This is a genomic window from Psychrobacter sp. ANT_H59 (assembly GCF_008369225.1).
In the GTDB taxonomy this organism is placed as follows: Bacteria; Pseudomonadota; Gammaproteobacteria; order Pseudomonadales; family Moraxellaceae; genus Psychrobacter; species Psychrobacter cryohalolentis.
Genome location: NZ_VOBE01000006.1, coordinates 115,343 through 168,713, shown reverse-complemented (window position 1 = coordinate 168,713; position 53,371 = coordinate 115,343). Strand labels below are relative to the sequence as shown.

Annotated in this window: 38 protein-coding genes, 2 tRNA genes and 1 other RNA gene (1 of these 41 only partly in view); 13 read left to right on the top strand and 28 right to left on the bottom strand. The window is 42.3% G+C overall.

Annotated elements, in window-relative coordinates; translation table 11 throughout:
* Positions 1-4: 4 nt before the first annotated feature.
* Entirely contained in the window at positions 5-994 is a 990-nt protein-coding gene (locus tag FQ083_RS10905) for a copper resistance protein B (RefSeq protein WP_410477368.1), read from the top strand.
* A gap of 27 nt (positions 995-1,021) precedes the next feature.
* Complete coding sequence (locus tag FQ083_RS10900; protein WP_149409869.1) at positions 1,022-1,507, top strand: DUF305 domain-containing protein; 486 nt, start codon at positions 1,022-1,024, stop codon at positions 1,505-1,507.
* Between the two features lie 685 nt (positions 1,508-2,192).
* On the opposite strand, the gene FQ083_RS10895 is transcribed toward FQ083_RS10900, so the two are convergent.
* The 11 genes from FQ083_RS10895 to msrB form a co-directional block, all read right to left on the bottom strand.
* Positions 2,193-2,666, bottom strand: a complete 474-nt coding sequence (locus tag FQ083_RS10895) for a hypothetical protein (protein WP_149409868.1) — start codon at positions 2,664-2,666, stop codon at positions 2,193-2,195.
* A 150-nt stretch (positions 2,667-2,816) separates the two neighbouring features.
* Positions 2,817-3,221: a hypothetical protein gene (locus FQ083_RS10890; protein WP_149409867.1), complete on the bottom strand. Its 405-nt coding sequence runs from the start codon at positions 3,219-3,221 to the stop codon at positions 2,817-2,819.
* A 17-nt stretch (positions 3,222-3,238) separates the two neighbouring features.
* On the bottom strand, positions 3,239-3,772 hold the full coding sequence (locus FQ083_RS10885; protein WP_149409866.1) for a hypothetical protein: 534 nt from the start codon (positions 3,770-3,772) through the stop codon (positions 3,239-3,241).
* Positions 3,769-6,456 carry a hemagglutinin repeat-containing protein gene (locus FQ083_RS10880; RefSeq protein WP_188004107.1) on the bottom strand — a complete coding sequence of 896 codons (2,688 nt, stop codon included), beginning with the start codon at positions 6,454-6,456 and terminating at the stop codon, positions 3,769-3,771. Before FQ083_RS10880 ends, FQ083_RS10885 begins: the two co-directional genes overlap by 4 nt.
* A 192-nt stretch (positions 6,457-6,648) precedes the next feature.
* Positions 6,649-7,071 (bottom strand): ribonuclease toxin immunity protein CdiI, encoded by a 423-nt coding sequence (cdiI, locus tag FQ083_RS10875; RefSeq protein WP_149409864.1) that lies wholly within the window; start codon positions 7,069-7,071, stop codon positions 6,649-6,651.
* Complete coding sequence (locus FQ083_RS10870) at positions 7,055-14,932, bottom strand: hemagglutinin repeat-containing protein (protein ID WP_149409863.1); 7,878 nt, start codon at positions 14,930-14,932, stop codon at positions 7,055-7,057. Before FQ083_RS10870 ends, cdiI begins: the two co-directional genes overlap by 17 nt.
* 80 nt (positions 14,933-15,012) lie before the next feature.
* Positions 15,013-16,815, bottom strand: a complete 1,803-nt coding sequence (locus tag FQ083_RS10865) for a ShlB/FhaC/HecB family hemolysin secretion/activation protein (RefSeq protein ID WP_149409862.1) — start codon at positions 16,813-16,815, stop codon at positions 15,013-15,015.
* Positions 16,816-17,430: 615 nt separating this feature from the next.
* A tRNA-Asp gene (locus FQ083_RS10860) sits at positions 17,431-17,507 on the bottom strand.
* 65 nt (positions 17,508-17,572) lie between these two features.
* Positions 17,573-17,648 (bottom strand) — tRNA-Val (locus FQ083_RS10855).
* A 223-nt stretch (positions 17,649-17,871) separates the two neighbouring features.
* Positions 17,872-18,357: a glutathione peroxidase gene (locus tag FQ083_RS10850; protein WP_149409861.1), complete on the bottom strand. Its 486-nt coding sequence runs from the start codon at positions 18,355-18,357 to the stop codon at positions 17,872-17,874.
* Between the two features lie 163 nt (positions 18,358-18,520).
* Entirely contained in the window at positions 18,521-18,946 is a 426-nt protein-coding gene (gene msrB, locus FQ083_RS10845) for a peptide-methionine (R)-S-oxide reductase MsrB (RefSeq protein ID WP_011513043.1), read from the bottom strand.
* Positions 18,947-19,408: 462 nt separating this feature from the next.
* Between msrB and FQ083_RS10840 the strand changes: the two genes are divergently transcribed.
* A complete protein-coding gene (locus FQ083_RS10840; RefSeq protein WP_011513042.1) occupies positions 19,409-21,046 on the top strand; it encodes an aminotransferase class I/II-fold pyridoxal phosphate-dependent enzyme in 1,638 nt (545 codons plus the stop codon).
* Positions 21,047-21,155: 109 nt separating this feature from the next.
* On the opposite strand, the gene FQ083_RS10835 is transcribed toward FQ083_RS10840, so the two are convergent.
* A complete protein-coding gene (locus FQ083_RS10835; RefSeq protein ID WP_149409860.1) occupies positions 21,156-22,763 on the bottom strand; it encodes an inorganic phosphate transporter in 1,608 nt (535 codons plus the stop codon).
* Positions 22,764-23,511: 748 nt separating this feature from the next.
* On the bottom strand, positions 23,512-25,182 hold the full coding sequence (locus tag FQ083_RS10830; RefSeq protein ID WP_149409859.1) for an ATPase: 1,671 nt from the start codon (positions 25,180-25,182) through the stop codon (positions 23,512-23,514).
* A 342-nt stretch (positions 25,183-25,524) separates the two neighbouring features.
* Between FQ083_RS10830 and FQ083_RS10825 the strand changes: the two genes are divergently transcribed.
* From FQ083_RS10825 to FQ083_RS10810, 4 genes are all read left to right on the top strand, one after another.
* Positions 25,525-26,235, top strand: coding sequence for an FFLEELY motif protein (locus FQ083_RS10825; protein ID WP_011513039.1), 711 nt, complete (start codon positions 25,525-25,527; stop codon positions 26,233-26,235).
* Between the two features lie 78 nt (positions 26,236-26,313).
* Positions 26,314-27,402, top strand: a complete 1,089-nt coding sequence (gene ubiE, locus FQ083_RS10820; RefSeq protein ID WP_149409858.1) for a bifunctional demethylmenaquinone methyltransferase/2-methoxy-6-polyprenyl-1,4-benzoquinol methylase UbiE — start codon at positions 26,314-26,316, stop codon at positions 27,400-27,402.
* Between the two features lie 118 nt (positions 27,403-27,520).
* Entirely contained in the window at positions 27,521-28,216 is a 696-nt protein-coding gene (locus FQ083_RS10815; protein ID WP_149409857.1) for an SCP2 domain-containing protein, read from the top strand.
* Positions 28,217-28,273: 57 nt separating this feature from the next.
* Positions 28,274-29,935 (top strand): ABC1 kinase family protein, encoded by a 1,662-nt coding sequence (locus FQ083_RS10810; protein WP_149409856.1) that lies wholly within the window; start codon positions 28,274-28,276, stop codon positions 29,933-29,935.
* Positions 29,936-30,119: 184 nt separating this feature from the next.
* Here FQ083_RS10810 and ruvB read toward each other — a convergent pair whose 3' ends face one another.
* From ruvB to FQ083_RS10785, 5 genes are all read right to left on the bottom strand, one after another.
* Complete coding sequence (gene ruvB, locus FQ083_RS10805; protein ID WP_041772439.1) at positions 30,120-31,100, bottom strand: Holliday junction branch migration DNA helicase RuvB; 981 nt, start codon at positions 31,098-31,100, stop codon at positions 30,120-30,122.
* A 186-nt stretch (positions 31,101-31,286) separates the two neighbouring features.
* Complete coding sequence (gene ruvA, locus FQ083_RS10800) at positions 31,287-31,910, bottom strand: Holliday junction branch migration protein RuvA (protein WP_149409855.1); 624 nt, start codon at positions 31,908-31,910, stop codon at positions 31,287-31,289.
* 83 nt (positions 31,911-31,993) lie between these two features.
* Complete coding sequence (gene fba, locus FQ083_RS10795) at positions 31,994-33,028, bottom strand: class II fructose-bisphosphate aldolase (RefSeq protein WP_133105224.1); 1,035 nt, start codon at positions 33,026-33,028, stop codon at positions 31,994-31,996.
* A 479-nt stretch (positions 33,029-33,507) separates the two neighbouring features.
* Entirely contained in the window at positions 33,508-33,894 is a 387-nt protein-coding gene (locus tag FQ083_RS10790; protein ID WP_020442948.1) for a hypothetical protein, read from the bottom strand.
* A 260-nt stretch (positions 33,895-34,154) separates the two neighbouring features.
* Entirely contained in the window at positions 34,155-35,357 is a 1,203-nt protein-coding gene (locus FQ083_RS10785) for a phosphoglycerate kinase (protein WP_149409854.1), read from the bottom strand.
* A 322-nt stretch (positions 35,358-35,679) separates the two neighbouring features.
* Between FQ083_RS10785 and FQ083_RS10780 the strand changes: the two genes are divergently transcribed.
* Positions 35,680-36,009, top strand: a complete 330-nt coding sequence (locus FQ083_RS10780) for a TraR/DksA family transcriptional regulator (RefSeq protein WP_149409853.1) — start codon at positions 35,680-35,682, stop codon at positions 36,007-36,009.
* A 27-nt stretch (positions 36,010-36,036) separates the two neighbouring features.
* Here FQ083_RS10780 and FQ083_RS10775 read toward each other — a convergent pair whose 3' ends face one another.
* On the bottom strand, positions 36,037-36,717 hold the full coding sequence (locus tag FQ083_RS10775) for a thiamine phosphate synthase (RefSeq protein ID WP_149409852.1): 681 nt from the start codon (positions 36,715-36,717) through the stop codon (positions 36,037-36,039).
* A gap of 112 nt (positions 36,718-36,829) precedes the next feature.
* Positions 36,830-37,924 (bottom strand): serine hydrolase, encoded by a 1,095-nt coding sequence (locus tag FQ083_RS10770; protein ID WP_149409851.1) that lies wholly within the window; start codon positions 37,922-37,924, stop codon positions 36,830-36,832.
* A gap of 406 nt (positions 37,925-38,330) precedes the next feature.
* Between FQ083_RS10770 and FQ083_RS10765 the strand changes: the two genes are divergently transcribed.
* The 3 genes from FQ083_RS10765 to FQ083_RS12905 all read left to right on the top strand — a co-directional run bounded on the left by FQ083_RS10765 (position 38,331) and on the right by FQ083_RS12905 (position 42,640).
* Complete coding sequence (locus FQ083_RS10765) at positions 38,331-38,966, top strand: response regulator (protein ID WP_011513027.1); 636 nt, start codon at positions 38,331-38,333, stop codon at positions 38,964-38,966.
* Positions 38,967-39,006: 40 nt separating this feature from the next.
* Positions 39,007-40,737 (top strand): sensor histidine kinase, encoded by a 1,731-nt coding sequence (locus tag FQ083_RS10760; RefSeq protein ID WP_149409850.1) that lies wholly within the window; start codon positions 39,007-39,009, stop codon positions 40,735-40,737.
* Positions 40,738-40,900: 163 nt separating this feature from the next.
* Entirely contained in the window at positions 40,901-42,640 is a 1,740-nt protein-coding gene (locus FQ083_RS12905; RefSeq protein WP_149409849.1) for a sigma-54-dependent transcriptional regulator, read from the top strand.
* A gap of 28 nt (positions 42,641-42,668) precedes the next feature.
* Here FQ083_RS12905 and FQ083_RS10750 read toward each other — a convergent pair whose 3' ends face one another.
* Together FQ083_RS10750 and gpmI are read right to left on the bottom strand one after the other, a co-directional pair.
* Positions 42,669-44,231 carry a S41 family peptidase gene (locus FQ083_RS10750; protein WP_149409848.1) on the bottom strand — a complete coding sequence of 521 codons (1,563 nt, stop codon included), beginning with the start codon at positions 44,229-44,231 and terminating at the stop codon, positions 42,669-42,671.
* A gap of 266 nt (positions 44,232-44,497) precedes the next feature.
* Positions 44,498-46,156: a 2,3-bisphosphoglycerate-independent phosphoglycerate mutase gene (gpmI, locus tag FQ083_RS10745; RefSeq protein WP_149409847.1), complete on the bottom strand. Its 1,659-nt coding sequence runs from the start codon at positions 46,154-46,156 to the stop codon at positions 44,498-44,500.
* 237 nt (positions 46,157-46,393) lie between these two features.
* Here gpmI and ssrS point away from each other — a divergent pair.
* A non-coding RNA gene (gene ssrS, locus FQ083_RS10740) (6S RNA) lies at positions 46,394-46,589 on the top strand.
* A 121-nt stretch (positions 46,590-46,710) separates the two neighbouring features.
* Here ssrS and FQ083_RS10735 read toward each other — a convergent pair.
* Positions 46,711-47,340, bottom strand: a complete 630-nt coding sequence (locus FQ083_RS10735) for an FxsA family protein (RefSeq protein ID WP_020442939.1) — start codon at positions 47,338-47,340, stop codon at positions 46,711-46,713.
* A gap of 153 nt (positions 47,341-47,493) precedes the next feature.
* On the opposite strand from FQ083_RS10735, the gene ruvC reads away from it, so the two are divergent.
* Positions 47,494-48,078, top strand: coding sequence for a crossover junction endodeoxyribonuclease RuvC (ruvC, locus tag FQ083_RS10730; protein ID WP_011513021.1), 585 nt, complete (start codon positions 47,494-47,496; stop codon positions 48,076-48,078).
* 109 nt (positions 48,079-48,187) lie between these two features.
* On the opposite strand, the gene FQ083_RS10725 is transcribed toward ruvC, so the two are convergent.
* From FQ083_RS10725 to FQ083_RS10705, 5 genes are all read right to left on the bottom strand, one after another.
* A complete protein-coding gene (locus FQ083_RS10725; protein ID WP_149409846.1) occupies positions 48,188-49,075 on the bottom strand; it encodes an META domain-containing protein in 888 nt (295 codons plus the stop codon).
* Between the two features lie 339 nt (positions 49,076-49,414).
* Entirely contained in the window at positions 49,415-50,077 is a 663-nt protein-coding gene (locus FQ083_RS10720) for a glutathione S-transferase family protein (RefSeq protein ID WP_149409845.1), read from the bottom strand.
* 288 nt (positions 50,078-50,365) lie between these two features.
* Complete coding sequence (locus FQ083_RS10715) at positions 50,366-51,004, bottom strand: peroxiredoxin (RefSeq protein ID WP_149409844.1); 639 nt, start codon at positions 51,002-51,004, stop codon at positions 50,366-50,368.
* Positions 51,005-51,266: 262 nt separating this feature from the next.
* Complete coding sequence (locus FQ083_RS10710; protein ID WP_149409843.1) at positions 51,267-52,022, bottom strand: phospholipase D family protein; 756 nt, start codon at positions 52,020-52,022, stop codon at positions 51,267-51,269.
* Positions 52,023-52,164: 142 nt separating this feature from the next.
* Positions 52,165-53,371, bottom strand: partial view of a glutamine--tRNA ligase/YqeY domain fusion protein gene (locus tag FQ083_RS10705; protein WP_149409842.1) — the 3' portion only. It continues 533 nt past the right edge of the window; only the last 1,207 of its 1,740 coding nucleotides appear in the window; its start codon lies off the right edge, out of view — the gene reads right to left on this strand; the stop codon is at positions 52,165-52,167.

Genomic DNA, 53,371 nt, shown 5'->3' with positions numbered 1-53,371 from the left:
AGGTATGAATCATAGCGGCATGGATATGTCAGGCATGGACATGTCTGGTATGGACATGTCTGGTATGGACATGTCTGGTATGGATATGTCGGATATGGATCATAGCAGTATGGATATGTCGGATATGGATCACAGTGGCATGGACATGTCGGGTATGGATCACAGTGGCATGGACATGTCGGGTATGGATCACAGTGGCATGGACATGTCGGGTATGGATCACAGTGGCATGGACATGTCGGGTATGGACCATGGCAGTATGGATATGTCAGGTATGCAAGGTGGTAAAGCTCCAGCTGATGCTCGCAGTCCTGACTATTCAAACGGTGTTCCCTATGGACAGTATGGTAAGCCTATGATGATGGGTGATATGCCATTATGGGGCGTTTCTGTAGACGATTTAGGCTATCAGTTTGATGACGATCAGATTAATTATGAGGTTAGTACTTGGTATGGCCTAGATGAGCGCCGCCTCTCTTTACGCAGCGAAGGTAGTATTAAGACCGAAGGTGATAAAGAAATTGATAGTCTGACCTCACTATCTTACTGGAAGCCCCTAAGTATCTTCTGGAATGGCGAGGCCGGTGTTGCTTATGATACCGAAAATGACAAACCTGCCATTATGGCGGGTATTGTCGGTACTATGCCTTACTTTATTGAAACCGATGCCAGAGCTTATCTGTATTCTGATGGACAAGTTCGATTGGACCTTGGCGCAGAATACGAGTGGCGTTTGAGCCAGCACTGGGTTGTGATACCGGAAATAGGACTAACAGCCTTTAGTAAAGAGGATAGCGACAATCATATTACCAAAGGTTTTAACGAGATGGATGCTGAAATGAGGCTCACTTATGAGACATTCAGTCGCCAACTTGCACCTTATGTGGGTGTGAGTTATGAGACAGCGCTTGGCAGTGCTAGAGATCAGCGTCGTCAACATAATGAATCAGTTGATAGCAGTAGTTTGACTGCGGGGGTTAAATTCTGGTTCTAATATTATTAATGTAATAGGAGATATACTATGAATGCTTCAGATCAAAACAACATGAATCATCAACAGGGCATGAACCCTTATGTCAAGTTCACCCTGATGATAGTGACGTCTACGATTGTGATGTACATCATGATGTATTTCAATACTTATGAATGGAGTCATGTTTACTTTAGTGAAACCCGAGCTTATATGGCGCTCTACATGGGTGCGGGTATGGCCGTCATTATGCTGGCCTTTATGGGTAATATGTACAAAAAAACCAAAGTTAATTTGATGGTTTATGGGCTAAGTGTGTTGCTTTTTGCTATAGGTATCTGGGGCGTGCGCTCTCAATCAACTGTCGATCAAGTCGATTGGATGCAAGCGATGATACCGCATCACTCGATTGCTATTTTGACCAGCTCAAGAGCAGATATCGAAGATCCTAGAGTGCAACAGCTCGCTGACGATATTATTAAAGCGCAAAAGCGTGAAATCGCTGAGATGCAAGCGCTGATCGAAGAGCTGGAATAGACAATGATGTATGTAAATATTATAAAGCTATTAAATAAAAAAATACCTGCATGAATGCAGGTATTTCTTTATTAGAGAGTAAGCTGTTTCAAGAAAACCCCCGGCGTGACAGGCTAGACCCACCATATTTCATTGATGTATATTAAAGTGCTTTAACCTACAAACCTTTATGTACAAAGGGCTAATTATAAATTATCTAAATGACGTTTAGCGTTATTTATCAAGAAAGATATACCATTTTTGGTCACTTATAAGGTATAAAAATTATACTTTTTTAATTTATTTAAGTATATATTTTATACTTTTATTTTAGATCGGTATTGCTAAAAGCGCCTTAATATACCTCCTTAATCTCTCCAAAAATCCTATCCCACTGTTTCATTGTTAGCGAAGGGCTACCGATCGCTGAACTAGATGTGGCTTGATTTACTGTTAAGCGGCGTAATTAAAATGTCCCAAGTTTAACTGTACGGGATTAGCGGCAGGGGTCAGAGCAACGCCTGTGCGGAATGATAAACAATAAGAGCTAACAAATAAAAATCATGGCCTCTACACCTGAGTTCTTCAATGGTCGTGAAATGTGCGAGGCATGGGCAACCTATATTTAATGATTGGGTTCACGCCTCGTCCATCGGCAATAGCAAATACACAGAACTCGGGATGTTCTCAAAAATATTCTTAGTAACTATAGTGGCGAATTATGACTCCAACCCTCTGCTACGATTTCTTTAACCACTTGGTCGTAATGCTCGGGTAATAAATTATTTCTGTAGTAAATACTGTCTATTAGCTCCTCTGTGGTTAGACCACCTTTTAAACTATTAATCATCCTTTGATACGGCTCACGAACTTCAGGCCATGACAACTCATCGCCCAGTACTCGACCAACATAAGTCATCATATAACTTTGAAAGGAAAAAGGCTTCTCCATTTTACCCTGTATAGCTAGGCGGTATATGGGCTCGAATGCTTCTAATACTGGTTTGACTAGTCTGGTGTTAAATTGAATAGATTTTTGAATATCTTCTTCTACCCATTCAGGGCGATGAATAGAAGCTACTCTCGCTATCTTTTCTCTTGACTTCCAATCTATAAGCGCCTTTTTAAACTCAATAGCTGCTTGTTTAATTTCTTGCTCGTTCATATTAAATTCTTTCATATTATTTGACCTTTATGATGTCATTAGTTTTGATAGGGTTACCGTAATTCGCCTGCTTTAGGGTTCACAAAAAAAGCTACAATACATATTGCGTATTGTAGCTTTTGAATATGAACAACATTAATAGCATGGAAAAGTAGTTATACAAACTTATAATATCTGACTCGGTAATATGATCTCATCCAATAATTGATTAAAATCTTTTTCATCAATTTCTATTGCTTGACTTTGTCCTGTCCTTTGTTTTTTCCATAATTCAATAAAATATCGATTATCAATTGTGTATAATATATAAGGTTCAGATGAAGATAAATATAAGTATTCCTTCATTGTTTGGTCAAGGTTTTTGAGCCTAATGTCTCTATTGATAATTTGATTAAAGTTATAGCTATCGGTCTTTAACTCCTCAAAACTCTGTTTGGTGATCTGTACAATTCGATCACCGCCACCATGACCACCATTCAAAAATATTACGAAATAATAGTTCTCAAGATTATACAAGGCATATACTTCTGGCATTTTATAAAAATAAAAGATTTTTAATATTTTTTTCATTATGAGTATACTATTTGTTAGCGTCGTATTTGTTGACCAGTTTCAATTAACTGTGGACTTTTTGGATCCACTGCAAAAAGTGTATGAAAAGGATATATAGGGTTAGTAGTACTGTTTATAGTCACACTGTTCTTGTCAGGATGTTCTATAGATTCTTGTGCGAAACTCTCAATGTACAAGCTACTTTCGAGGTTATCTGTCAATTTAATTTGAAAACGTAAGCTACCATCCGCATTATAAATAGCTGCATTATTGGGATATTTAAAAAACCACGGATAACTAATGGCTTCACTGAACTTTCTGGGCTGTTCTTTATAAATAACTACAAATCCTGTGCGATCAGGTAAAACTTCTATAATATCGGAAACTGGAATATGAATTTCTTTATTATTATCCAATAATATATAGTGTTCTATAGAAACTATTTTACAACTATGTTGCAAATGTGGATACCTATCCCTTCCTACTGAAAAAATAGTACTTGTCGTAAAAATAGATCCATCATCACAAGTAACTTTTCTCAAAATATCCTTTATGAAAAATTCATTCATTTAAGCAACTCTATGTTTTTTAAAGACTCTAAATTTATTTCAAACTTATCAAGATTTGTGCCTGGATAATCTTTGAACTCCACTTGATGACCTCCGCCTGGTAGACGTTCTTTAGTTTGTGTACTGTACATATCTCCCACAGTGCCCTCACGCACTCTAGTACCTGGCTTAGATGTAAATTCCACGACATATAGGTTACCAGATTTCCACTCTTCAGGTACACCAAGCTTATTACGGACGTCTGCAACCGAACTGACAGGTGTATCAGTTGCCCAGCTCCCAAGATGCGATGCTGGGTTTTGTCCATCTTCTATGGCATTCCTCATATTATCCAACTGACGTTGATCTATTACCATCGAGAAATTACGTGGTTCTGTTAATACGTGGTCAGTGACAGTTGTACCATTTTGCCAAGCAGGTCTTTGTGTTGCCCATCTCTCTAGTTGCCAGCCATTCTCCAAGCCTATATTTTCGGCAACTTGATTATCGCTTAGTGTCTTAGTTCTAGTAGTTTTATCTATGTCAATTCGCTGTAGACCATCTCGATCTGTCACCTGACCAGCATTTATATTCTCTGCACGGTGTACCACTGGGTTATTGGTAGTTGCACTGAAATCTCTAACAGCTGAATTACCAACTCCCGAGTTATCCGCGTTAAAATTATTCTCAACTCTAGTATTTCTCGTTTCTGAAACTGTTAAAGTTTTAGGCTTCGGCTTAGTTAAATTTGCTACTACACCGCCTGCGCCCAAGTCAGTCCCCAGCTTAACCCAACCTGCCGTTTCTTTAGAGACACCCGCTGCATCTAACACAGCAGAAGGCACTTGCTCAGTCGATTTTTTATTAAAGTTTGATCCGCCTGTGGCCATGTTATCTAAGCCATTAGCGATTAATACAGCTCCTCCTGTGCAGCCAACTCCTGTCACGCAAGCTGCTGTACCCCCTAGTACTTCACTTGTGCCAACACCTACTTGAACAACTGGCATCACTTTTTCATTTACCGTCTTGTCTGATACTGCTTGAATACTTTTACCATCACGTAGGTCAGCACCATTCTTAACGGCTTGATTACGGGCGTCTAACTCTTTTTGATTGGCCTTCTGTGCTTGATTACCACGCGGCTTAGGTTTGCCTGGAGTAGGTCCTGCTGTCTTTCCTGTATAAGGTTGAACCACACCGCCAGTCCAGCTATAACCATAACTTTTTGTCTGATTTTGAATTAAGTTAACTAGATTGGTATCAGGTTTCTTAATATTTGAAAAATTCTGAGTGAAGGTTGTCGTCTTACTAGTAGAAGCTGTATTTTTCCATAGTCTTGATTCAAAATCAGCACCTACGCCATTGTCATACATGACTTTATCAATAGCAGCACCCTTGGCGTTATTGCCGACTATAATGGTTACATCATCGTTATATTTCTCATTATATTTCGTACTGTTCGCCCATCGTAAGGCATCTTCTATTTCTTGCAGAGTATAAGATTTACCATCTGCTCTTTTCCACCCTTGTTTTTTAGCTTTTTCAAACAGTACTTTAGCTAACTCTTTTTCTTGTGGATGCAGCTGTCTATTGTTCGCATCCACATTAGTAGCGGTCACTGTACTCGACGTATCAAGTCCAGCGGCACTGCCAACACCTAGTAAAGTTAAACTAATCACACCACTTGCGGCACCTTTGGCTACATCTTCACTCATTCCTGTATCAATGAGTGCTTTAGCTAGTTTAGCTTGCACATCATTGAGCGTTGGCGCAGCTGCTGCAACACCGCCTGTGGTTAATGCACCCTCGACACTACCTGTACCTAATGCACCAAGCGCCGTATGAGCAGCGACACGATAGATTCCGCCTTCATCCCATTTGGCAATAGCTGCATTTTTCTCCGCATTACTAAGCGTCGTGTCCGCTATAATCGCTTTAATACGATTATTAGCAAAGTCTCCCACTGCCTTTGGTGCTTCTTTGCCAAAGTCTTTAGTAATCTGCGTCTGCGCCCCCAGCTCCTCATTCACCTTCTCTGCATCAAACACATCATCAAGCTGTCCTGCGAGTGCTTCCCGATTGTCTGTAGTGAAGAGGCCTTCTTTATCATTGTAGCCACTGACCCCGCCTTTGGTGATACTACTATCGCTATCGCCATCAGTACCATAGCCAAGCCCATTCATGGTCGCTTGTGGTTTACCTGTGGTTTTACCGACACTTAGACCGATAGAGATCGCATCGCCGTCATAGCTGGTGGTGTTTTTAAGGTCGGTTGATGTGACGCCTTGTTTAAAGACGATGTTGCTGTTGCCATTGTCTTGGGCAGCGTTTGAGGTGACAAACACGCCACCTTTGAAGGTACCTTTGCCTTGGGTGATAAGGTCGGCTTGGTTGGCGAAAATACCAGATTGTTCATTGACGATCTTAGAGTCCGCATCGACGTTACTCTTACCGCCATTGACGGAGAGGCTAGAACCTGTGCCTTTGGCAAGATCAAGATCTGCACTAAAGCCCATGTTCTTTTGTTTGCTGTCATAGGTGGCGGTGTCTTGTAGCGATTCGATGGTCATGTCACCACCGATGTTACCTTGTATCTTGTCGGTGTTGAGGACGCCGCCTTTGATGTTGACATCTCTGCCAATGTCGAAGGTGGTGGTGCCGCCAACGTTGATTTGGCTGTTGGTGTAGAAATATAAAAAAGCCACGATCTTTTTAGTATCGTGGCTTTTACCTAATCAAGCTTATTTCAAACAGTTATAAGTACCAATATAAATCCATATTAATAAATACTATTATTCTATTCAAAAGCTCAATATAGTCTACCTGTTCTTCATTTTCTATTAATAACTCAAAATTACATACTAAGTATCGTATTTTTTAGTCTAAGTAAGTTGTAGCTAAGGATTCAAAGGCTGCCAATTCTCGATTATATTTGTTAAAAATTCACTATGTTCTGGATGAAGCTCTAAGAAACGCTTACATGCTTTTCTTGCATAATCAAAACTAACTTGCTCTGTTACATAAAATTTTGTATTTGGATCGTCAAATCCTATTTCAAAACAAACTCCATCAAAAACATCTTCAGGATAAGGACTGTTTACATCGGGATAATACCAGTAACAACCTTCTACACCTGTACTATCATACTCTGATAAAACTGTATGAATAGATTCTAGAAAAATTCCATCCGCATAAAATATACTAAAACAACCGTTTATGGTTTGATTTAGCTTTTCACCGCTACATAAACGCCAGTCATAGAAAAAATATAAATCATCTGAATGATTAGGCTTATAATAAAAATCATCTTGGATGGACATTAGTTATTGCTCCTGTTTCTGAATCTATATAGACTCGAAATGACACTCCATTGATAGAGGAGTTATAACTTGTTTTACCTAGTTTAATAAATTCAGCATTGTATTTCTGAACTGCTGCATCTATCCCCATATCCAGCATTTTAGAATCTGAAAACTTAGTAGGATCGTAAATAGTTTTAGGATCCTTTATAGATTTCCAACCATCTCTATTACCAGCTCTATCAAACTTAGGAATCTCATATTTGACTGTTACTATACCATCGACACCTGTAGGAGTCTCCGATGCAACTCTACCACCTTGCTTTTTTAGTTCTGCTTCAAAGTGAATTCGATTATGACCACCACTTATACCTTTTGCTCGAGTAAACCCATCTGCATTAGCCAAATGGTACTTTAAGTTATTATTAACACTAAGACCTTTCAAATTTTCTAAAAGCTGTTCTCTTACCTTCTTTTGAGATATCAACTTAGCAGCTGATATTCCGGCAGCACCCGCTGCTTTAAGCTCACTCAAAGGAATATAATACTGCTCTGGATAAAGTGGTTCTATTCTATCATCGCGAGTCGCTATATCTGACATCTGGTTGTTGATATTTTTGGCAACTTTATTAAAGTCTTTTTGGTTGTTTCTATTACCTTGATAGCTACCACCATAAGTGCCATAAATACTATTTTCATTATAGTAACCACTATCGTCAAACATATAAATTGGCTTATTTTGGCTTACAGAGGTATTGCGGTCTTTCTCTAGCTCTACATTGCCATATTTAGTTTTTAAGGTGCTATAAGATTTTTGAGCTATTGCTATATCATTTTCAATAATTTTTTCAAATGCTTGAGCGTTTTGACTATAAGCTGGTTTAGCAAAATCTTTTTTGAATGTAGCTAATCTATCATTTCCTTTTTTATCAAGTTCAGCATAGGTAACTGCATAAAGAAGACTTTTCCAGTATTCAACACCTCTTCCATATTTGCTAGCAAGATCTTTTGCTGACTCATTCAGTTTCTGCATCTCACTCCAATGTAGCTGCCTATTATTCGCATCGACATTGACCCCATTAATAGTACTGGCTGTATCCAGTCCAGCAGCAACTCCTGCTCCTGCCAATGCCAGACTGGTAATACCTTTAGTTGCATTACTTGCAGTATCCGCATCCATACCCTGAGCAACAAGCGCATCTCTCATTTTAGCTTCAAGGTTGTTGATAGTAGGCGCTGCTGCTGCGACACCACCTGTCGTTAATGCGCCTTCTACACTACCTGTCCCTAAGGCACCAAGCGCCGTATGAGCAGCCACTCTATAAATACCACCTTCATCCCATTTGCTGATGGCTGCCATCTTTTCATCAGCACTCAGATTGGGATTGGCTCTAATAGCATCCATACGATTTTGTGAAAACTCAGCCACGGCCTTCGGTGCTTCCTTGCCAAACTCCTGCGTAATCTGCGTCTGAGCTGCCAGCTCCTCATTCACTTGACCAGCATCAAAGCTATTCTCAAGGATACCTGCATACTCGGCACGGTTATCGGTCGTGATCTTACTGTTCCCAGCGACACCCGTAATACCAGCGCGAGTCACACTGCTATCACTATCGCTATCTGTACCATAACCTAGGCCGTTCATACTTGCTTGCGGTTTATTATCAGTACTACCGATGCTCACACCCACTTGGATGGCATCACCGTCATAGTTGGTGGTGTTCTTGATGTCTTGCGTGGTAATGCCACCAAGACTTTCATAATTATTACGTCCAGCAGCCAATGCTTTTTCAGTAGTGGTAATCGCCCCGCCTATGAGCGTGGTTTTACCGCCAGCGGTCAGATCAAAGCCACCATCGCCTGTAAAGAGGCCTGACTGCTCGCCAACGGCTTTGTAGTCAGAGTTAAAATTGGTTTTTCCGCCATTGACCGAAAGACTAGAGCCGACTCCTTTTATAGCAATATCAGCATTAAAGCCCATGTTCTTTTGTTTGCTGTCATAGGTGGCGGTGTCTCGTAGTGATTCAATGGTCATGTCACCACCAATGCTGCCTTGTATCTTGTCGGTGTTGAGGACGCCGCCTTTGATGTTGACATCTCGGCCAATGTCAAAGGTAGTCGTGCCGCCAACGTTGATATGACTGTTGGCATAAGTGGTACTGTCGCTATTGGCATGGCCTTTGGCTTTGCTGGCACTGGCGGTGATGCCATAGCTGGCATCTTTGCCTGGGTTGGTGGCGGCATAAACACCAAGGGCGGTACTTGAGCTTTTGTTGTTACTGCGGGTTTGGCTGTTTTGCGCGACGCCATTGACGTTGAAGTCGTTGTCGGCTTTGAATAGGGCGTCATTACTGACGGTTAGATCGCTGCCGTTAACATTGATGTCGCTGTCTGTGCCTGCCCCTGTGGCGATAAGCGCTAGGTTGTTGGTGTTGATGCTTGAGCCTTGGTTTTTTTCAGTGACGCTGCTGCTGTTCGATTGGCTTTTTGATGAGCCGATGGTGGCTTGTATGCGGGTGCTGCCCATGTCTTGTAGCTGGCCACCTTGTAACGCAGTTAACGCATCTGATCCTTGCTCGGCTAAGGCTTTTGTCTTAAGGACACCAGCGACGGCTGCCATGCCTTTCATGCGCGTGCTGCCTGTATTACCACCCGCGTCAATGAGGTTATCGATACTCTTTGCATTGTCAACGAGGCTGTTAGTGACGGAAACGGTAAAGCCACTTTGCTTAAATTTCTGCTCGCTTTGGTTGGTGTAGACGTCCATGGTATTGTCAATGTTGATCTGTTTGGCACGAACAACGGTGTTGCCGCGATCGGAGTCTGTTATATCTTTGTTGCTGTCAGCACCCATTCCAGCGACGAGGTTGCTGCCCGTCTGCTGATAGGTGCCACCTGCATCAATGAGGACGTTGCCATCAATGGCACCAATGTTGCTGGCGGTATGAGTGAGGGAGGTTTTGGTATTGCTGTCATCGGTTTGCTGCTTGCCAATGGTAAAGCCAAGTCCGCCACTAGCGCCAAACAGTCCTGATTTTTTGGTTTGACTAAAGGTGCTTTCGCTTGAAGTGTTTTGCGCGGCTAGAATGTCGATGTTGCTGCTTGCAGTGAGACTAATGCCTTTGTCACTGATGGCGTTGGTGCCCGTTAGGCTGATGTCATTACCCGCTTGAATAGCGACTTGATTGCCTTCAATGTTGCTAGCAATGGCGTTATCGCTTTGTGAGTCAAAGCGATCTTGGGTTCTAGTAGTACTAAAGGTACCTTTATCAACCGTTTTGACGGCTGTATTTAGGTTCTGGGTGCTACGACCCTCACTAAAGATAACGTCATTGCCTGCAATGACGCCAACGGTGCCATTATCACTATTTATTTGAGCGGCAGTGCCAGTGACGTCATTACCTGCTTTGATAATAAGGTCGTTGTTACTGTTTAGCTGGCTACCAATGTCTTGAGAGGCGCCTTGTTTGTAGTAGTTGTTAGCATCGCCAATGCTATTGGACTGATAGCTGACATTAACGGCATCAAGAGCAACGTCTCCTTGGGTGTTAATAACGCTACTACCGCCAAGGTTATCAAGACGGCCAGCGGCAAAGGTGGTATTACCGCCAACATTGGCGACGAAAGTCGTTAATGGCTTACCATCAGCGTCTACTTGTCCTTTGAAGCCATCGCCAACGTAGATGCTGGCTATCTGATTGATACCTGTGCGACTGCTTGTACTAGCCCCTTTAACAGCTTCGGTTTTGTAGGTGGTGCTTTGGTTATTCAGGTCGCCACCGACGTTAAGTTGCATGGCGTTGTCCGCTTGCAAGGTGCCGCCAAGGTTATTTAAGTCGTTAACCGTGCCGATTTGAACATAGTCGCCTGCAATAACGCCACCGTTTTGATTAGTCAAGTTGCTGACATTAATCTTGACCTGTTTATGACCGACAATACTGCCTTGGTTGTTCAGATCGTCCGTAAGCTGCATGTCGATATTATTAGCAGCGATTAGATTACCAGTACCATCTATTTGACCCACCGCTTGACGGGTGTAGATTTTAGGAACTAAGACGCTTTGGGTAGTACCGTCAGCTAAGGTGACATCCTGCTGTACGAGCCAAACGATATCTGTGGTTAGATTAGCGACTTGGCTTGCGGTGAGAGCGATACCGGGACGTAGATTTAAAGTCTGCGCGGCAGTGACACCAGCATCCATGAGTCCTTTATACTGGATGTCTTGATTGTTATAGTCGGCAAGATAGTAGCGACCTGTCAGCATCATGATTTGATCGCGGATATACTGCTGCTCGTAGTAGCCATCCCCCAGACGCTTTTGGGTGATAGTGGGATCTAGCTGAAGTCGATCCAACATATAACCAGATGACAGCCAGTTCTTGTAATTAGCGAAGGCGGGATCAGTCTCGATCAAATAGTCAGCATTACTGTCAGGGTTGGTGCCGTATAAGCTACTATTGGGTAGCGTGGGCGCACTATCACTGCTGCGTATCTCATCGATTGCCCCTTTATCTATCTGCTGGTTACCCGTATCTGTAACGTCATGAGCAATCACGACTTTGTCACTATCTTGCTTTAGGATAGGTAGCTGATAAGACTCTATTCGCTCAGGGGCTTGAAGATAAGGTCCTTTATTATCTTCTTCAATCTTGTGATCATCACCAAAGAAGCCGTCGGATTCAACATGTCGATAAACAACTTTACCATTTTCAACATATCTAGTTTTAAATCCTTGTAAATCGGACTCTCCGACATTTTTAACCGTATCTCCAGTGACTACAAACCCTTCACCGAGTCCAAGCTGGCTTTTATCATTGTTGAGCTCATCCCCTTGTAAGCTAATAACACCACCAGCTATAATTTTAGAAGGATCTGATACTACGGTTCTGTCCTCAGTAATGCGCTCATCAAAATCAAAACGCCAAAAATCTTCTCCACCACTGTCGCCTAAAGGTTTATTGGTAGCAATTATGTATAGATCTTCGTTCTTTAATTTTTTATCGTCACGGAATTCGACTTCGCTTCTATCATATTTTTTACTATCTCTACCATCAGAAAATTGTTGCTTCCCTTTATTCTCTTCGATGGTAAATGCTTGAGTTTTAAAGTCCGCATTAACATTATTGAGTGTATCAGTACTGATACTCATATCACCGACAGACTCGATAGAAGCGCCTTTATTGGTCACCGTAGTGGCACGGCCTATAGTTTGATGATTAGCATCTAAGCTGCCGCCGATATGCAGCTCGCCATTACTCAGCAGACGAGCTTGACCATTAAAGTCTGTATTAAACTTACCAGCGCGCGCCTGATTGGGATTATTGTTTAGGGTAGTGACGCCGATATCTAGTCGATTGCGGGCCGCGATGACAGGTGCAGGAGTTGAGTTATCAGTATTAGTAATGGCGTCCGGAGTATTATTGAGCGTGTTAGCCGCTATCGCAACCTGATCACCGTAGACACGACCACCACTATAATTATTGACAGTACTGCCAGCATCTAAGTAGGTATTTAAGCCATTGATTAATCCGCGATTATTGATATCAGTTTTTGCATTGAGTTCAGTTATGCCATTACTGATCAGCTCACCCCCAAGCTTATTGTCAATACTGTTGGCCTTAATAGTGAGCGCGTCTTGAGCCGCCAGTTTGCTGCTATTGCTAAAGTTGCCTTGGCTCGTTAAGGCTAGGTTAGTGCCTTGAATATTACTATTGCGACTGTTGATAGTGATATCGTCAGTGACACTAATATCAGCACGTTGTACACCAATGATAGTGCCATCAGTATTGCTAAAGCCTTTGGCATTAATAGTTAGACTTTTGTCGCTTTGGATACGACCTTTAGTATTGGTCAAGTTACCACGGCTATCAAGAATGATATCCCCTTGACTGCTAAGCTCTCCTTCATTGTTATCAAACGCTGCGCTTTGCGTCGTTATGGGGCCATTAGAGCGTATTGAACCACTGGTATTATCTAGCATGTTTTGTGCGTTAAGCTTAATATTACCGAAAGCCTCGATAGTACCTTTAGTATTATTAACCTGATCGGCAGAAGTAATGGAGATAGTATTAGTCGCTGTGATTTGACCTTTACTGTTATCGAAGTTTGCCAACTGCCAGTCGATGTTCTCAAACTGCAAACGGCTACCGTTATTGGTTAGGCTGCCGTTATTAGCAATATCTAAGCGACTGACGGCTAAGCTGGATTTGCCTTGGTTAACCACAGTGTCGGTAGCGATGTTAATTTTACCATTACTATAAATACTACCAGTGTTAGTGACATTACTGGCGCTGATATTACCATCACGGGAGATAACAGGTAGTGGTACAGGATTGGGCTCAGACGGCTGCGTCGTATCGTTATTATCTATACCCACACTGCTGCCATTAGTCGCAGTCGTTGGTAGTTTTTTGGTAGGAATGACGGTAGGCGGAATGCTGGCGTCAGCATATAAATCTTGTCCGATAGTACCGCCTTGTTGATTAACTAAAGCGCTGGTATCAATTGCCAGTTGACCACTGCCAGTTTGCAATAATTTACCGCTATTATTTAGAGCGTTAGCTTTTACATCAAAGCTACCAGTGGCGATCTCACCTGAGTTATCGATAGTGCCTGTTTGCTGCAAGCTTAAGGTGCCTCGGCTACTGATCACGCCGCTATTATCAAGCGAGCTACTACTGAGCGTTGCCGCATCTCGACTGCTGGCGATAGTGCCCGAGTTATCAACGCTGAAACCTTTAGTGGCGATATCAACCTTACCTTGATTGGCAATCAGGCTGCCTGAGTTGATCAAGTTACCATCATTGTCTAATTGTAAGCCACCAGAGCTTGCAATGATGCTACCCGCATTGGTCACACCCATGCCTTTATCGGTACCGATCAGACGGATTTTTCCTGCATACATCGCCCCAAGTGCCGACACATCAAGCGCCACACCGGTTGTAGTGTTGCTAGCATTACCATTGGTTGCACTGCTCGTTGGCGTAATCACGGTATCTGCAGCATTAGCCTCATAACTGACTTTATTGCTGCCAGTGATCACATCTAAATTCTTAGCGTAGATAGCAGCATTAATCTCAGAGGTCTTAGCTATAATCTGTGTGTAGTCAGAGCCGCTGGTATCCAAACCATCACCGTCTATACGAACCTTACCACCTGACACATCAAAGCCAGTTAGCTTGCCTTGATCCATCAGGGCTTGACCCGTCGTTAGCGTGGTGCGCGATGCATTGATAAAGCCGCAGCCGGCACAACTGATACCAGCAGGATTGGCAATCACCAGCTCCGCTCGTCCGCCTGCAATTTCAGTGTAGCCTGATAGGCGACTTGGATCACTTGAATTAACCTCATTTAAAATAACACGGGCTTCACCGCGAGCCAGATACGGATTACCTTCAACCCAACCAGCAAGCTGCGTCTGAGCATTGGTGCGACTATTATTTATAATAGTGCCATCAGCACCGACATCAAACTGACTAAAGACGTTACGTGAGACGCCAGCCGCGCTTGGGGCTTGAATATTCACTTGAGTGGTGCCGTTTGAAGACTTTAATATGGTTGCTTGTTGATTGGCAGCAGCGTTACGATCAGCGACAATACTCGTGGCATCAGCATAAGCGCTATTACTGATACTGACGCTGCTAGCAACGATGGTGGCAAGCCCTAACGCCAATAATACATGTGAGCGCAGGGCTATAAGCCGACCGCCTTGATAGGTGCTATTTATTTGAGTAGCCGTTTGCGAAGCGCCTGCTACTTGGCTTATTTTACTACCGCTATTAGCAGGATTACCTGTTTTGCCTTGAGAGCGTGCCGCCTCTGATACCACCATCAACATACCACGGGCTTTATTAAAGATAACTCGGTAGCAACCACTGTTCATAATGATGTCCTTAGGTATAGCACTGTTTATGACAAATATTTTTTTGAGCTAAGAAATTTGATAACGCTTAAAGGCGATTCTTAATACTGCCAACCCAAGCTAAAGCCCGTTACCCACTCTTTATCACTAAAATTATCGGGCTGGGCTAATGGGTAACCGGCAAATAAATCATAGCTGGTTCTAATCGGCGTGACATAGCCTTTAACGCCAACGACTCCGCCAACCAGATGATTACCAAGCAGTAGATCATCTTGTGCAGCATTGTCGAGCTTGACATAACCGGCATCAATACCGGCATAAACCGCATGCGGCTTATCTCCTAGATAGGCACTCAGCTCTTGTCTTAATAGCGCACCATGATCGCCACTTAAGCTACGCTCACCATCAAAGCCTCGTACACTATAGCGACCACCAATGCTAAAGCGCTCATTGGGTGTCAATGCCTCTGTCGCATATTGCCCTTTGAACGCTGCATGGTAATTGAGCGCTTTATCAGCAAGCTTGATAGGTTGATTGACATCAATGTTGGTTTTGATGATACCGGCACGCGCACTGCCTTCGTTAAACAAGGCTTCAGGCGGACTAATAGCATTAAAGGCAGCCGTACCACGCTGATAGATCACATCGCCTATCCATTGGGTTTTGCCAATGATGGTCTCGTAACCTATACCTGCTTTATACCCTGCAGTGCGACGGCGCTGTACTTCAACTTCGGTATCATCGATATAGTTGTTTTGCTGCTTGGCATAACCACCTACTTTTAGGTAGGTTTTACTATGATTGTCACGGTGGACCAAGTGGCTGACTAATGCTTCCGTGTTATAAGATTCACCGCTATAGACATAATCTTGATTGGCACCGGCAACCGTCTGATCATAGTTGTAACCGCTGTGCGTCAGGGTCAGTTGGGTATTATCAATGGGTAATACATACCCAACGTTGTAGCCCCAACTGCCATCATTCCTGTCATTACCGCCATCAAGATCATGGTTATAAGAGAGGTACAACAAATCGTTATGCCAAGTCGGGTTGTCGAGTGACAAAGTCACATTACCTTGATAGACGCCAGTGCTCTCTTGACCTGAGTCATCAACAGAGGCAGATAAGCGCCAGCGCTTGTCTTGCTGCCACTTGACTGCAATATCACTATAACCCGGCGTTGTCATACGGCTACTTGGCGCAATGGAGAAATCTGCATCGGCCGTAGGCACACGCTTAAAGTTCTCAAGCGCTTGTTCAATATCACGAACGTTTAATAAATCACCGGAGCGCATTGGCATGGCAGGCGCAAAGTTGGCAGGGTTGCTCCCACTATTAAGGCGGCTATCGACATAAATAGGACGACTGGCTTTAATATCGACCGCAGTTATCTGATCGATACGTCCAGGAATGAGGGTGAGGAATAGATTGCCAGATTTAAGGTTTTGGTTTTGTACTAAGACGCGAGTGGTCACGTAGCCTTCTTCAATAATGCGGTTTTGAACGTTGGTGACTAGTCTGTTGATGTCATTGACCGATAAACAGCTGCCAAGTAAGGAGGACTTACCGATTGTAAAAGGGGTCAATGCAAAAGTGAACTTCTCGCTCAGCTCGCCGGTTAGATAAATGTGATTGATATCAAAACAGGGAAGAGAAGCTGGGTCAGTACCCTCAAAAGCAGAAGGTGTGATAGAGGATGAAGGCGCAGGTTTGAAGACGTTGGTATCGATCGTGACATTGGGATTAACGAGCTGTTGTTGCTTTAAAGCTTCGCTACGCTGCTCTTGGTATTGCTCAGGCGTGATAGCCTGAGCGGCCATGCTCATCAAAATACCCGTCACACTGATCGATAAAAACCGCCACCCATGTCCTGCTCTATTCTGATCAAAAATACTTGTATACATAAGTCCACCATTTTTATAGTGAAAAAATTATGCTATTGATGGCAGCTCATTGCAAGCTTTTTTTGTATTGTATATTAATGCCTACTTCATTGTTTTAATGATAATTTTGAATGCTGATTTTGTGTTAAATGAATACTTCTTTATGAGAATAATCTTATCTATACAAGGCTTGTTCCTATAAAGATTTATGCCGCGGATAAGTATTTAAATTGAGCAGTTTAGATATCAATTGCTATAACGTAGATTTTTGATTTGATTTATATTTGCTAAGCTTCCATAGTTTAATGTCAGGCTTTGAAAGCTCAAGTAACGCCTCGTTTGGCTACACACGCGTGCAAGCTGGATGTAGATAATATCATTATGTTCGAACCATCGGTAAACACCATTCGTGATTAATAGTGAATCTACCTTGAAATATAGCCAAACAAGTCTTAAAACTCAACACTAACTAACAATGCTAAGGCTCCAATAATATAGATCTAATCACAGAAGAAAAGCATACAGCCTATATAAATAATGGCTTCGCGATGAAATCCAAACACAAAAAAACCTCAAACAATCTAATGTTTGAGGCGAAACTTGCTTAAACTCGAGAGTTTAAATTCGTTTTAAATATGGCGCAGCGGACGGGACTCGAACCCGCGACCCCCGGCGTGACAGGCCGGTATTCTAACCAACTGAACTACCGCTGCTTAGGTCGTACTTAGTTTATTTAACCACTTAGCTTACTACTTTAGAGTAACGCTATACTAAATAGTGGTGGGTGATGACGGATTCGAACCGCCGACATTCTGCGTGTAAGGCAGACGCTCTACCAACTGAGCTAATCACCCTTCGAACAATTGCTAAGCAATTTATTCAACATCAACTGAGCTCTAAGTTTGTCACTAAGCTCTGCTGCTGTGGGAGTGTATTATATAGATTTACACATGGCTGTCAAACACTATTTTGATATTTATCGCAGATTTTTGCTTATTTTCTTGATTAAATTTATAAGCATCTGTTTTAATTGATTTTATAATTTCGCAGAATAGTTAATCTTTTTCACTCTAGTACTTACTTTGCCGCCAGCGCTTGTTCTATATCAGCCTTGAGCGCTTCAGGTTTGGTCGTTGGTGCATAACGAGCAATTACCTGCCCTTTACTATCAATTAAAAACTTAGTGAAATTCCATTTGATACCGTCTGTGAGAAGCCCGCCTTTTTGATTTTTTAGCCATTCAAACACAGGATGAGCATCACCACCATTGACGTCGACTTTTGCCATCATTGGAAAGCTGACACCATAGTTCTTTTGGCAAAATGCGCCAATTTCATCATTATTAGCAGGATCTTGATTGCCGAATTGATTACAGGGAAAACCGATAATTACCAAACCTTGATCTTTATATTGCTGATACAGCACTTCTAAGCCTTCAAACTGTGGCGTAAAGCCACACTTGCTTGCGGTATTAACAATTAGCAACATTTGATCTTTATAGTCAGAGAAATTTTGCGTCATGCCATCGATACGCTCAGCACTAAAATCATAAATAGTAGTCATTATTCATCCTTAGATGAGTTATTTTTTTCGCTATCAAGCATTATGCACTATAGTACTTAAGACACTGTTATTAATAAACTTACTGATATTAATAATAAGTAGAGAGATATCAATACTCCCTACTCTTTTTACTACTACCTCGTTAACTTACACGCCGCTGTCACTATTCTTCAGACTTATCTAAATCGATAGACAACGAGTTGATGCAATAGCGCATGCCAGTGGTCTCACTTGGACCGTCAGGGAATACATGGCCCAAATGCGCGCCACAATTGCTGCAAGTCACTTCAGTACGGCGCATGCCTAGCGAATCATCGACATGCTCATCGATGGCGCTATTATCGATACCTTGATCAAAGCTTGGCCAACCGCACCCTGCATCAAACTTATTGTCTGATTCAAACAAGTTAGCACCGCAGCCTTTACAACGATAAATGCCCTTATCATTAATATCGTTGTAAACGCCTGTAAATGGTCGCTCTGTGCCCTTCTCGCGCAGCACATGATACTCCTCCGCACTTAAGCGCTCTTTCCAGTCAGCCTCGGTCAATTGGCTGATTTCTTCTTTGCTCAGTTGATTGTCTTGCATAACGTATCCTTATGGAATGACTGATTGTCTACTCTATCGTGAGTAATGGTTTATCGAGGCTTTATCGCTATTTTTTATAAAAACGATAGGCTTTATCTGTTGGCGAGCGTCTTATTATTCAAGATGTTTATAACAAGAATACTCACTGCACTGAATGGCAGTGCCAGATACTGTAGGCAATTTGATATCGAAAAATCACAAGTTAGATGGTTTCTTATTGAGCTGAAGTCTCTTAATGGATTATAAATCTCTGAAATGCAAGATTTTCTTACATTGTGAAAATCTATAATATACAAATAACTTGCATTTAATTTCTATATGCAATAATATCTTGCATTAACAGTTAATCGAAAGTAGTTCTCTTTTAAAGCATTAGCTTAATACTTATCCAAGAGAGTTGGTTTCGTTATTTGATTAATGACAGATTAATGACAGATTCATAAAATGAAAAAGGCTTACATAATGACGGCTGATGACAAGACTAAAAGCACACAAGCTGAACGACTGGTACAGCTGCGCCGTGACAAAGGCATGACGGCAGAGCAGCTGGCACAAGCGATGACTGCTGCTGGCGCTAAAGTCAGCCGCGGTGCCATCTCTAATTGGGAGCGTGGGACCAATGGGATTGTCTCATCTAAGCTACCTACCCTTGCGCGACTCTTAGGTTGTAGCGAAGGGTATTTATTGCGCGGTGAGCTTGAAAGTGACAGCAAATCAGATGACGATTCTGACAGTATATCGTCTGATAACGATAAAGCTGTCGATGCAGGTGAGCAAGCTCATAGCACTAGTCAGAATACACCAACAACAACTACCTCTTCTACTCCCCGCAAAAATTCACCAAATAACCTGATGAGTGGTCACTCTATGAACTCAATAAAAAAATCTGATAAATTACAAAACGTCTGCTACGACATTCGCGGTCCTCTGCTGCAAACTGCCAATAAAATGGAAGCCGAAGGCAAGCGTATCTTAAAGCTAAATATCGGCAACCCTGCTCCTTTTGGTTTAGAAGCACCGCATGAGATTTTGCGTGATGTGGCGATGAATCTGCCGGAAGCGACGGGCTACTCAGACTCGCAAGGGATTTTTTCAGCGCGTAAAGCCGTATTGCAATATTACCAATCAAAGGGTCTGCTATCGGCAGTTGATGTTCGTGATGTCTATCTAGGTAATGGCGTCTCTGAGCTGATTGTCATGACCATGCAAGCGCTGATGAATGATGGCGATGAAGTGCTGGTTCCGATGCCAGACTACCCACTGTGGACAGCAGCTGCCAATCTCGCAGGCGGTACGGCGGTACATTATCGCTGTAATGAAGAAGATAACTGGCATCCTGATATTGAAGACATCAAATCCAAAATCACCAGCAAAACCAAAGGCATCGTAGTTATTAATCCCAATAATCCGACAGGCGCGCTGTATAGTGATGAAGTACTGCTGCAAATCGTCGAGGTCGCAAAAGAGCATGATTTAATCATCATGGCGGATGAGATTTATGACCGTATTCTCTATGATGATATGGAACATACGCCGATGAGCACTTTGACCGATGAAGTACTGGTGTTGTCCTATAATGGTTTATCAAAATCACATCGTATTGCAGGCTTTCGTGCTGGTTGGATGATGGTTTCAGGTCGTAAAGAACATGCGGCTGACTTTATCGAAGGTTTAGATATGCTTGCATCTATGCGTCTGTGTTCTAACGTTCAAGGACAATATGCGATTCAGACAGCGATGGGTGGCTATCAAAGCATGAAGGACCTAACGTCTAAAAAAGGGCGCTTGTACAAGCAGCGCGAGTTGGCAGTGACCCGTCTTAATGCGATAAAAGGTATCTCTTGTACCATGCCACAAGGCGCGTTTTACTGCTTTCCAAAGATGGATCCTGAGATTTACCCTATCAAAGATGATATGCAGTTTATGATGGATTTATTGTTAGAAGAAAACGTCTTGATGGTACAAGGCACAGGATTTAACTGGGATAAAAATGACCATTTCCGCTTGGTGTTTTTACCCAACTTACACGACTTAGAAGACGCTATGGATCGCTTAGACCGCTTTTTTGCTAAGAAGCGTAAGCAGTTTGGTACTGACTAATATATAGATGACACCTATATTTTTCTATAAAAAAACGCTTACCGATATGATATCGATAAGCGTTTTCTATTTGTATTAATCAAAAATTAAATGACTTTGATTTCAACTTTTAAAAGATATTTATCAGCACTATATAACTGATTGCAGACATACTTGCTGCTGCAGGAAGGGTAATAATCCATGCCAAACCAATTGGTTTCATCAGTGCCCAGTTAGTGTCTCTATTGACGATACCAATGCCAAGTACAGCACCGACCAAGATATGCGTGCTCGATACTGGTATACCCATCGTCGATGCACCCATCACAACCGCAGCCGCAGCCAATTCAGCTGAGAAACCAGAAGCAGGATGCATTTTTGCCAAATTGGTACCGACAGTTTGAATCACTTCTTTACCAATAAACCAAAGACCGACAATCAATGCCACACCAAAAGTTAACATCACAGCAGGTGGTACTGCTGCTTCTGTTGAAATACTATTGGTACGGATAACATCCATAATCGCTGCAAATGGACCAACAGCATTAGCAATATCGTTCGAGCCATGACTAAAAGCAAATGCTGATGCAGTAAAGACTTGCATCCAGCTAAACATAATAAACGTGGCTTTGGTCAAATCTTCTTTGTGCTTACCGCGGATACTCTTAGTATAAATATAAGTCGCAAGCCATACTAATGCTGCGATCATCCCCATGATTAAAAAGCCTTGCAACGTCGTCATACCATTATTGACGTTTTTCAAACCTTTGAAGATAACCAAAGAGGCCATGACTGCGCCGCCTGCAGCCGCCATAATAGGCGCCCATTGCTTGAGTGCTTTTAAGGTATCGAGGTTGCTGCGCTCGTTTTCAATCTCATAAAGTTCTTTGTAATAATTCGTCTCTAAATCTTCAACGACGCAATCATCATCTTTATATATTTCTTGATCACGTAACAATGCTGACGTATAAGCCAACTGCTCAGACTCGGTTAGACCATCCAAATACGCTTTATGCGTCAGTTTTAGCGTCTTTTTACTGTCTTTCAGAGTAGCAATATGCGCCTCTGTTTTATCGTTATACTCAATGATGTTTTTCTTAATCTGTCCATATAACAGATAAGAAAAAATGCCGCCTAATAGCGGTGATATAATCCAAGAGATGGCAATCATGCCAATCTTGTCCCAATTCACTGTTGATAACGCCATTTCAGTACCACCTAAGGTGATACCCAATACAATAGAGCTACCCACTATGCCACCAATAATCGCATGTGTGGTCGAAACCGGCAAACCTTTTTTGGTGGCAAACAACAGCCAAAATGCAGCAGCAATGAGCGCTGAAAGCATGACATAAATGAACTGATTGGGTGTCACTGACAATCCATCTAAATTGACAATGCCGCTTCGAACGGTATCGGTCACTTCACCACCAGCAAGTACCGCCCCTGATACTTCAAATATCGCTGCCACACCTAGGGCTTGTGGAATCGTTAACGTCCCTGCACCGACTGAGGTGCCAAATGAATTGGCAACGTCATTACCGCCGATATTGAATGCCATGAAAACACCAAAAGCAGTGGCGACAATAAATAGCGTTGTCTGCTGATGCATGGTGTAATCTAGACCCCACCACAAAAAGTAGGCGGTCATTCCAATCATTAAAATGGCAAAAAGTAGGTTAATTTTCATAGAGCCGACTGATTTTGTTGGTCCTGTAGAGCTACTGCTAATACCCATACGTTGATACGTCCTGCGTAAGCTGATTGAAATTATTGACAAATGATGACATTACGCGGCTATTAATGATGTGATTATCATCACCCAAAAATACAATAACATGCGCGCAACGTGGTTATTTGAAATACAATTTTAGAATACTGTGTTGAGACAGCTGCCTCAACGCTTTGACACCTTCCTTATTATCTTATCTTAGCGGTTATAGCCATTTGCAAATAAGCAATTGAGCTTAACGACAATCAGAAACTAAGATAAAACGCCTAAGTAAAATGTCATAAAGCCGCAAGTGGTATTGCCAAATCGTCTGATTAAAGCATCTTGCGGCTTACGTTTTTATGATAATAGCGTTCTTCTATACAAGATATTTATCGTGAATAATACATTGATATTAAAGACAAATAAACAGAAGACCAAGCTATTTTAATAGATAGCAACGCTCATTACGCGCCTATTATATTAAATATAGACGCATAATGCATGATGATATTACAAGATTTGTAACTGTGAATATAAGATTTAAGAAATATATACTTTAGATCAGACGTTATCGGGTTATTTTTAGCCAACATACACTTGAATTGCCATAGTCAATTCAAGTGATAACAGTCACAAGTTAATAGCTATAAATAAATAGGTAGCTGCTTAAGAATAGGGTTAAAAGTACCTCTATAAGATAAATAATTGCCGCTTAGCATTTGCTACGCGTTCCAAGGCTTTAAGCAGACTTATCTATGTAGCACTTTATTACTTAGCTGGCAGCAAGCAACGCGGATAGCTGCTCGATAGCGTGGTCTAACACCTCTAAACGTGCTTGGCGCTTGTCATTATTAGCGATCACACACCAAGGGGCGTTCTTAGTATCCGTACGTGCCAGCATATCAGCCGCCGATTGTACATAATCTGACCATTTATCACGGTTACGCCAATCGTCGTCGGTCAATTTAAATTGTTTGTATGCAGTTTCTTCACGTTCCTCAAAACGCTTCAGCTGCTCTTTTTTATCGATTGCCAGCCAGTACTTGATGACCAGAGTACCTGACGCTGCCAAGGCAGCTTCAAAGCGATTGATTTCATCATAGGCGCGCTGCCATTCATCATCCGTCGCAAAGCCTTCGATACGCTCTACCAAGACACGCCCATACCAAGTACGATCAAAAATACCAACACGGCTGATGCGGTCTGTCTGCTCGTTCGGAAGCTTTTGCCAAAAACGCCACAAATAAGGATGCTGTAGTTCATATAACATGGGCGCGCCAATATTATAAATTTGATATTCGCGTGGATCTAGTGGCGCCACCAGTCTTTTGATAGAGCCGCCCTTTCCTGCTGCATCCATACCTTCAAAGGCAAACACCACATGCTGACCTTGACGCGCACGTAACAGTTCTGCCAAGCGTGCCTGCTTCTTAGCCAATGCGTCATTGTAGTCAGATTTATCAATATCTGAATCTTCGATATCAGTAAGTACCTTAGGTATTTTTACTCGCTCAAACTTTATTGACTGATACTCTACTTGACTATTATGAGTATCCTTTGAATCTTGTGCTTGATCTGATTCTGCACTGTTTTCTCCTCGGCTGCTAACTAAGGCTTTTTGCATCGCATGTAAGACTTCATGACAAAAATGTATGGCTGCTTGCGATTTATCTGCGCCATCGATGATAATCCAATCGCCTTGCTGGCGTAATAATTCGGCAGCAACTTCATTGAACTTAGCCACTATCGTCATATCATGCCAATCAATTTGGTACAGAAATTTTGGATCTGGCTCGTCATCATTAAGCCTCGCCTGCAAAGTCTCGATATCGACATGAAACCAGCACTTTAGTAGCTGCGTGTGATTTGCTACAAGGTCTTGCTCAAAAGCTTGCAATTCCGTTAGCTGCTGGCGTAAATAGTCTTGCCATTGTCCAATTGGTAGCGCTTCAATATCCGTATGCTTCTTACCTTTTGCTGACTTTTCACTCTCTAGGGTTGCCATGCGCATCACGTTGTAGAGCAAATCAGCATACCAGTTACCAAAATATACCATCACATCACCGTGGCGCGGCATGGCTTTGGTATGCGTCTGCCAAATCGGTTGGTGTGCTAAAGGACAATAACCAATGGTCGCTTCGACCTTAAGCAGGCGCGGATCGACCCACTGGCGCAATTGCGTTACCGCCGTCCCCTTACCTGCCTGCTCCATACCATTGACTAATACTAATAGCCCAATGGCTTTATCAGCGCTCGGTGATTCTGGCTGGCGCGTCGCACGCAGAGCGAACTGGGCTGTAACCAATGCCAATCGCAGCGCATCTTCATCCATTGAAAATTTGCTTAAAGGATTGGGCATAAGACGCTGCTCGACGACTTGCTCGTTAAATGGCGTGCTCACATCTTTTGCTGACTTGTCTGTTTTATTCTCTTTTTTGCTCATGTTTATGCTCGCTATAGTCTTATCAAATAATTGGTTTAAAATAATCGTCTAAAATAGCTAAGTTGTTTTATCATAGCACTGCGCCCTTTTAGTAAATAACGTGGCTATGTAATTTGTGTTATAAAGTCTTAGAAATTGACTACCTGAAAGCGCTGAGCAATCTTTATATGTAACAGTTTGGCATTTGTATTCTGTCTTATTTTCTTTTAAGGTGAACAAAATCTTGAGAGCATGGTTTAATAGCTGCCTATAAGTAGAAAACTTAGCGCTAACCAGCCCCCTTATTATCCAGCTTTTATTATCAACTTGATGACTATTATTATTTTTATAGGATGACCTGCCATGTCTGCTTTAGCCAACTTACAACAGCACCTTGACCGCTTTTGGGCGCTGCCACATCATGAAGACGCTGCATTGAATAAGAAGCTTAATGAAGTGCAATCATGGCAACAAGCCCGTATCAAGCGTACGCATAGCACGCTGTTTGAGCAACCAAAAAACCAGCTAATGGCAGATTATTTTTTAACGCAGCTGTACGGTGGTGATGAATTTAAAGTATTGGCAGAGCAATTGGGGCGCATCCTCCCTAAAGCCAAGAAACTTGAGCGTCTTGCCAAAGAGTCATCTTTAGAAGCTGGTAGTATGGGCATTCAAGCGTCTATATTGGCGATTGAGCTCGACTTGCATTTGGCGCAGTGGTTACTCGAACAAGAGTTAGCCGTCAATGAAGAAAATATGTTACTCGCTTACCGTACGGTTGATGAAGCTATTGAGCGTCGAGTACAGATTAATAACTTAAAAGACGTTTGCTATCGTACTGACAAAGACTTGAATTCATTTATGCTCAAAAAAGCTTTTGCGATGGCTAAAGGCACCGCGTATCGCTATAACTTTCAGCCGCTTTATGATTTTATCGATTCAGGCTTTAAAGCCATGAAACCATTAAAAAGCGTGAGCAGCTTTATTGAACCGTTTTGCGCGCGCGAGCTTGAAGTTATTGATGAAGTCCATGCCATGGATAATGACGGTAAGCCCGCTGCGTTTGCTGTATGATAAGCGCTATTGTCTCAACAACTATTAGTATTTTATCTGACTAAAAACAAGCATAAAAATAAATTATAGGACACCGCGATGACTGATCATGTAAATAATAAAACGACTACTAATGGCCGTATACAAGATAAATTGGTTCAAGACAGTATCACTCATAACCAAAATATTACCGCTCAAGTAAAAGCACGTCAAAATACCGCTACAAGTGTTAATAACGTTATTAACAATGACTTTACTCATGTTGAAGATTTACCCATAGGAACGCCACAAGGGCAACAAACCACTATGCCAAATGCCAATACTGAAAACCACGCCCAAAATAGCACTACAAATAACGCTGCACAGACAAATACTCAAGCCACTAAGCAAACGCTTTTTAACCAGCGTGACGATATCAATAATCCACATACGTCTGATACTGATGGTCATGAAGAAACCCATTTTGGCTATAAGACCGTTAATAAAGCAGAAAAACAAGCGCGTGTGGCTGACGTATTTACCTCTGTCGCCAAAAAATACGACATCATGAATGACTTAATGTCATTTGGTATTCATCGCTTGTGGAAGCGTTATGCCATCAGCTTATCTGGCGTGCGTGCTGGTCAACATGTATTAGATATCGCTGGCGGTACGGGTGATTTAGCCAAGGTCTTTAGCCGTGAAGTCGGTCGCAACGGTAAAGTCGTGTTGTCTGATATCAATGCGGCCATGCTAGAAGTTGGTCGTGAGCGCTTGATTAATGCTGGCTGTAATAATGTCGATTTTGTTTTGGCGAACGCTGAAACCCTAGCGCCATTTGATGATAATAGCTTTGATCTGCTGACAATCAGCTTTGGTCTGCGTAACGTCACAGATAAAGATGCGGCGTTAAAATCTATGTACCGTGTGCTTAAGCCAGGTGGTCGCTTATTAATACTAGAGTTCTCAAAACCTATTTTTGAGCCATTATCAAAAGCCTATGATTTATATTCATTCACAGCGCTACCGATGATGGGTAAGCTGGTTGCTAACGATTCAGAAAGCTATAAATATTTAGCTGAATCGATTCGTATGCACCCTGATCAGCAGACGCTAAAGCAGATGATGGAGCAAGCAGGCTTTGAAAATTGCGATTATCATAATCTGACAGCTGGTATCGTCGCGGTACATCGCGGCTTTAAAGCATAAGATTAAGTTTTAAATTACAACACATAGCGATAAAAGTGCCATTATGTAAAATGATGGCAACTTATATTTATAAATAATGCGCTCTTTTAAGGCGCTCAACTGACTATGCGAGAGCCTTATGCTGACTGTTCTACTTTTGGCCGGTGCTGAAAAGCTGATTAATATGGCTATTGCCAGTGATGAGATTACCAAAGCGGGTTTAGCGCCACTTGCTGGCAAAGTACTGCGTCTCAACATGGGCACGCCTGAAGTGAATTTAGATGTGCTATTCACTGAAGAGCGCTTGCGTTTTGAGCCAGTGACGACTGAAAGTGTGTTTGAGCAAAGTGGCGCTATGAATGAGCGTCAAAAAGCCAGCATGGATCGTGCGCGTCTTGGTCATAGCCGCCCAGATTGTATTATTACCGTCGATAACCCTGCCCAGCTACTAAATCTCATGCGCGGTACAGAAGGCAACTTGCCTATTGAGGGCGATTACAAAGTACTTATGCAACTCAATCAATTGGTTGCAGGCTTTGATCCTGATGTTGCGGGACAACTTGAACCATTTATTGGTAAATCGATGGCGAGCCAGTTACACCTCCTGATATCGCAGCTTAAAGGCAGCTGGCGTCATAGTGCCAAGCGTGCTTTTAACGATGTTAGCGATTGGGCAAACGATGTTGCAGGTAATAGTGCACCTGACCCAATAGATGTAACTGAAGTAAATGCGCTTAAGCAGCAACTACTGAAACTGCGCGCCGATGTTGAACGTGAAGAAGCCAAACTAGCCGCTATCAAAGATGAGCAAGCACGTTTAACTCATAGTAGATAATCGCCTTTTCTACAACGCCTACCTTATTTTTGACTTTATCTAGAGTATTTATATCTCATGCTATTATCCCATCGCGCCCGTTTACTTGAGCTATGGCGCATTGCCGCCACCTATCGTATTGACACCCATTTTTCTGTCGAAGATGCTCCGCAGCTACAGCCTTTGGTGCGTTTAATCCGTATGCATCCTGCCGCGTGGGGTAAAAAGCATCAGCCTAATGCGATTAAATACGCGCTTGAAGATATGGGGACTCTATTTTTAAAGCTTGGACAATTACTCTCGACCCGCCGTGACCTCGTACCACCTGAGATTATTGCGCAACTTATTCAACTACAAGATAAAGTTAAATCTTTCGATTCTGATATCGCGATTGCGCAAATCCAAGACCCTAGACACGGTCTCGGTCAATCTATTGGCTCTTTATTTGCGCGTTTTGACGTCAAGCCTCTAGCAGCTGCTTCTATTGCCCAAGTACATACCGCTGCGCTGCATGATGGGCGTGAAGTGGTGGTCAAAGTGGTTCGCCCTGATATTCGCACGACCATTATTGCAGATTTTGAATTGCTACGAGAACTCGCCAATTGGGCATCGGCGCGTATCGAAGCAGCTCGTGCAATACACATCATCGATATTGTTGAAGACTACCGTCAAGTCATGCTCAACGAGTTAGATTTGACATTAGAGGCAGGCAATACAACGCAAATGCGTAACAACTTTTTGGGCTCGGCCTTGATGTATGTGCCAGAAGTCTATGATGCCAATAAAAACGTCATGGTCATGGAGCGCATACAAGGCGTTCCAATCTCACAAATTGAGGTATTTGATCAATTAGGCTATGACCGTGCAGCATTGGCAGAAAAAGGCTTAACGATATTTTTTACCCAAGTATTCCGTGATAACTTCTTCCATGCCGACATGCACCCCGGCAATGTTTTTGTCGAGACGCCACCAGTCAATACCTTGACTGCAAATATGGTCGCCGTGGACTTAGGGCATGAGCCGCGTTATATCGGGCTTGATTGTGCCATCATGGGCACCTTATCAAAGGACGATCAGCTTATCGTCGCGCGAATGTTATTGTCCGTGATGAATAACAACTTTACAGCGATGGTTGATATCGTCAGTCGAGCTGGCTGGATACCGCCAAGTGCTGATAAGCATGCATTGATGCGTGATATGAAACGCACTGTCGGTCCGATGTTACAAAAATCCATTAACGATATCGACTTTGCCGGTGTATTAATGCAAATATTAGATATCGCCCGCCGCCATCATATGAGTATTCCACCGCAGCTGATGCTACTGCTCAAAACTTTAGTGCATGTCGAAGGACTTGGTCGCGACTTGTATCCTAATCTTGATATCTGGTCGCTTGCCAAGCCAATCTTAAGCAGTTGGATTAAGGAGCAGCTCGATCCGATGCGTAATTTACAACAGCTACGTCAGCAGTTGCCTGAGATTTTATTATCGACCACTGATATCCCAAGACTGCTAGATCAAGGGTTACAGAGCCTTGCTTCACAAGGATCACGTCAAGACAGTCAACTGCGTGAGATTCAACAAATCCGTGCCGATATGCTAAACGACCGTCGCCGAGATTGGTTGGCGCTGGCGGGCTTTGCTATTTTCATAGCCCTTGCAACACAAGTTATCGGTTGGCTATCACCTATTTTTTACCTCTTAGCGATTTTGGCAGTCGTGTGGCGTATCTTAGCCTAAACCGTTAATAGCTTTGACTAAAAGACTTCTGACAATAACAAGTATTTATTAAAAATAGATAGGCATAAGCGTTTGGCTTGAGCCTTCATCCACTATTTAATAGATACTATAAAAAAATAAAGCAAAAAAATGTGCCTACATTTAATTAGAATATTAAATATAGGCACATTTTTTTGGGCTAACTTTATAGCATCTGATCAATCGCCATCTGCGTTAATACTCGACCACGTGCAGTCCGAAGTACATAGCCTTGTTGGATAAGGTATGGCTCAATCACATCCTCTAACGTACCGCGGTCTTCAGCCATCGCTGCTGCCACCGCTTCAACGCCGGCAGGTCCACCATCAAAACGCTCGTGCAATATCTCAATATAACGTCTATCCAAATGATCGAGACCACGTCTATCGACTGCGAGCATATCGAGCGCACTACCAGCAATTGCGCCATTAATACTGCCATCGCCTCTGACCTGAGCATAATCACGTACACGTCGTAATAGACGGTTGGCAATCCTTGGCGTACCACGTGCACGGCGCGCAATTTCAACAGCACCATCCTCACTCATTGGCACGCGCATCAACCGCGCGGCGCGACTGACAATAGTGGTTAAATCAGCAATATTATAAAACTCTAGTCGCTGCACGATACCAAAGCGATCTCTCAGTGGTGATGTTAATAATCCGGCTCGGGTGGTTGCTGCAACTAACGTAAATGGCGGCAAATCAAGCTTAATAGAGCGTGCTGCTGGTCCTTCACCGATCATGATATCCAGCTGAAAATCCTCCATCGCTGGATAAAGAATTTCTTCAATTACCGGACTTAAGCGGTGAATCTCATCAATAAATAGGACATCACCAGCTTCCAAATTGGTCAGCATCGCTGCCAAATCACCAGCGCGCTCAAGGACAGGTCCTGACGTAGAACGTAGATTGCCACCCATCTCGCGAGCAATAATATTGGCAAGGGTCGTTTTTCCTAAGCCTGGTGGTCCAAAGATGAGCGTATGATCCAACGCTTCATCACGCGCCCGTGCCGCTTGAATAAAGACTTCCATCTGCTCGCGTACGACGGGCTGACCGATATATTCCGCCAATAATGCTGGTCGAATATTGGCATCAGGGGCATCTGACGCCCCTTCTAGCGGATTAATCAAACGATCTTGCATCATAGTTTTTGCCATTATGCTTAAAGCATTATTTTTAAAAGATTAGGTAATAAATAGCATAACCAAACGCTGCTCATAAGTCATGCGAAACATGATAAAGCAGGTGCTAAAACGAAAATAAGCGACATCTAATGTCGCTTATTTTTAATCGCTTTTTTAAATCACGGTTTTATTATAAAAATATCGCTACTTAAAACTTTGAAATTGCTGCAGCGTCGCTTTTAACAAGCTCTGCGTATCTGCAAATGTCTCGCCATTACTTTTTGCCGCCTTAATAGCTTGCTGAGCTTCTTTTTCTTTGTAGCCCAAGCTAATCAATGCGCCTTCAACTTCAGCAATGATACTTCCTTCAGCAGATATTGGTGCCGGCTGCATAGCAAATTCTAAATGACTGCTGTCGACTTCGATATTTTTCAGCTTATCTTTTAGCTCAATTAATAAACGCTGCGCTGTCTTTTTGCCGATACCTGGGATACGTGTCAATGCCGCTTCTGAATCTTGCTCGACATGCATTTTTAGCTCAGCAGCTGACATTGCAGATAGCATTGCTAATGCCATTTTTGCCCCAACACCGTTGATTTTAATCAGCTGGCGAAAGACATCACGCTCTTTACGGTCAATAAAACCATAGAGCAGCTGTGCATCTTCGCGCACATGGAAATGCGTCCAAATGCTTGCCTGCTCATTAAGACGCAATTGGCAAAATGACGGCAAGGGCAGCTCAATATCATAGCCAACACCAGAGGTGGTCATGATACAGGCAGTCGGTGCCATTAAGTATTGCACCTGTCCATTAATCAATCCAATCATAATCCACGATCTCTTATATAGACTATTATAAAAATGAGCTAAACCATCACCTATCAATCAATCTCTTTTACCATGTCAACTTACTAGTAAAAATTAACCATACCTTCAAGACTGATTGGACGAATCTTATGCGCTTGACCCGCTGAACCAAAGGCTTCAAAACGATTGGTACAGATATCTGACATCGCAACCATAGACGCTTTAAAGTATTTACGTGGATCAAATTCGCTAGGGTTTTCTGCAAGGAATTTACGAATCGCGCCTGTTGATGCCAAACGTAAATCGGTATCGATATTTACTTTACGCACACCATGCTTAATCGCTTCAACGATTTGCTCAACCGGTACACCATAAGTCTCACCGATGTCGCCACCATTTTCATTGATGACTTTTAGCCATTCTTGTGGTACTGAGGATGAACCATGCATAACTAGGTGAGTGTTAGGAATACGGGCATGAATTTCTTTTACGCGCTCAATCGATAAGATATCGCCTGTCGGTGGGCGCGTAAACTTATAAGCACCATGACTGGTACCGATAGCAATGGCAAGTGCATCGACGTTGGTATCTTTAACGAACTGCTCTGCTTCATCAGCACTGGTCAATAGCTGCTCGTGATCTAATACGCCTTCTGCGCCAGAGCCGTCTTCTTCACCAGCCATACCAGTCTCAAGACTACCTAAGCAACCAATCTCGCCTTCGACTGAAACACCGCAAGCATGAGCCATTTTGACTACTTCACGGGTGACGCTGGCGTTATAATCATAATCCATCGGCGTTTTACCGTCTGTACCAAGCGAGCCGTCCATCATCACTGATGAGAAGCCAAGCTGAATTGAGCGTTGACAAATAGCAGGTGACATACCGTGGTCTTGATGCATCACTACTGGAATATGTGGCCACTCTTCGATAGCAGCAATAATCAGATGACGCAAAAACGCAGAGCCTGCATAACTACGGGCACCGGCACTGGCTTGTACAATCACAGGAGAGTCACAGGCGTCAGCTGCCATCATAATGGCACGCATCTGCTCTAAATTATTAACATTGTAAGCAGGAACACCATAGCCGTGTTCAGCAGCATGATCCAAAAGTTGACGTAACGATATTAAGGCCATAAAACGCTCTCTGGTTATATTCTAAAAATAGTATTTTGAAGATGATATTAAAACATCATTTTTAACAATAAGACGTTGCCACGTTTGCACGTTTGCACTGCGACCTAGCTTTGCAATGGGTATTCCATTATAAGCCAACAAAAAACCCTGTTTTTTGCTCGTCATTATTACGCCGTGATTATAGCAAAAATTACTAGCGCTTCGTAGCGCTTAACTGACTATTTGTTTGTCTGTTTGGTTTTTATACCTTGTTTGCACAGTTAGATGGTCGATTTCGTCTATAAAAAATTCATGACCCGCTTTTTATGAATCAAATTGATTATTTTTATCCATAAAAAAAGCCTTGGCAATTACCAAAGCTTTTATATATTTTATAGGCTTATAAAACAACTTATCAGCTAACAGTCTATCCATCTTATTTTAATAAATAAACTGAACTTTATGTTGCTTAATTTTAAATGACTTAGCCTTTATACGACTTAGTACTGTTGTTCTGCATCAACAGCGACATCATTTGCGCCGTCAGCAACTGCGTTAGCACCGTCAGCAACGGCTGATGCAGTACCTTCAACGACTTTGCTTGTGCCTTCAGCAATAGCATCGCCAGTTTCTTCTAGTGCATTAGTGGCAGCAGCACCAGCAACTTCAGCATTTTCTGCAGCTTCAGCGCCAGCTTCTTGGGCAGCTACTTCAGCTTCAGCAGCAGCGGCTTCTGTATTCGCAGCAGCTTCTTCTGTGTTAGCAGCAGCATCTTCGCCAGCTGACTCAGCAGCAGCATCGGTTTTATCTTGTGTTTCTTGGCTACATGCAGTGATTGCAAAAGTACCAGCAAGAACACTAGCAAGTAATAAATGACGTTTTAACATAACAAATCCCTCATAAATAAAGCATGTCAAATACATGGTTTGCGCTATTTTATAGAGTGCAAATTGGACATGCAATAATAATTTTCAGTATAGAAACAAATAATTACCACTTAATAATAATCGATGACAATTCGAACTTATTGCCTTGAAAACAATAAGATATGAATAGTAGCCAAAATATTATCCGTACAGCGTACCTTAGATACTGCGGCTAAGTTGTACGGCTAATGTTACTCATCTGCTTAAGTATCGTTAAGAGGTTATGCATTAATTTGTAAAGCAGCAACCGCTGGCAAGATTTTACCTTCTACAAACTCTAAGAACGCACCGCCACCCGTTGACATGTAGCTGACGCCATCAGCCACTTGATATTTATCAATCGCAGCAAGTGTATCACCACCACCTGCAATCGAGAAACCTTGGCTGTTTTTGACCGCTTCTGCCACTATCTGAGTACCCTGACCAAACGCATCCACTTCAAAAACGCCGACTGGACCATTCCATAAAATGGTTTTAGCATCGTTGATCGCCTCTGCCAATTTCATGGCACTCTCTGGTGCGATATCTAATATCATGTCATTATCGCCAATCGTATCAACAGACTTGATGCTAGCAACTGCCTTTTGAAGCGAGCCTGTGAAATCTGCAAAATCAATCTCATTTTTATCAGCAACGACGACATATTCAGGTAATAAAATCTCAGTTTTACCCATGATTTCACGAGCTGTATCGAGCAGATCTACTTCATAAAGTGACGCACCAACACTATGACCTTGCGCGGCTAAGAAGGTATTGGCAATCCCGCCACCAACGATAATCTGTGAGCAAAGCTCAGCCAAACTATGCAATACCTCTAATTTGGTAGAAACTTTTGATCCACCAACGATAGCGAGCATAGGTTGTGCTGGCGTTTCAAGTGCTAGGCTTAAAGCATCAAGCTCTGCTGCCAATAAAGGTCCAGCACAGGCGGTCTTACCAGCTTTATGCATCGCTTGGGTTACGCCTTCTGTTGATGCTTGGGCGCGATGTGCTGTGCCAAAAGCGTCCATCACAAATATATCGCACAAATCAGCATATTTTTGTGCAAGCGCTGCATCATTCTTCTTTTCGCCTTCATTAAAACGTACGTTCTCTAGCAGTACGACTTCACCTGCTTCGATAGCGATGCCTTGAGTGAGGTAGTCACTATTCAGCGTAACAGGCGCGAATAGTTTATCGCTTAAATAGTCAGCAACGGGTGCTAACGAATAAATAGCTTCAGGATTGCCTTCTGTCGGGCGTCCTAAATGCGAGCAGACTATCACTGCTGCACCCTTTTCTAGCGCCATCTTAATCGTCGGCAAACTTGCTTGCAGGCGTGCATCACTAGCCACTTTACCCGCTTTAATAGGGACATTAAGGTCTTCACGAATCAACACTACTTTATCGGTCAAACTCAGCTCGCTCATACGCAAAAAATTCATTACCTGCTCCTATATATCATCTGTTATCAATCTGTATGACGGTTCGCCAACGGTTTATTGGATACTCTTTAGCAAATTTATTTCATCAAATCCTATTGCTGGCAGTTTTAGAAAACTGTCCTAACAAGTATTTAAGGCGGTGTATTCTAACAGTTTTATAGTCTGTACTTATATGTCACCTAAGATAAATTTAGCGATAAGCAAATTTATCTTCTCAAACTAATAACACTCTCATTAACATTTTGTGGTGGTACTGAGTCGTTTAGCTATCTATGATCAATAGCGTACTTGTGTCATAACAATAAATCATTAGGAGAAATAAATGAGTATCGACTTTGAAGCTGCCAAACAAAACCTATTACAACTAAAAGAAGAGTACCAAACTCGGATTGCTGACATTGAGGACCATATCCAAAATCCGCAAGATGATCTCAATGAACACTGGGAAGATCAAGCGATTGCTTATCGTCAGAATGACATGCGCAAGAACTTAATAGTTGAGGCACAGCAAAGCTTAGGTTTTGTAGACCACGCTTTAAGCCGTATCGAAAGTGGCAGTTATGGGGAATGTGAGGTATGCGCTGAGCCTATCGAAGCACAGCGCCTGCAAGCATTGCCTTATGCAACTTTATGTATGCAGCACGCTGAATAAATTCGTGCTTATATTTTAAAATAGTATTCATTCAGCAGGCACATTCCACTTATTAAGTACTTGCTGCCACTGCTGACAACGCATCGCGATTTGATGGACAGGTAAATCCATGATATCGCCAACGATTGCTATATAAGCAATAGGTAACCCTGCCAGCTCTGAGATGTTTTCTGCCGTTAAACCGCCTATCACGCATATTTTTATATCTTGCTGACAACCTTCTATCAGTTGCTGGCGTAAGATAGTGGCAGCATTGGGCTTGGTCGTTGAAGCAAAGATTGCACCCATGGCGGCATAGCTTGCGCCTTCAGTTTTCGCAGCTTTGACTAGCATTATATCGCCATGACAAGTGCGACCAATGATTTGATTCGGGGCTAAAGATTGTGTTGCCTCACTAAGATCACCATCTTGCTGTCCCAAATGCACGCCGATACCAAGTTTTTCGGCCAAAGCAATATTGTCATTTATCAATACTGGCACATTATAGGTTTTAGCCAAATTAACGATTTGTAGCGCCTCTTTATAAAGAACAGACTCACCGTCAGGCAATGCCAATATCTGCTTACGACGTATTTGTAAAAGAGCAATCAATCCTGTTGCTAAGGCGGCTTCTAACTTTTGATATAAAAGGCTAAACTCATCATCATTAGTCAGCAAATATAGCTTAGGTATAGTATGAGAAACCGTAGAGACCGATGCCTGAATCATGTAATGCTCCTTAATATCAACACGTTTTTGACATAATAAAAAGGCTGTTATATCACATAACAGCCTTTTTATTATAAATGTCTTTTGATACTGCGCGTTTAACGCTGTAATCTTATACCGTGCGGCGTGTTGCCAAGCTATTTAAGATATTTTTGGCATCACCCCAGCGCGTTGCTGAGCTATTGGCACCCAAAATTACGATAATAGCGGGACGATTATTGACGCGCGTCTCCATGACAACACAACGACCTGCTTCATTGATAAAACCTGTTTTTGAGATGCCGATAGGATAGCTACCATCACGAACTAAGCTGCTGGTGTTATTGGCTTTGTAAGTGCGGTTACCACTTGAGAAGTTAGAGACAAAAAAATCATAGCTCTTAGTGGTTGAGAAACGACGAATCACGTCATAGTTACCAGCAGCACGAACCATTTTAACCAAGTCATTTGAGGAAGCAACGTTGCGCTTATCCAGACCAGTTGGGTCACCAAAGAAAGCGGTACTCATGCCAAGCTCTTGTGCTTTACGGTTCATCGCACGTATAAAGGCGCTATAGCCACCCGGATAATTACGGGCAAGACTTTTTGCTGCAGGATTTTCTGACTTCATTAATGCCATTAATAGCATCTCAGCGCGATTGAGACGATCGCCTGACTTTAGGTTAGAGCTGGCACGCTTTGGACCAACGAAATCTTCTGGATCAAGTGTTAGCTCTTCACGCATATCTAAGCCGGCATCAAGTACCACGATAGCCGTCATTACCTTGGTAATACTGGCCATTGGACGCGCGATATCCGCATCTTTTTGATAAATTGACTCACCGGTTTCTGCATCAATAACCGCGACACTGCGCGAATCGGTGCTGATCGGAATCATATTACTGTTGCCAAAACTACCGCGATAAGTGGTGTTGTAGCTATTGGCATTATTATAACTGTTGTTATTACTACTACCAAAACTGGTCGTATTGGTAATACTGGTTGTACCAGAACCGTTATCTATTTTTTTAATCGTAGAGCTATTGCCAGACCTAGACATGATACTGCGCGCTTCAGACAAGCTATCGGCACCGCCCCAGCTCAGGCGAGCACTAGACTCAGAGCTGGCGCTACCATTAATTGTAAGTGCGGCTTGTGCGACACTGCCCAAACTCAATGAAATCATAGCAGCGATTAATTGCTGTTTGGTTAATGGTAGTTGCTTCATTCTGCCTCCTGCTTACGTGCTGTCATCAGTGACATACTGACTGACGCCAACTACGTACGTAGCGTTTATAGGTGTGTTTGTAGATACTCACATAGAGTTTTTGTATTTTTAGTGTATCATGGTTTGCATTTAAGTTTAATGTACTAAATCAATTAGATGGCATTTCAGTGCCACATTCAAATTTTACTACACTTACTTGATGTTACAGCAATATTAGTTAACATTAGCGCAATATAGCATTACATTAACGCTGGCAGACACCTTATTGCGTCTCTACTGTCCAAATAAAGCAATTAATATTGGCTTTTTTATGCGTAAATGAGTGTTATTGGTCAAATAGATTGATTAAGATGACTTAAATTTAGCAGTGCACCCTTTATTCTGATAGATAGAAAAGAGTATAACAATGATTCGAGTATTAGTAGTAGATGATCATGATTTGGTGCGGATGGGTATTAGCCGTATGCTGGCAGATAGTGCAGATATCGAAGTCGTCGGTGAGGCAGACAGCGGTGATATGGCGATAAAGATGGCAAAACAGCTGCGTCCTGATGTCATATTACTGGATGTAAATATGCCCAATATCGGCGGTTTGGAAGCAACCAAACGCTTGATTCAGCTGGATATGGGTATCAAAATTTTGGCGGTTAGTAGTATGTCAGCTCAACCTTATCCCTCAATGTTGATTAAAGCGGGCGTCAATGGCTATATTACTAAAGGCACACCGCTTGATGAGATGATACGAGCTGTCAAAAAAATCTATCAAGGTGGACGCTATTTTAGCCAAGACGTCGCTGAACAATTAGCTGACGTACTATTATCTGATAATGCCAATTCCCCTTTTGATTTGCTCAGTGATCGTGAGAAGCAAGTAGCAATGATGGTGGTCAACTGTCAAAGCCCTCAACAAATCGCAGACCAGTTATTTGTCAGTGTGAAGACCATCAACACCTATCGCTATCGCATTTATGAAAAAGTAAATGTCGATAGTGATGTGAAATTGACGCATTTAGCGATTCGTCATGGTCTTATTCAGCCCTAATTATCAATTCTCTCTCATTAAGCACATTAGTTATTAATCCATGAATCCTGCCAAATCTGCCTCCAAGCTTATCGCTGTTATTACTGACTATCTAGAGCAAGATGATATTTTGCCTGTGCCGCAGTTACGCAAACTGGGGATGATTTATAGCAGTTATCGCTTTATCGTCAGCTTGTTTTTTATGCTGATGGTATATATTACGGTTCGCACGGATGGCAGCCCATCATTGCCAAGTTTCTTGCAGCAAACCGTGCTCAGTTTTTACGTTTTGCTAAGTTTAATCTTGCTAGGATTATTTTATACCGTTGGTAAGCATATACGCCGACAGCTGGCTTTTGGGTTGGCGCTAGATGTCATTATTCTAAGCTTACTGCTCTATACCGCTGGCGCACCTGATTTGCAGCTGACCATGCTATATATGGTGGTGGTAGCCGCAAGCTTTATGTTATTACATGGTTCACAAGCATTGATTATTACTTTGCTTGCCATTATTTTTGTGATTTATCAGCAGTTTTTTTATGCCATTGCCAATAGTATGAGTTTGGCAAATTTAGGCAATGCCCTACTCATGTCAGCCAGCTTTTTGGCAGTAGGCGGTCTAAGCTGGTCGATATCGCAGCGCTTGGTACAGCTTGAAAAAGTGGCGGTTCGCCATGCCAAAGAAGTCGAGCGTTTAAATAGTATCAATCAAGAAGTCATCTCTCAAATGGTCAATGGTGTCATCGTCATTGATAACAAACAAGTGGTCTTAGCCAACCTTGCGGCTTATCAGCTACTTAGTATCCCAAGCCGTCATGACAATCAGTCAAAACCAGTAGCCGCTTTTGAGCAGCAACTTGGTCAACAACATCTGCAATTGTTTAATGCTTGCTTATCGGTAGCCGCAGGACTAACGCGTACTTTCATTTATGAGCTGCCTGCTGTTGCCAACTCTTCTATCATTGGCAAGCTGCGTGTCGATATTATTCCTTTAAAAGACGACAGTAAACTCATTATATTAGAGGATTTACGCCGTGAACAAGCCAGTGCGCAACAATTAAAGCTCGCCTCACTTGGACAGTTGACCGCCAGTATCGCTCATGAAATCAGAAACCCTTTGGCAGCTATTTCTCAAGCTAGCCAGTTGCTAATAGAAGATGTTATAGAAAGCGAGATGGACAATGACAATGCCCTAAATCCTTTCGCTAATAATAATATAAATAGCCAGATGACTGGCAACCATGAGCTTTATAAAATGATATTTTCGCAAACAAAACGCGTTAATCGCATTATCGAAGACGTATTAAAACTGTCGCGCCAGCAAACGGCCAATCAACAAACCATTATCCTTGCTGATTGGATGCCTGTATTTTTAGACAATTACTTTAAAGGACATGATGTCTTTTTACATGTTCTTACCCAGCCTACCATCTCTTTTGATATTCATCAGTTAGAGCAGGTACTCATCAATTTAATCAATAATGGTTTACGCTATAGTAGTTACGCCCACCCTCATGCCTTTGTGGAAATCGAAATTTATTGTGCCGATAACGATGTTATAATCGATGTTTTGGATGGCGGTACTGGTGTTAATGCAGCTGATTTAAGCGCTTTATTTAATCCGTTTTTTACCACCGAACAATCAGGCACAGGGCTTGGGCTATATTTATCACAAGCCTTTTGTGAAGCCAATCAGGCACGCTTACTGTATGTGCCTGAGCATCAAAAAACCTGCTTTAGGCTGATTTTTCCTGCTGTTCATAATGATATCGTTAGTCCAACTTTTATCTGAAGAAAAAATTACTTCTCAAAAAAAATTGAAAGAAAATGTAAAACAATAGGCTTTATATTGTTCATTAAAAAATACCTGTAACCAATGCAGTTATTAAGACTGATAAACCCTTAGAGAGTTATTTTATATACTTTTGCAGCACTTGAAAACAATGAGATGATGTATGACAACCACCGCGCTAGTCGTTGATGACGAAGTAGATTTATGCCGTTTGATGCAAATCACCCTGACCAAAATGGGTATCAAAAGTGATGTTGCCTATACATTGTCGCAAGCGAAATCGTACTGGCAAGACAATGACTATGACTTTTGTCTAACCGATTTAAAACTCCCTGATGGTTCGGGATTAGAGTTGGTCAAACATATCAGTGCCAGCTCCAGTAAGCCCATTGCGGTGATTACAGCGCATGGTAGTATGGATTTAGCGATTGAAGCACTAAAGCTTGGGGCCTTTGATTTCGTCAATAAACCGCTTGAGCTACCCCGCTTACGGCAATTGGTTGAAAACGCGCTAAAAGTAATACAACAAGATTTGAATGCCAAGTCCACGCCGCAACGCTCACCTGAACAGCAGATGCTTGATGAGCGCCTGATTGGTGATTCGGCAGTAATGCATCCTTTAAAAAACACTATTTTAAAATTGGCTCGCTCACAAGCGCCGGTATTTTTGTCAGGGGCGTCAGGTACAGGTAAAGAAGTCGTTGCGCGGCTCATTCATGACTTAAGCCCGCGGCGTGACGGCAGTTTTGTGCCGGTAAATTGTGGGGCAATACCTTCAGAGCTGATGGAATCAGAGTTTTTCGGTCATAAAAAAGGTAGCTTTACAGGTGCCGTTGCGGACAAGCAAGGTTTATTTCAGCAAGCCAATGGCGGTACTTTATTTTTAGATGAAGTGGCAGATTTGCCTTTAGCGATGCAAGTGAAGTTGCTACGGGCTATTCAGGAAAAAACTGTACGCGCGATTGGTGATACCAAAGAAGTACCTGTCGATATTCGTATCTTGTCAGCCACGCATAAAGATCTGAACCAGCTGGTACAGACAGGGTTGTTCCGTCAAGATTTATATTACCGCATTAACGTGATTGAGCTTAAATTACCAACATTGAATGCACGGCGCGATGACATACCGGTATTAGCCACGCATTTTTTAGCGCTGATTGCTGAAGAGTGGCAGTTGGAGTCGAAGCCTTTATTAACTGCAGAGGCTTGCCTGCGTTTACAGCAGCATGATTTTGCGGGTAACGTTCGTGAGCTGCGTAATGTACTTGAACGTGCCGTTACTCTAGCTGAAACCTCAACTATCGATATAAGCCATCTCGGCTTATCTGACTTAGATGACCATCAACAGGCGCATATGCCTCAAAAAATCAATGAAAATAACGCATCTGATTCAATAGAAAATATAGATAAAGACGATAGAGAACCATCATCTATCAAAAGTGTCTCGACGCAGCAAGCAACAGCTAATCTGCATCCTTATCGTACGATGACTCATCACTATGCTGCAGTGAAGCAGCCTTCGATATCCGGTACGATATCTGACTCATCGTCTTCCGCAATAGGAATAGAGCAGCAATCAGTGACAGCAATGGCGGAGCGCGCTGAATCAGTAAACAAGAACGCAAATAGTGATAAGACCGATTCTGTAGCCAATATCGACAGTAGTATTGATGGCAATATTGATATATTAGACAGTATCGCGATAAAAAGCAGCGTCAGTGGTCAGCTACCAGCACAAGGGTTAGAGCACTATCTCCAAGAGCAAGAAAGACAACTTATTATCACTGCACTTAAGCAAACTGGCTGGAATAAAACCCAAGCCGCTGAACTATTAGGAACCACTTTTCGATCCTTACGCTATCGTATGACCAAACTTGAGATTGCAGAAGATCAAGCTGAATAAAGGGCTTTGATATAGAATTGTGACTAGATTAGAGCTTTTCCTCAGATGTTGGTTTTTCAATAACATTCTTTATAGCTGTATTGTTTTTAATAATACTATTTTTAGGATCGGGCTTTTTCTCAGAGCGTACAAATCGAATACCTGAAGTAAGTGCTTTCTTTCGTAATAAATCAAGCGCTTGCTGCTCCCACGTGCTTTCACTACCCGATAGTGCGATATCAGGCTCTACCCCAATACCATCTATCTTTTTACCTGAAGCGGTCATATAATTGGCAACCGTAAGCTTGACTGCTTGCTCCTCGTTAAGCGGTATCACCGATTGTACAGAGCCTTTGCCGTAACTGACCTCACCTAAGACAGTGCCACGCTTTTGCGCTTGCAAGCTACTGGTCAACACTTCTGCCGCTGACGCCGAATAGCGATTTTGCAATACTACTACCGGTAACGCCTCAAGCAATGCTGCACCTCTAGTCGATAATGTACGCGAATCTGCTTGGCGACTCTTTATCTGTACCACATCCGTATCTGTCATAAATAGGCTAGCAACGCTCACAGCGGATGCCAATACGCCACCTGGATTATCACGTAAATCTAGTAGTATTCCTGTGACAGGCTTATCTAAATCGATCAAACTTTGTAGCAGTTTTTCACGGCTATTATTTTGAAATGCTGGCAACCTAACAATGGCCATACCATCTACAAAACGAGTTTCGATAATTTGAGGATGGCTATTATTACGTTGTAAAGTGGTGACATGTTTACGGCGTCCTGCCTTGGACGTCACCACATCTACTTGCGTACCGGCAATGCCTGTCAAAAGCTGCTCGATATCGTTACTTTCTTCATCTTCGCCAAGCTTAAATTCATCGACTTGGTGTAGATAATCGCCAACTGCGATACCCTTTTTATCGGCAGGTGAATCATCAAGTACCTCAGTGATGACCCAATAGCCCAAGGCTGATTGATACTCAACCTTGATACCAATATCGCCGACATCGCCTTCTGTAAAAGCACGCAGATTTTCATAGGCTTCAGCGTCCAGAAATTCCGCATGACTATCGAGCTTGGTTAACATGCCGCTCATAGCATTATTAAACAGTTCTTCATCATTAACTGTATCGACATATTCGCGACGTACCAAATCAATCAAAGCAACAAAGGTCTTCAACGTTTCAGGAGAAATAGCATTTAATGATACTTGAGCCACTTCTGCAGGAATGTCGGTATTAATAATAGGCGATTCATTGTTCAGCACACTTTCATCCGCCACACTATCAATTAAATCGTCAGCTTGATCAGCAGATTCAAGCATATCAGCAATATCTGATAGATCATCTGCGCCGTTATCTAATGGTACATTATCAGCATTTAAACTGATGAGTTGTAAGCTTGCCGTACGACTCGCGTTGCGTCCTGCAGCAGTATCTTTGACAGCCGCTTGCGCTGGTATAGCAATCATACTTAAGCCCAGAAAACCCACGATAAGCGTCGGCTTTAAGACGTTAGTGTAGCTAGATATCGTACTCATTGACTGCTCGAGTCTTTTAGAGGTCAATGGAAATGTACGACTGATAGGATTGTTAAAATGCATAAAAATCACCTGAAAATTTGTCCAAAGTTAAGCCATCATTATTATAGGATTGTTATATGGTTATTATTGAATAATAGCCCATAAGATAGCATCAAGCACCCTTATAAGAATAGGAGAGTATTGCAAGTAACTTAGGTGAAATGTTAGACAAAATGTAGCAACAAAAAAGGGAGAGCTGATCAATAGCTCTCCCTTTTAATATTAATTTACTTTGAAAGTAATGTAACGCTACTACTATAAATTTCTAGCGCCTTACTATAATTGGATTATTGAGCGGCAACCAACAAACTTTCGCCTGTCATCTCTTTCGGCGCTTCGATATCCATTAAGGCCAGAATAGTAGGTGCAACATCACTAAGCTTACCGCCGCTACGGACTTGTACTTTTTTCTCACCGACATAAATCAGTGGCACGTGTTCAGTAGTATGCTGAGTATGGACTTGACCACTCTCATAGTCTTGCATCTGCTCACAGTTGCCATGATCTGCTGTAATCAGCATATCGCCGCCTGCCGCACGTACTGCTTCTGCCACGCGCCCAACGCAGATATCTAACGCTTCTACTGCTTGCACCGCAGCATCAAAGATACCAGTATGACCGACCATATCACCATTGGCATAATTGACAACTAGCACGTCATATTTACCAGATTCTATCGCTTCCACCAGTCTATCAGTCACTTCAGGCGCGCTCATCTCAGGCTGCAAGTCATAAGTAGCAACATCTGGCGATGGCACTAAGATGCGTGTCTCACCTTTATATTCATCTTCACGCCCACCACTAAAGAAGAACGTCACATGCGCGTATTTTTCAGTTTCAGCAATACGTAACTGGGTTTTGCCCTTATCTTGCAAATACTCGCCAAGTGTATTGGTCAATGAGGTTGGATAATAAGCGATGCTGGTTTTAGGATTATCTGCTAACACATCAGAATACTTGGTCAACATCACAAATGCCGCAAGTTTTGGCTGCTTATTGCGGGCAAATCCTGAAAACTCATGATCCGGTAATACGAAAGCTTGCGCAAGCTCACGAGCACGGTCAGCACGGAAATTCATAAAAATAAGGGCATCATTGTCATCAACGGTATAAGGCACTTCATCACGCCCAATTACGACCGTTGGATTAATGAATTCGTCGGTTTCGCGTGCTTTGTACGCAGCTTGCACTGCCCCATCAGCACGAGTTGCTAAACGATCCGCTTTACCTTCAGTGATCAGCTCATAAGCTTTTTGTACACGATCCCAGCGATTGTCACGATCCATCGCATAGTAACGCCCGATAATACTGGCAATCTGTACACGACCACTCTCATAATGCGCATTCAGCTTTGCGATATGATCACGAAGACGATTGATATATTTATCAGCAGACTTAGGCGGCGTGTCACGTCCATCCAAAAAGCAATGCACAAAGACGTTTTTGGCACCATGTACCAATGCGGAATGACACATTGCTTCAATATGGTCTTGATGAGAATGGACGCCACCATCTGACAGCAAGCCCATAATATGCACATTGCCGCCCAATGTGTTGGCGGCTTTTACTGCATCGACCAAGGCTTCATTTTTATAAAAATCACGACTGGCAACTTCACTTGAGATACGAGTTGAATCCTGATAAAGCACGCGCCCAGCGCCCAAATTCATATGCCCAACTTCTGAATTACCAAACTGACCATCTGGCAAACCTACATCTTCTCCTGACGCTGATATCAATCCATGCGGATATTGTTCATAAATATTATCTAAATTTGGCATATTAGCGGCAGCAATGGCATTGTCTTTATCGTCTTCACGATGCCCAAACCCATCTAATATCATTAATACACGCGGCACTTTCTTATTATTATCACTATCTTGCTGCTTGCTTAATTGTGCCTGATTATCGTCGATAGATTCTGATTGTTGCTGGGTATTGGTCATGGATTACCGCTCCTCAAGTGAATGAACGCCTATAATGCTGTATTAGGATGTCTAAAGTTGTCTATATTAGCACACATCTTGAAATAGCTGAAAAGTGAGCTTCTAAATCAACAATTGCTTACTATATAAATAGATTAGGATGTAATAATAATTTCATGGTAATAATGCTAATTATCAAACTCACGTAGCAATCTGTAAATCGTACTTGCAATCACTCAAACCATTGGTTAAGATAATTATATTCTGAAGTGTTGGCTAGCAGATGTTTATTCCCTGAGCCGATAATGCTTTACCAGGATGTGGTACCTATTGCTTCATTGTGTATGCCTGCACCGCTTGCGGTGTATCAGGAAACCTGCCGAGGCAGTGACGCATCCGCCCTGAACTTCACGGTTCATGGGTCACCATCTTGCGGCGGCACTTCGGTTGTTATATTCGGCTAGTAGTTCTTTTATTTATAAGCACTATATTTATAAAGAATGAATTACAGCTACTAAAAAGCCCCTTTTGTCATTGACGAAAGGGGCTTTTTCTATGCTTGTCTATTAATTCAACTATTCGTCATTAGCAGATTTAGTGATTTTTTTCACATCTTTAGGAATGGTTTTTGCTGTCCCATCAATCGTTGTATGCTGCTTAAACACATCACCAAACGGGTTTTGCTGTTGACCAAACGGGTTCTGATTATTCATACCACCTGCGCCGCCAAACGGGTTTTGACCACCCATGCCGCCAGCACCACCGAATGGGTTTTGTCCGCCGCCCATTTGTCCACCCATCTGCTTGGCCATCATCTCCATCATTTTTTGTTGATTGTTCATGACGTAATTATTGGCGAAGTCTTTGAGCTTTTTCTGCACGGGTGGCAAGATAACCAGTAATGCCAATAAGTCACTAAGCACACCAGGAATGAGTAGCAAAATACCAGCCGCTGCCATAGCCACACTTTTGATCATGGTTGACTCTTGCGGACGCATCGACGGATTCATCATACCGCCTGCTTTCATCTGCTGTGCCATTGGGTTGAGAGCTGCCATGCCTTTGCGCAGGAGCGAAATACCGATGACGGCGGCGATAATAAACCAAATAAACACCAACCAGCCACTCGTAAATTGAGCAAGCAAATACCAAAGCAGCATCTCGATAATAAACCATACGATGGCAATACCAACTATCTGACCCATAAAGTGTCGTCCTATAAAATAAAAACCAATAAATTGAGCGCCATGCAAATTAAAATGGCTAACATATGATGTATATGGGGATTGATTGCTATACTATCAAACTTACGGCTAATTTTTAAGCCATAAAACAAAATGTAAGTAAGACGGAACACTATGGCAATTATTATTGGGATTGATCCAGGTTCACGCATGACCGGCTATGGCATCCTTCAACAAACGGGCGATAAGCTCACCTATATTGATTCAGGCACCATTCGTACAGATACCAAAGAGATGCCTGAACGCCTAAAACGTATTTTTAATGGCTTGACGCGTATTACTCAGCATCATCTAAAATATGCAGATGAGCCTATTTATACGGCAATTGAACAAGTATTTATGGCAGAAAACCCTGATTCAGCACTTAAGCTTGGGCAAGCACGTGGCGCAGCCATTGCAGCGATGGTAGCACTGGATTTGGAAGTCTCAGAATATACGGCACGCCAAATCAAACAAGCCGTTTGCGGCTATGGCGCAGCAGCAAAAGAGCAAGTACAAGAGATGGTGTGCCGGATACTGACTCTGGATTTTGTACCACAACAAGATGCGGCAGACGGTCTTGCCTGCGCCATCTGTCATGCGCATTCAAGCCATTCAATGAACAAATTGATATTAAATAGTGCCATGCGCGGGCGCGGTGCTTCTAAGAAAAAGGGACGCTGGCGTTTAACTGAAGAAGACTTAGGTAATTTGCGTTAAAAAGCTCATTAAATAAGGACAAAAAACACGCACCTTTTCGGACGCGTGTTTTTTATGACTTATCTAATACCACTATTGAACATCGGTAGTTAATTATAACCAATCAGCCCTACTCTACGACTGAGCTTTCAATAACAGCGTCCAGTACATAGGCATACTCTTCACCTTCTGATACCTTATCGCTGTCTAATTGGTAACGTTGCAGGCGTAGCACTTCATCATGCTTACCATCATGCTCATAGCCGTCAATCTCACCATTAAATGCAGACCACTTGCCTTCACTGACTTTAATACCTTGATCATTATAAGTAACCGGTTTCACTTGCAAACACATCTCTAAGCTATTATCAGAGCACACTGTTTCATTAGCATTTACGGCCCAAAATACAGTCTCACCTTTACTATTGTACTTGGCTTGTGACGTCAACCTACCTTTCCAAGTCAAAGTGACCGCATTGCTGGTCACTTGCGTTAGGACTGGGTTATCACCCTCAGTGACACTTAGCTCACTAGTACCCTGCATCAAGGTATCTAAACGATTTTCTGCCTTATTTAGATTTTCGCATAGCATTTTGGTACTCATGCTGTCTTCTGTCGTTAACGTATGACCTTTCAACTCATAACCTGCACTCATAGTGTTACAGCCTACACCATAATTCAGGGTGTTATGACCTTGGTTTTGTTTAAACGACAGCATTACTTGGTTCTTAATATCTACAAGCGTCGTTATGACAGGTCCACCACTTTTATCATCGATATCAAGTAGTGTCCAACGATAACGCGCAAGATTTTCAATCATTTGTTCTTCAGCACTCATCTCGCTTGCCTTAGCTAACGTGGCATTATTATTCACTATATCAGCATCTGCAGTGCTAACATTGGTATCAGCTGACTCGAGATTTGCATCCGTTGGAACAGAAGCATCTTGGCAAGCACTTAATGCCAGACTTATCGCTAGCATACTTGGCAATAGGGCGGATTTAAAAGATAGTGTCATGAAGATCATACCTTGCAGTTATACTTTTTAATTCAACTTTTTGACCCATTTAATCTACAAAATCTGACTGTCACAATTATAAGACAGATATCAGTCGAATTATTCAAAGGGCTTTTAAAAAGATGCTTATAAAAGGGTAATAATCTGACCACTATAGCGCTCATAAGTGATATAGGTGTAACGAAGTGTTTAATTTTATAGATTCATAGTAAATTTCACATATATGCTTATCTTATTTTTAATGTTAACCATAGTAAAACAGCTCTGCGTCGTTAGGAATTATCCTCGTTACACAAAGCTGTTGCTGCTTATCATTACATTTTTAAAAAATTTATTACTTTAATCTTCTTCATGAACAGGTTTGGCTTTTGCCATGTTTTTGATGCTAAAACGCTCGTTCATCATTTGGTAAAAACGGGCAAGATTGTCGCCTTGTTCATTGGGATTGACTTGAAGGACTTTGCCAAAATCTAAACCCAAATACAGCACAATATCAGCAAAGCTCAGCTGGTCACCGACCAGATACTCATGACCCTCCAACAGGGTTTCAAAATATGCCAATGCTTTGACAGCACGTGCGATAGATGGCGCGACAAACTCTGGTACTTGCTCAATACGCTGGGCTTTTGATGGGTGGCTATGCTGAAAGGCGAGCATAAAGTTATATAGTACCTCAAATTCGGCGATACGGCGCATAGAGCATACTTGCGCACGCTGTACCACATCATTGCCCATCACTGAGCGCTCACCATAAACACGGTCGAGATATTCGCACACTGCCTGCGAGTCATTGAGTACAGTACCATCATCTAATGTCAAAACAGGTACGGTTTGCATGGGATTTATTTTGGTAAATGCCTCTGACATTTGCTCGTTGGCAGCAAAATCGATATCAATCACATCGAGGTCATCCATATCATCAATATCGATACCTTTTGATGCTAGCAAAATAAGTGCTTTCCGTGGATTAGGTGCTGTACGGGTGACATATAATTTTTTCATAAAAACTCCTTGTAAGGTGGGCTTAAAAGCGACTTAGCGCTGCTATACTTTATTATGATTGTTGTGTCATCAAGTATCAAATGCTCTATTAACTCAAGTATTAACGATAACGATTCATCTCTAAATCATGCATACTTGATTTACTAGTTATAGCGTACTCTGTTCATCATAGCAAAGCCTTATTTAGATGATGCTTCTGATGTTAAGCTGAATAACAGAAAGCCCCACAATTTTGCATTATGGGGCTTTTTAAATCATCTCTTCATCAAGCTCACATGCTCCAACTTATTATTTATTAGGTGCAGGAGTGGTACGTAAATACGGCTTAATTTCTGTGTGACCTTTTGGATATTTGGCAGCGATATCTTCGTTTTTAACACTTGGCGGAATAATAACGTCATCACCATCCTTCCAGTCTACTGGCGTTGCGATGTTGTATTCATCAGACAATTGCAGTGCGTCAATCACGCGAAGGATCTCGTCAAAGTTACGACCACAGCTAGCAGGATAGGTCAGCGTTAGTCGAATCTTTTTGCTTGGGTCAATAATAAAGACGCTACGTACGGTATGCGTGCTGTCTGCATTTGGATGCATCATGTCATACAGCTCAGCCACTTCTTTATTAGGATCAGCGATGATTGGGAAGTTCAGTTCAGTACCTTGAGTTTCACCAATATCTTTTGCCCAGGCATGATGGTCATCGATACCGTCAACAGAGATACAAATTGGCTTCACGCCGCGCTTTTGAAATTCGCCATTTAGCGCAGCAGCACGACCAAGCTCAGTGGTACATACTGGGGTAAAATCGGCTGGATGTGAGAAGAAAACGACCCAATTATCACCCGCCCATTCATGAAAATTGATTTCACCATCGGTGGTGGTTGCATCAAAATTTGGTGCGGTATCGCCTAAACGTAAATGTGCCATGCTTGATTCCTTATTTATGATTGTGACGAGCGCTATTATCGAATGCTATCTACGCGCTCTCTTATTATCAACGACATACTCAGCGGTTAAAATATCTACCAAGCATCTCAACAAAAAAACTGACTTTATCTTAACAAACTGGTTATGAATGTCTTGTGACGGATTGTAATGCGGTTATTCCTTTTATTACTAACACGAATGTAGCAAAATTATTCTTTGAAAACAAAGTAATGAGCTAAAAAGTGAGAAGTTAAGTAGACTTTTATATCACCATCCCTGAATCCCACAGACAAAACTCACCAAACTTTCCACGCTTACTCGTACCACCTGCGGCACGCCCAGCATCTGTTAATAACAACTCACCTTCTTGCTCTTGCAAATATCCCGCTGTCAGTAATTTATCGTTTAATTCTTGGGTTTTAAAGCCCAGCTCTTTGGCAAGCTTTGCCGTCGTTAACTTAGAATAATTAGGTGTTGCTATTTCTGTAGGTTTAGCAGAATTAGTTTCAGTAGGGACTTGAGAAGCACTCTCAGAACTAAGGTTTTTATCAACACTATTACTAGGCTCAATTATTTTTTCAAGTGACATTCTGACTTCATCACTGATACGAATGATGCGCTGGGCTTCTTCATAAGTATCGGCATAGAGTTTGGCATCTTCATTACGGTAAATCAGCACGCCCATTTCATTATTATTTACTTGGCTAAATTCATAAAGGTTTAAGCTCGTAATAATGCACTCATTTTCGTTCAGGTAACACTTTGCATGCAAGTTTTTACAAAAGCTGGTGCGAATAAAAGTCAGATTTTTGAGCCAGTTTATTTCTTCAGGGTGCAAATCATTTTTACCATAAACGATACGGATATCAATTTTGAGACGATTACGATCTTCTAACAGCTCTTTAATACGCTCATTCAGCTTTAGATAGGGGCTAATAATAATCAATCTATCAGACGCATTTTTAATCAACTCTTCTAAATGATAAGTTGTACCACTGCTGTTTAAAAATTTTGCCATTTCAATACCCTCACCATCTATGATTAAAATTTATACTTATTCACAAAAAATCCCATCCCTAGCGTACTAGAAATGGGCAACATTGCAAACTACTATTGTTCAGTATTTTCTTACAATAAATATGAACTGCGCTAATGATAAATTAAGCGGGTTTATAACTATCACGTAAGCTGACGATTTGGTTAAAGACAGGCTTATCACTCCTATGATCTTCGCTATCAGAGATAAAGTAACCTTCACGCTCAAACTGGAAGCGCGTGCCAGCGTCTGCATTGACCAATGATGGCTCAACCACAGCATTTAGCTCAGTCAATGAGTTAGGGTTCAAGGCTTGATGGACGTCAGCGACGCCACTTGGGTCTTCAACACTAAATAGCTGCTCATACATGCGCACCGTTGCTGGAACGCCTTGGCTAGCCGATACCCAATGAATCACGCCTTTAACCTTACGACCTTCAGGATTGTTGCCCAAAGTCGCCGGATCAATCGTTGCTTTAAGCTCAATCACGTTACCGCTATCATCTAAAATATGCTCCGTCACGGCCAATACATAGGTATTACGCAGACGAATCTCATTCTTCTCTGGTGATAAACGCTTATAACCTGCTGGCGGCTCAATTTCATAATCGCCTTGGTCAATATAAATGCTCTCAGTAAATGGAATTTCACGTTCACCCATATCGACATTGGGATGATTGGGCTGAGTTAACCATAAAGTCTGCGAGGCATCGTCAAAACGAGCTTGAACGGTGTCAGCCTTTTGCGACTCCCAACTGCTAACCGCATCGCTAAAGTTGGTAATGGTCACTTTTAATGGTTTGAGTACTGCCATGCCACGTGCAGTCGTTGTCTCTAGTGACTGACGAATACTAAATTCTAATAAGCGAAAGTCAACGACGCTGTCTACTTTGGTCACGCCAACACGCTCACAGAAATCACGTAAGCCTTCTGGTGTATAGCCACGGCGACGCATGCCAGCAATCGTCGGCATACGTGGATCGTCCCAACCGCTAACGATATTTTCATCAACCAACTGCTTTAATTTGCGCTTACTGGTCAATGTATGGTCGACATTTAGACGAGAGAACTCATACTGATGCGGCGGTTGCTCAAAGCCAACTTTTTCTATTGCCCAGTCATAAAATGGACGATGGTCTTCAAACTCTAACGTACATAATGAATGGGTAATGCCTTCGAGCGCATCAGATAATGGATGAGCAAAGTCATACATCGGATAAATGCACCATTTATCCCCCGTTTGGTGATGTGCTTGATGCATAATGCGATAGATAACAGGATCACGTAGGTTCATATTAGGGCTTGCCATATCAATCTTGGCACGTAGCACT

Coding starts and splice junctions, on each gene's coding strand:
- FQ083_RS10905 (WP_410477368.1), top strand. CDS start 5: ATGAATCATAGCGGCATGGATATGTCAGGCATGGACATGTCTGGTATG.
- FQ083_RS10900 (WP_149409869.1), top strand. CDS start 1,022: ATGAATGCTTCAGATCAAAACAACATGAATCATCAACAGGGCATGAAC.
- FQ083_RS10895 (WP_149409868.1), bottom strand. CDS start 2,666: ATGAAAGAATTTAATATGAACGAGCAAGAAATTAAACAAGCAGCTATT.
- FQ083_RS10890 (WP_149409867.1), bottom strand. CDS start 3,221: ATGAAAAAAATATTAAAAATCTTTTATTTTTATAAAATGCCAGAAGTA.
- FQ083_RS10885 (WP_149409866.1), bottom strand. CDS start 3,772: ATGAATGAATTTTTCATAAAGGATATTTTGAGAAAAGTTACTTGTGAT.
- cdiI (WP_149409864.1), bottom strand. CDS start 7,071: ATGTCCATCCAAGATGATTTTTATTATAAGCCTAATCATTCAGATGAT.
- FQ083_RS10870 (WP_149409863.1), bottom strand. CDS start 14,932: ATGAACAGTGGTTGCTACCGAGTTATCTTTAATAAAGCCCGTGGTATG.
- FQ083_RS10865 (WP_149409862.1), bottom strand. CDS start 16,815: ATGTATACAAGTATTTTTGATCAGAATAGAGCAGGACATGGGTGGCGG.
- FQ083_RS10850 (WP_149409861.1), bottom strand. CDS start 18,357: ATGACTACTATTTATGATTTTAGTGCTGAGCGTATCGATGGCATGACG.
- msrB (WP_011513043.1), bottom strand. CDS start 18,946: ATGCAAGACAATCAACTGAGCAAAGAAGAAATCAGCCAATTGACCGAG.
- FQ083_RS10840 (WP_011513042.1), top strand. CDS start 19,409: ATGACGGCTGATGACAAGACTAAAAGCACACAAGCTGAACGACTGGTA.
- FQ083_RS10835 (WP_149409860.1), bottom strand. CDS start 22,763: ATGGGTATTAGCAGTAGCTCTACAGGACCAACAAAATCAGTCGGCTCT.
- FQ083_RS10830 (WP_149409859.1), bottom strand. CDS start 25,182: ATGAGCAAAAAAGAGAATAAAACAGACAAGTCAGCAAAAGATGTGAGC.
- FQ083_RS10825 (WP_011513039.1), top strand. CDS start 25,525: ATGTCTGCTTTAGCCAACTTACAACAGCACCTTGACCGCTTTTGGGCG.
- ubiE (WP_149409858.1), top strand. CDS start 26,314: ATGACTGATCATGTAAATAATAAAACGACTACTAATGGCCGTATACAA.
- FQ083_RS10815 (WP_149409857.1), top strand. CDS start 27,521: ATGCTGACTGTTCTACTTTTGGCCGGTGCTGAAAAGCTGATTAATATG.
- FQ083_RS10810 (WP_149409856.1), top strand. CDS start 28,274: ATGCTATTATCCCATCGCGCCCGTTTACTTGAGCTATGGCGCATTGCC.
- ruvB (WP_041772439.1), bottom strand. CDS start 31,100: ATGCAAGATCGTTTGATTAATCCGCTAGAAGGGGCGTCAGATGCCCCT.
- ruvA (WP_149409855.1), bottom strand. CDS start 31,910: ATGATTGGATTGATTAATGGACAGGTGCAATACTTAATGGCACCGACT.
- fba (WP_133105224.1), bottom strand. CDS start 33,028: ATGGCCTTAATATCGTTACGTCAACTTTTGGATCATGCTGCTGAACAC.
- FQ083_RS10790 (WP_020442948.1), bottom strand. CDS start 33,894: ATGTTAAAACGTCATTTATTACTTGCTAGTGTTCTTGCTGGTACTTTT.
- FQ083_RS10785 (WP_149409854.1), bottom strand. CDS start 35,357: ATGAATTTTTTGCGTATGAGCGAGCTGAGTTTGACCGATAAAGTAGTG.
- FQ083_RS10780 (WP_149409853.1), top strand. CDS start 35,680: ATGAGTATCGACTTTGAAGCTGCCAAACAAAACCTATTACAACTAAAA.
- FQ083_RS10775 (WP_149409852.1), bottom strand. CDS start 36,717: ATGATTCAGGCATCGGTCTCTACGGTTTCTCATACTATACCTAAGCTA.
- FQ083_RS10770 (WP_149409851.1), bottom strand. CDS start 37,924: ATGAAGCAACTACCATTAACCAAACAGCAATTAATCGCTGCTATGATT.
- FQ083_RS10765 (WP_011513027.1), top strand. CDS start 38,331: ATGATTCGAGTATTAGTAGTAGATGATCATGATTTGGTGCGGATGGGT.
- FQ083_RS10760 (WP_149409850.1), top strand. CDS start 39,007: ATGAATCCTGCCAAATCTGCCTCCAAGCTTATCGCTGTTATTACTGAC.
- FQ083_RS12905 (WP_149409849.1), top strand. CDS start 40,901: ATGACAACCACCGCGCTAGTCGTTGATGACGAAGTAGATTTATGCCGT.
- FQ083_RS10750 (WP_149409848.1), bottom strand. CDS start 44,231: ATGCATTTTAACAATCCTATCAGTCGTACATTTCCATTGACCTCTAAA.
- gpmI (WP_149409847.1), bottom strand. CDS start 46,156: ATGACCAATACCCAGCAACAATCAGAATCTATCGACGATAATCAGGCA.
- FQ083_RS10735 (WP_020442939.1), bottom strand. CDS start 47,340: ATGGGTCAGATAGTTGGTATTGCCATCGTATGGTTTATTATCGAGATG.
- ruvC (WP_011513021.1), top strand. CDS start 47,494: ATGGCAATTATTATTGGGATTGATCCAGGTTCACGCATGACCGGCTAT.
- FQ083_RS10725 (WP_149409846.1), bottom strand. CDS start 49,075: ATGACACTATCTTTTAAATCCGCCCTATTGCCAAGTATGCTAGCGATA.
- FQ083_RS10720 (WP_149409845.1), bottom strand. CDS start 50,077: ATGAAAAAATTATATGTCACCCGTACAGCACCTAATCCACGGAAAGCA.
- FQ083_RS10715 (WP_149409844.1), bottom strand. CDS start 51,004: ATGGCACATTTACGTTTAGGCGATACCGCACCAAATTTTGATGCAACC.
- FQ083_RS10710 (WP_149409843.1), bottom strand. CDS start 52,022: ATGGCAAAATTTTTAAACAGCAGTGGTACAACTTATCATTTAGAAGAG.